Source organism: Tunturiibacter lichenicola (assembly GCF_051013355.1).
In the GTDB taxonomy this organism is placed as follows: Bacteria; Acidobacteriota; Terriglobia; order Terriglobales; family Acidobacteriaceae; genus Edaphobacter; species Edaphobacter lichenicola_F.
Window position 1 is genome coordinate 3,340,750 of sequence record NZ_CP132944.1, and the last position, 57,671, is coordinate 3,398,420.

Here is a 57,671-nt window from a genome sequence, read left to right on the forward strand (position 1 = left end):
GCTGGCGACGTTGGCGGAACGAAGGTCCACCTGGCACTGTACGACTTCACCAACGGGCGCCTTCACCCGATTCGCGACCAGAAGTATCCGGCGCATGAGTTTGCCAGTCTCGACGATGTCGTCAAAAAGTTTCTCGATGCGGACGGAGGAGCGACGAAGGACATTATCGCGGCGTGTTTCGGTTGCCCCGGGCCGGTTCGGGATGGTCGCCTGAAGCTGACCAACCTGCCGTGGCTGCTGGATACGCGTGACCTGGTTAAGTCTCTTTCTATCCCTCATATCTCTCTGATCAACGACCTCGAAGCGAACGGTTTCGGCATCCTTGAGCTTGCGCCGGAGAGCATCTTCACGCTGCACCAGGGCGATCCTGAAGTTGGCGGGCATGCGGGCTTGATGGCGGCGGGCACCGGGCTTGGCGAGGCGCTGCTGATCTGGAACGGGACGAGGCATCGTCCAATTCCGTCCGAGGGCGGTCACGCTGACTTCGCTGCGCGGAGCAATCGTGAGATCGCTCTGCTGGAGTACCTGCGGTCTACGCTCAAAGGACGCGTAAGTTGGGAACGAGTTGTCTCAGGCCTTGGCATCAAGAACATCTACGCCTTCCTGCGTGACGTCGAGAAGATCGCAGAGCCGGGCTGGCTTCACGACCGGATGCTGAGCGAAGATCCGAACGCTGTGATCGGCCAGTGCGCTGAGGATGGGTCAAGCTCGCTGTGCTTTGAGACGATGAAGATCTTCACGGGCGCGTATGGCGCTGAGGCTGGCAATATCGCTCTCAAGGTGCTGGCGACCGGCGGAATGTACCTTGGCGGCGGCATCGCTCCGAAGATTCTGAAGACGCTGCAGAACGGCACCTTCATGCAGGCATTCATCGACAAGGGACGGCTGTCGCCGTTGCTTGAGTCGATCCCGGTTCGCGTGATCCTAGACGATACCTGTGCGCTGCTGGGTGCTGCTGCGTACGCTGAAGCTCGTGCGTCAGAGATCTCCGGCCACTCGGAGCGGGCTGCTTCTCTGCAGGCATCCTAGCCATTTCTCAGGGGTACCCCCCCTGTTACTATTCGTAAGTAATCTATTTTAAGCTACTTACGAAATTTGGTCTTTGTAAAACACTGATTCTAAAATGTTTATAGCTAAATATGTCCATTCAAACGACTTAGATCGATTAAAGTCCAAAGGCCCCGCTTGGGGCCTGTTTCTTTGATCTCTTTACTAAGTATAGCGAATCGGAGGGAACTCATACGCCAGGCTTATGTTCTTGTTATGTCAAGGGTTATGGCGATTGAGGGCTTGACAGGGGATTTTGTTGGTCTTTACCTGTTCTACCGAAGTTTATGACGCTGATGAGAGATACAGGGATCCTTCCCCTTCGACGGGCTCAGGGTCAGGATGGCGGCGTAGTGCGTTCAGATGACGGCGAAATACGTTCAGGATGACGGGCGTAGTGCGGCCTGGCGAGGGGCCTTACCGAGTAGGTCAGTTTCAGAGTTCAGGCGACGTGGTGCTCTGTTGGTTTGATTGCACGATTCAGCAAGTCGCGGACCTCGTCGTCGGTGGTTTGGGTAAAGCTTCGATACCACTGCCCGACGGCATAGAAATCGACCGGAGTGTAGAGACAAACGACGCTGTCGGCTTCTTTGTCGAGTTGCCGGCAGACAGAGTATGAAGCGATCGGGACGGCTACGATGACTGAGGTGGGATTGTTCTGGCGGACGGCAGAGATGGCCACCCGCATGGTGGATCCTGTGGCCATTCCGTCATCGACCAGAATTACGTTGTGGCCGCGGATATCCGGGGCTGCGCGGTCTCCTCGATAGAGATGCTCCCGGCGCTCGAGTTCCTGTTGCTCCTGAGCCAGTCTCTCGTCAAGCTGTTGTACCGAGATATGGAGGGCGTGGACGATATCGGAGTTGATAAGGTGTATGCCGCCTGAGGCTATCGCTCCCATGGCGAGCTCCTCCTGGCCTGGTGCTCCAAGTTTGCGAACTACCAGAACGTCGAGCGGGGAGATCAGGGCGCGGGCGATCTCGAAGCCGACAGGTACGCCGCCTCGTGGCAAAGCAAGCACAATAACATCGTCGCGACCTGCAAACTGACTTAGCCGTGAACTTAGCCGCCGCCCGGCATCGGCTCGATCCTTGAATAGTATTTCGCCGCCGAATAGCATTTCGTGGCGCTCCCTGTTCACTGTCCCAGTTCGATGCAATGCGTGCAGTGTGGTTTTCTGAAGGCTGCCGACAAATCCTGAGCCAGCAGGGCATCACAGCTGGCATCGCGATATGTGTTCTATGTGACGCATAGCAGATTCCGTCGAGAGCATGTCTGCCCGGACGGTGGAAGTGTCGTGGACGGCTTCGCTTGGGCGGTGGGGAACAAAGATGCGGAACCAGAGCAACTGCAACAACAAATACAGGGATCCTTCGCTTCGCTCTAGGATGACGACATATATACAAAGACGAGTCCTGCCTCTTCGTCGGGGGCTCAGCGTCAAGATGACGACGTACAAAGAGTGCTCCAGCCCCTTCGGCGGGCTGAGTGTCTGGATGACGACATACAAAAGCCGGGCAGCCGCCATATCGCTGTCAAGAGCGGGAACAAGAATCTGTACAAAAATAATTGCGGTTATGCATTTCCTAAGGTCCTGCAATTTCAACGGTTATACTGATTGCGGAACACTTTGTCTTCGACCTCCATCCCGTCGCCGGAAAGCGCTTCATCCGAAATAGTCGACGCCAGTTCTTTCGAGAGCACGGTATCGGCCCATCTGTCGACGATTCCAGCGGTACTGGACTTTTCGCGACGCGCGGATCTGATTGAGATGATGGATCAGCCTTGCAGTTATGCGGAGCTTCGCGCGTGTCTGCATGATATTGCGCACGTCAACCGGCTTACGTTTGCGGATCGTCCGACGCTGAAGTGGCTTGAAGAGATGGTTGCAACGCATGCAGCGTCGGCGGGGCCGTTGCGCATTATGGATGTGGGTTGCGGTTATGGAGATACGCTGCGGCTGATTCATCGGTGGGCCGCCAAGCGCAATGTCTCAGTGGCACTTACCGGGATCGACCTGAATCCGGATGCGATTCGAGCGGCACGAGAGGCGACGCCGCGGAGCCAGCGGATTGAGTGGCTGGTCGGCGATGCGTTGACCGATGATACGGCAGAGAACATCGATGTCGTGATCTGTTCGCTGCTGACACACCATCTGACCGATCCGCAGATTGTGCACTTCCTTCGCTGGATGGAGGGGACGACGCGACGGGGATGGTTCATCAATGACTTGCATCGCAAGCCGATTCCGTACCATCTGTTTCGGTTGTGGGCGCGGTTCACGAGCTGGCATCCGTTCGTCATGCATGATGGGCCGGTGTCGATCCGGCGGAGCTTTGTTGCGGAGGACTGGCAGGATCTGTGCGCTGCTGCCGAAGTTGCTGCCGAGACAGTCTCAATCAGAGAGTACCGTCCTGCTCGTCTGTGCGTTGGGCGCGTGAAATAGAGCGATCTCGCTGCGACGCGCTTTTCAATTCCAGGAATAGATTTCTTGTTTGCCAAAGGCCACTTCATGTTTGTCCGCAATGCTGCCGTTGTCTTCTCTGCCTTCTCTGCTTTGGTTCTTCTCACCGCAACTGCAGCTCAAGCGCAACGGCTTCCGGGTGGAGTTCATCCGGAGCACTATGCGTTGACGTTGACTCCGGACTTGAAAGCAGCCACCTTCCGTGGCGAAGAGACGATCGATGTTGTGCTGGATGCTCCGAGCAAGAGCATTACGTTGAATGCAGCGGAGATCAAGTTTGGCGAGGTGAAGGCGTATGCGCTGCCGATTGCTACCTACGTGTACGGCAAGCTTGGGTCGTCGCCGAGGCCACTGACGCCGCTCGAGACGGATCAGCGTCCGCAGATTGCGATCACTACGCTCGATGGCGAGAAGGAGCAGGCTACTTTTTCGTTTGCCAATGAGCTGCCTGCGGGCAGGGTTACGCTGGCGATTCGGTATACGGGGGTGCTGAACGACAAGCTGCGTGGGTTCTATCTTTCAAAGACGAAGACGCGAAGCTATGCGGTGACGCAGTTCGAGCCGACCGATGCGCGACGGGCTTATCCGAGCTTTGATGAGCCGGCGCTGAAGGCTACTTACGACATTACGATGATCGTCGATAGCGGCGATACGGCGATTTCAAACAGCAATATGATCTCGGATAAAGCGGGGCCGATTGCCGGAAAGCATACGCTGCGCTTTGCGACGACGCCGAAGATGTCGACCTACCTTGTGGCGTTTCTTGTGGGTGATTTTAAGTGCACGGAGGGCAAATCGGATGGTGTGCCGATCCGCGTGTGTGCGACACCGGATAAGGTTCGGCTGACGAAGTTTGCGGTGGAGTCGGCTAAGTACGTTTTGCATTACTACGACACTTACTTTGGGATTAAGTACCCGATGCCGAAGCTGGATATGGTGGCGCTGCCTGACTTTGAGGCCGGAGCGATGGAGAACTTCGGTTGCATTACTTATCGCGAGACCGATTTGCTGGTGGATTCAAGGATCGGGAGCATACCTGAGAAGAAACGGGTGGCGGTGGTGGTCGCGCATGAGATGGCGCACCAGTGGTTTGGCGATATGGTGACGATGGAGTGGTGGGACAATCTGTGGCTCAACGAGGGATTTGCGACGTGGATGGAGACGAAGGCTCCGGCTACATGGCATCCGGAGTGGGGTTTTTCGCAGGATGATGCGCAGAGCCTTGATGAGACGCTGAACCTCGATTCGGGGAGGAGTACACGGGCGATTCGAGCGACTGCTGATACGCCGGATGAGATCAACGAGATGTTCGACGGCATCGCGTATGGCAAGGCTGGCGCGGTGATTGGCATGGTGGAGAACTACATCGGGAAGGAGGCCTTTCGGCAGGGGGTGCATAACTACCTGCAGGCTCACCTGTATGCGAATGCGACGGCGGAGGACTTCTGGAGTGCGCAGACGGCGAATTCGCATCTGCCAGTGGATAAGGTGATGTCGAGCTTTGTGACGCAGCCGGGGGTGCCGCTGCTGACGTTCTCTGAGAGGCGGGCGGGGGGTGTTCCGGTGGGGCAGAGCAGGTTTTTTCTGTCTGCTGCGGAGACGAGTCGCGCTTCGGCTGGCGGTGCGCAGTGGTCGGTCCCGGTGTGCCTGAAGACGAATGCGGAGCCTATCTGCCGTGTGTTGCGGCCTGAGGATGCGAATGTTCCATTGCCGATGGATGCTGGATTGCCGATGTTTTATGCGAATGGCGGGGCGAAGGGCTATTTTCGGACGGAGTATACGTCCTCGCAGTTGAGTGCGATTGTCGCGAAGGCGGAGACGTCGCTGACGCCGGCGGAGCGGATTGGGCTGCTGGGTGATCGTTGGGCGATGGTGCTTTCGGGGCGGGCTGCGGTCGGCGATTATCTCGATCTGGTTCTGGCGCTGAAGCAGGATAGTGGCGCTGTGCTGCTCGATACGGCGTACGAGCAGATCAAGAAGATTGACGCGGAGATTGCGTCGGAGGAGGACCGCGCTGAGCTTGCGGGTGTGCTGCGACGCCAGTTCGGGCCGGTTTATACGGCGCTTGGCAGCCCGGTGAAGGGCGAGTCGTTCGATCGGCAACAGCTTCGTGGGACACTGTTTGAGCTGCTGGGTGAGGCGCACGACTCCACCGTGCTGGCCGAGGCGCAGCTACTGACTACGCGGACGTTCGCAGTGGATAACAAGAAGGACAAGACGCTCGACCCGGCGCTCTCGGATGCTGCTGTGCTAGTCAGCACGACGAATGGCGATGCTGCGCTCTATGAGAAGCTCCTGGCCGTGAGCAAGTATGCCAGCGAGCCGGGTGAGCAGAGCGATGCTCTGCGTGCGCTGGCGCGATTTCGCGATCCGGCACTGGTAACACGGACGCTGGACTATACGGCTTCAGGAGCGGTTCGCAATCAGGATAGCGGGACCGTCCTGGCAGCGCTGTTGCGCGACCGCGAGACCCGCGATCAGACGTGGGATTACATTCAGAAGAACTGGGATAAGATTCACGCACAGCTGACGGTTTCGTCTGGCGCGGAGGTAGTGGCGGCGACTGGTTCGTTCTGCACGGTTCGGCAGCGGAATGAGGTTGCCAGCTTCTTTGCCACGCACAAGGTGGACGCCGCGAAGCACACGCTGGCCGCGGCCGTCGACAGCATCAATGATTGCATTCAGTTACATTCGGCGCAGGAGCCGAAGCTGCATGCATGGCTGGCGTCCCAACCGAAGTAGGCAGAGATCGCCGGTACAACTTAAGTGTGAACAGGTTGGCCGCGAAAGCCGACGCGGGAGTGGTCCGCCTGAGATCTTAGGTGGGTGATTTTGCGGCAAATCCTGATGAATTACGAGGTTAGGCGGTGGCGGCCTGGTGGCCGGTCTATAGACGGAGTGTGAAAACATTTTCAATACCCAAAAGTGTTACGAGGGCAAGGGCATTCTGCGTTGACTTTCAACTTTCGTGTAGGTACCTTCCCAATTGAGGACACAAATGAAGAAAACCTGTCTTTTACTCGCTGGCATCGCTCTCCTCTCATCCGTCGCCCTCCCGCTGTATGCGCAAGGCGGTTGCACTGAATCCCCTGAAAATCCAACAGCTATCCTTGCCGTTGTGGGCTCTGCGGGTGCATTTTTCGTTTCGGCACGTGCTCGTATCAAAGCCCGTCGCAGCCAGTCCAAATAACCACTCACTGGGGAAGGCCACCTGACACTCCCCCTTGGTGCGCCACCTGAATCGATAGGTATGCCAACTTTTCCTGCTGCTGCTGAAGTCAGCCCCCTCCATTCGGCTGGAGCGGAAAGGCCAAACTTGTATCAGGCCGCAGGACTCGCGGCGATTGTCGCGGTCCTCGGCCTTTCCACGATCTGGTCCACGGTAAATGCTTTGTGGGCGATGTGGACGACTGACGCCCTCAAATCGATTGGCATGTTCGTTCCGCTGGTCAGCTTCGTGCTGATTCTGCGGGTTTGGCGGTCGCTTGAGTGGGAGATGGAGGGCAGTTGGTGGGGGCTGGCTATTCTGGTCCTCACTGCGGTTGTTGTTCACCTCCGAGATCAGTCCGTCCTGATATTTGTCTTCTCACCCCAGTGGTCAATCTTTGTTCCGCCGTATTCGCTGGTTATGTTTGCGTATGGTGCTGGGGTGGTGTTGCTGTTTGGTGGAACGCGCCTGTTCCGGGCGTCTTTGTTCCCTCTCCTACTTCTGTTTTTTGTGAATCCGGTTCCTCACGTCTTCAACGTGTTTGTTGACCTGCCGTTGCAGCGGATCTCGGCTCACGTCGCCCGCGGGTTCGCGATTGCGCTGGGGCAGCCCCTGAGCCCAGATCAGTTACGGCTGATGTTCACGCCCGACTTTGGCATGTTCATCGCGCCCGGGTGTAACGGCATTCGAGGCGCTATTACGATGGGCTTTATCGCATTGATCGCGGGGTATGTCTACCGCTTTCGCTGGTATGCGCACGCCGCCGTCGTCGCCGGCGCTGTATTGCTGGGATACGTCTTCAACTTCGCACGTCTCAGCCTGCTGGTGCTGTATTACCTGGTGGCGCTGCACTTTACTTCGCTGCAGAACAAGGCGGAGATGGGTGACTATGTCATTGGGGGATGCCTGTTTCTGCTGGGCACGTTTTTGTTGTTTTATGTTGTTCGCCGCCTTAGCGAATCGGCCGGCCAGATCAGGCCTCCTTCAATAAACGTGCCCGCTTCGGCTGAGCCGGCGAAGAACTCCAGCTTCTATCTGCGCTTCGCAGCCATGCTAGTGCTTACGCTATTCAGTGGCTATAAGGTTGCGCGCGCTTATGTGCAGACGCACAATGCCAGTTATACGGCTCAAATGAACGCCGATCAGGACGCTGCCGGACAGTTTCCTGCCCAGGCAGGAAGTTACAAGCTGGTTCGCACCTGGAATGACAACATCTTTGCTGGAACGCTTCTCTATCATTGGGCCGAGTACGCGCCCGCTGACGGAGGGCCGCATGTGTCACTTGCCGTGTCGCCGCTTCTCGGGTCGCACGACACGTTGATATGCCACTCCGCGCGTGGCGAAGACCCACTCTGGAGAGACCAACTGATCCTGCCAATGGCGGGTAATGTGCCAGTCAATTTTTCCGGTTCGTTTTTCAACGATGGCGCTACGCAGTATCTTGAGGCGACCACCATCTGCAATGGCGCTACGTGTGGCGAGTACTCCAGCGACCGCAAACACTTCGGTTTTGTTTACAGCAAGCCTGATGCTCAATCTCTCTTCTCTCAGGATCCGCAACGTCCGATCCCGATCCTGCTACGGGCTGAGACCATCGACACCACCTTGCCAGCAGATGTGGCTCGCCAACAGATGACGACTGCTGTCCGGTCGTTTCTCGCGTCCGTCGATCTGGCTGGTCTCACGCAACCGTACCGTCACCGCTAACGTTCGACGCTTTTGTTATCCTTGCCACTCCAGTGAAATCGATCTTGCACAGCACTCAAGGGCTTCTCACCGTGGCGATGGCGGCCGCTTTTTTCTGCACGCTCGCGGGATGCGGAGGCGGCGGTTCAACCTCCACTCCGCCGCCTGTTACGCCACCACCTGTCACTCCACCACCTGTCACGCCCACGAACCCCGGCGTGAGTTTTAGCGGGAAGGCGATGGCTGGCACCGCGCAACCGATTGTGGGAGCGGTTGTTCAACTTTACGCGGCTGGTACGACCGGGAATGGATCGGCTTCGACCGCACTGCTGACGAGCACACTGGATACGGATGCAACTGGATCGTTCACAGTGCCAGCTGGTTACGCCTGCCCTGCGGCGGCTTCTCAACTTTATGTTGTGATTCGTGGGGGACAGGTGGGGGCTTCGCCGGACAACTCGGCGATTGCTTTGGCCAGCGCGCTTGGTGCGTGCAACCAGATTGTGTCCGGGACCAAGTTTGTCGTCAATGAAGTCACGACTGCAGCTACAGCGTGGGGACTTGCTCAGTTCCTTAGTGCTGGAGGGAATGTTGGAGCAACGGCGACCAACACTCAGGGTCTTGCCAATGCGTTTGCTACCGTGACGAATCTTGTGAATCCTATGGTGGGAACATCACCGGGGGCAGCCTTTCCGGTTACGGGTGTATCGCCTGCTGCGAAGATCAACACTTTGGCTAATGTGCTTAATAGCTGCACGGCGGCCGCTTCGGCCTGCGGCCAGCTTTTTTCTGCGACGACGCCTAGCGGAGGATCTGCGCCGGCCAATACTTTGGATGCAGCTCTCAATGTCGTGCGAAACCCAGGGAGCAGCATCGCCGTAATCTATGCGCAGCAGGCCAGCGGCGCGCCCTTTACGCCTGCACTTACTGTGGCGCCGTCAGACTGGACGCTGTTCATCAACTATGCGGGCGGAGGTATCAGTGTGCCATCCGGGGTCGGAGTTGATTCGACTGGGAATGTCTGGGTTGCCAGCTATGCCGGTGTCGCATCGAAGTATTCGAATACGGGCAATCCGGTCTTTGCAAACGGCATCACTGGCAACGGCTTGATGAGTGTCTACAGTCTTGCGATCGACGCTCAGGATAACGTCTGGCTTCCTAATCAGCAGAGTACCGGCGGCTTTGGCAGTGTGACCGTGCTTAATTCAAGCGGACAGCCGATCTCGGGTGCCACTGGATATAGTTCGGGCGGGATTTATTTTCCCGAGGCGATCGCAATCGATACCAATGGAACGGCCTGGATTGTGAATAACGGAAACTCGAGCCTGACCTTGCTGTCGAGCAGCGGCCAGCCGTTGTCGGGGGCTAAGGGGTACACCTCGAGCCAGCTGGAGTTTCCGGTTACGGTGGCTATCGACGGGAACCACAACGGCTGGGTGACAAACTACTCGGACGTGGATACCGTGACCAAGGTGTCTGCAGACGGGACTCAGTTCACCAGCTATGCGTGCTGCAATATGCCGGATGGTATCGCTATCGATCAGCGCGGCGATGTGTGGATAGCAAACTATGCCGGTGACAGCATCAGCCAACTGGCCAGCGATGGGACCGTTATTTCGAGTGGGTACAGCGATATGAAGGCCAGCATCAACCATCCGCAGGGAATGGCTATCGATGGATCGGGCCATGTGTGGGTTACAAACTATCGGGGACCATCGATTACCGAGCTGGCGGGCTCGGCGGCCTCGTCGCCGGGGCAGATTCTGTCGCCCGCTGCCGGGTATGCTAGAGACGCGAAGCTGCTGGAGGCGTATGCAATCCGGGTTGATGCGAGCGGGAATCTGTGGATTACGAACCAGGGGAGTAGTCTCCTGACTGAAGTTGTCGGGCTAGCTACTCCGGTGAAGACTCCGCTGATTGGGTTGCCACAGACTCCCTAGTTGATCCCGCATGATTGCGGTGGCGGTTACGGTTTTATCGTCACCATCACTACGCCATGACTTGGTACATCGGCAGAGTAGGTTCCGCTTTGCTTGCCGATGTCCTTTGCGGACCACAGGTCACGCACTGAAGCCGAGAGACCGTCGGGATAGCCGATGTCGGTCCACGAGACGGATATCTTTGTCGCGGCAGGACCACGGTTCAGCAGGGCCACCGCTCGTCCGCCATCCTGAAGCTGCTTGGACCAGATCTCGAGATCGCCTGTTTTCTTAACTCTGCGCGCCTGTTGGCCGAGCGCGTCCTGGTCGATCGCGATCACCTCTTTGTTCAGGAGTATCTCTTTTGTGTCTGCGGTCATGTTGGAGACGTCGTTGCCAGCCAGCAAAGGTGCGGAGAACATCGCCCACATGCTGAAGTGTGCGCGATTCTCCTCCTTTGTCATGCCGCCGTTACCGACCTCAAGCATGTCGGGGTCGTTCCAATGGCCTGGGCCAGCGTAGGTTTCGAGGCCGTTCATCTGGTCAATGATCTGCACGACCCCGTTGCCGCCCCAGTCTTTCTTGCAGTCCCAGCAGTCCTGAATGTCTCCGGTTGAGCGCCAAAGATTTCCGATTGGGCCCGCCCAGAGCCAGGGTTTGGTTGATCCCCACTCGCAGATGCTGAAGACGATCGGTCGTCCGGACGCTGCCAATGCGTTGCGCATCAAGGTGTAGGAGGACTCGCTGTTCTGGTTTGGCAGCGTGCTGCACCAGTCCTCCTTCAGGTAGTCGACGCCCCAGTCCGCGTACTGCTTCGCGTCCTGATACTCATGCCCGATGCTTCCTGGGCGCTTGGCGCAGGTTTGCACGCCTGCATCGGAGTAGATGCCGAACTTCATTCCTTTGCTGTGGATATAGTCGGCGAGCGCTTTGATGCCGGAGGGGAAGCGCTCGGCGTCGGCGAGGATGTTGCCGTTTGCGTCGCGGCTGGTCTGCCAGCAGTCGTCGAGGATGACGAATTGGTAGCCGGCGTCCTTCATTCCATTGGCCACCATCGCATCTGCGGTTTCGCGCACGACCTTCTCGTTGAGACCTTTGCAGGCGAATTTGTTCCAGCTGTTCCATCCCATCGGCGGCGTCTTCGCCAAACCGTTGTCCAGGGCGTGTCCAACGACAGGTGTAATGACAAGTGTCATCATCACCAGCCAAAATCTTGTAACGAAAAAACGTCGTAGCATCACAGTTACTCCTTCTTGGAACGGTGCGAACCAGATAGCAGGCTTCGGGGGAATTTTACCCTCTTTGAAACGAGGCAACGTCTGCGATGTCTAGCGGGAGTAGTTTTTGCGATACGTATGGTCGTTATGTTGTGGTGAGGCGCTTTTCATAGCAAAGGAAGCGCAAACCCGGCCTGAACGCGAGACTGATCTCGCCCGCGAGTTGATAGCCGAGCTTTGGGAAGAGACGTTGGGTTGCTTCGTTTTGCGTGTTGGTGTCGACGCGAAGGACGTTGATGTCACGCTCGGCAGCGACCTCTTCCGCCTTTCGCATGAGAGCTCCCGCCGCTCCGAGTCCACGAAATGCCGGGTCAACCGCGAGTCGATGCACGACTATGGCTGGCTCTTCAATGTCCCAGCCCACCTGGGCATAGTCGGGCTCCTGATCCATTGTCACGGCAGCAACAGCGGCGATGTCTGTGCCTACCTCGGCTACCCAGAGTTGTCCGAGGTCGATGTCGCGCTGAAATACTGCCTCGTTCGGGTAGTTTTGATCCCACTGCAGGTTGCCCGCGGCGCGCATCAGCGGGACTACCCGACGCAGCAGTTCCATCAGGGCAGGAAGATCATTCTCCGTGGCAAGCCGTATACGCATGGTTCTTCAAGCGTATCAGCAAGAGCATTGTTGCTTTATTTGAAACTTTACTAGTTACATAATTCGAAATCTTTCGCGCATGAGACGTTGGAAGCGTGGCCGCCAGATCAGGTCGTAGGCGAGCTCTTTTCCCGGGAACATGGCGAGGGCAGCCTTCCTGCTGTCCGCGATCATCTGAGACGCATCGTCGACGGTCAGGGATCCATCCTGGGCGATCACCTGCATTACCATGTTCATCATCATCTGCAGCCGGCGAATCAGTTTTTGCTCTTCGGCACGCTCTTCTGCGCTGATTGTGACGACCTCTGCATTCGTCTCTTCGTTCAACTCCATCGAAAGCCCTCCCGATCAAGTTAACTACTTACTGATTAGACGCATCGAGAATCTCACGGATTCGGCCGTCTCGTCCCAACAAAAATGTAGTCAGGCCGAACTCGTCTGTTCGGTACAGCTTAGTACGTGCTTCTGCGATTCGCTCTATGACTTCGAAGCGGGGGTGACCAAATGTATTCCCCTTGCCTACGGATACTACGGCGTCCCTGGGAGCGGCGGCATTCAGGAACTCCTGCGTTGTTGAGGTGCGGCTTCCGTGGTGTCCGACCTTGAGCAGAGTGACGGTAGCTACGCGTCCATTCGCTATCATCGCGCGTTCGCTGGGAGCTTCGGCGTCGCCTTCGAGCAGGACCGAGGCGTCGCCGTATTGCATCCGCATCACCAGAGAATCGTTGTTCACTGGCTCACGGGGATTGGTGTAGCCGCTCTCTGGGGCGAGCACCGTTATCTGAGTTCCGCCCCACGCCACCTTGTCACCAGCATAGAAGTGACGTAACACAACTCCGAAGGTCTTTGCTTCTGACAGGAGGGCACGGTAAGCGTCGGAGTTGGGATCGATACTGACCCAAAGCTCGCGAGGCCTGAAGTTTCGCATCACGGCGGGCATTCCACCCATGTGGTCGCTGTGCGCGTGGCTGAGGACGAGGGTGTCGAGCCGGCGAAATCTGCGTGACCAGAGATACGGCGATACGACTTCTTCGCCGACATCGAAGCGGCTGGTTGCTTCAGCGGCTTCGGTCACTCCGCCGACCGGGCCGCCTGCATCGACCAACATCGTCGATCCGTCCGGGCCTACGATGAAGATGGAGTCTCCCTGTCCTACGTCGATGGCTGTGACCTCCATCATGTCCGGCGATACGAGTGCTCGTTCGGGCCAAAGTACAGCAAGGGCAATCAACGGTAGGGCAACGACTGCAACCCATGCCCAACCGCGTGATCTACGCACGAACCAGCAGCAGAGCGCCCAGCCCATAACAGCGGCCATTGCGATCCATATCGTTGGCGCAGGAACGCGCAGGTCTGCTGCATGAACGGCGCTTACGCGGCCGATGATGCCGGTGACTCCGTGCAGCAAGAGTGCGGTCGCTGCACCCGGCACCATCGCTGCCCAAGGGCTGATGAGCGATGCGCAAAATGTGACGACCGCCGTAGGAGCAAGAACTGCCACCAATGGCACGCTCAACATATTGGTGGGAACGGCGAACATCGTTGCGCGGTGAAAGTAGACTGCCATTGGCAGTACCATCACGATTTCAGCTACAGCACCGATCAGCGCTAACTCCAGCACCCAAAGACTCCAGCGAGTTGATAAGGGCAATAACTTTTCGGCCCATTTGCCGAGCAAGTTTACGACGGCCTCACTCCAGAGGCGCAGCATCAGGCGAAACTGTGCGACGCGAGGTGGAAGAGTTCCATCGATCCACATGTCTTCGATGTCTTTCGCTGCGTGAGCGTAGGGTAAAAAGCTGCGCTCCGCTAGAGGAACCGCGATGCCGCCGATCGCTATGATCGCCAGGAACGTCATCTGGAAGCTGGCTTCAAATAAAGCTGCGGGAGACCAGACCAATACTCCGAGTGCAGCCGCTCCCAATGCATTGAGAACGTTTCGATCCCGCGATAGCAGCCGAGCTAGTAAGAAGATCACCGTCATGAAGAGCGCACGTTGCACGGGAGCTCCAAAGCCCGTCAGTACCGCATAGCCGAAGGTCAGTCCGATGGTCAGCAGAGTCGCGAGCCACTCGTGCAGTTTGAGTCTTCGCGCCAGCCAGAACACGATGCCGGCCAAGAGGCCTACGTGCATTCCCGAGACGACGAAGAGATGAAACGAACCTGTCCGCTCAAATCCGATGCGCTGCGATTTGTTGAGTCCGGCGCGGTCGCCGAAGAGCATGGCGTTGAGCATGCCGGCGTCATCTGAGCTGAGCCGCATCATTCTGGGTAGTCTGCGATTCGCCTTGGAGTGAACGTAGCCGAGTACACGTCCAGAGGCCCAGCTCTGCGCGGTAAAGACTTTGCACTGCCACTGCGCCGGGGGATCGGTTTGTGTAGACGGTGTTATATCCGCTTTGCCGAGTACCATCACTTTTGAGGTACGCACACTGGCGTGAGCGCCGATCCCCTGTGCGAGAAGATAGTCGGCGTACTGCCACGCTCCCGGGTCGCGATAGCGTTCGGCGAGCTTCAACCGCATTGGAGCTTCGACGATGTCGCCGCACTTCAACTTTGGCAGCGGGCCGACTATTGTGAGCGAAGGCGTTTCATTCGTGGTTCCTGTTGCGTCACTCTTTGTCGGCTTGTCGGCGATGATATTCATACGGACGCCGCCGGTCTCGGGGACCATTCGCGAGATGTCAGGCGTTACTTCTTCTATGGAATCGACCTGGATGTCGATCGAGAGTGCGCCGATTGCGGCGGCTTCGTCTGTCTCTTCTTTCTCGGGCCACCAGCCTGCTTCTTTGTCGTGATCGGAGTCTTCTTGCTGAGTGAGCAACTCGCGCACTCGCACTACGCGGCCGCGAACCTGTCGGCTTAGACCGTCTGTATACGCTGCCAGCGAGTGCTGTGTTGAAGGGACTGATTGTATCTCCGAGCACCAGATGCCTGTTGCCATCCAGAGCGCTGCGAGAGGCACGATTGCGATTCGCAGTGACCACCGCAGTGCGGCAACCGTCAACAAAGATAGAAGCGTGGTTGCAATTAGGAGAATGAGTGTGGGGGGATGGTTCCGGGCGATTACTTCACCAAGTGCGAACCAGCACACGGCTGTTAGAACAGGGACTCGGCGGAACTCGAGCGCTGGGACGCGTGCAACCGCCTTCGGCCAAAGATCTGGGTTCGGCCCATTCATTCTTTCGGTCTTCAATACTCTACCTGCGGACCGCACTTAGTTACCATTTCAACACAAATGTGTTCGCGATTACCTGCGTAAAATCACAACCGTCTCCAGGTGAAACGTCTGAGGAAACAGGTCTACGAGGTGTAGCTCTACTATGTTGTAGCCAGCCTGCGCCAGCATCTTCAGGTCGCGGGCTAACGTTATCGGGTCGCAGGAGACGTAGATGATTTCAGGTGCTGCGATTCGCGCCAGAAACGAACAGACCTCCGCTCCTACGCCGGCACGTGGGGGATCCATGACTATAAGTTCGGGCCGTTCTCGTTGCACGACTGCGTTGCGTAGAAATTCAACCGTCGTCGCTTCTACTGCAAGCTTGCCTGGCCCGCGAAATGAGTTTGTAAGGTCCGTTCCGGCAGCTTCGACGGCCACGACTTGCTGGAACTCTTTTGCTAGTTGCTTTGAAAAGAGCCCTACCCCTGCGTATAAGTCCCATGCCAGTTGGCCACGCCTGCCTTCTGTCACGATGGTGATGAGTTGTTCGACGAGAAAGCGATTGACCTGGAAGAAGTTGCCTCGACCGACCCAGTAGTCTTCGCGTGTGGTTTGATAGGTCAGCCCTTTTGCTCCCCAATCTTCGAGAGGACGCGGTTTTTGCACCTGTCTTTGCGGACTCTTTGGCGGGATAAGAGAAGAACCAGCTCCAGTTAGTTCCGGCACGTGTTGTTTCATGCTGTCGCAAAACTGAGAGAAGCCGGGTTGATTTTTCTTCTGGATGAAGACCGACATCTGGAGCTTCTTTTCGTCGGCTGTTGTGAAGAACTCTGCCTCGGACATGGTTCGGGCCCAGCGTCCGACCGTTGAGTTATCAGCCCCGATGGTTAATAAGGCTTCAGCCGCGTGCCATAGGAGAGGTGCCAGGATTGGGCACTCTTGAATCGCAAGGAACTGGTTGGAGCCGCGCTGGTTGTAACCGACTCTCAAAGTACCTTCGATCTCTTCGACCCGTAACCGCGTGCGGTTTCGATAGCCCCACTGTTCGCCGACGCGTGGTTGTATCTTTGGCAGTACTGTTAGACCTACGTGCTCGAGGGTGTCTTGCAGGATCGCAGTTTTTACGTTCACTTGGGCGGTGTAGTTTGCGTGCTGGTAGTGACAGCCGCCACATTCGCCGAAGTGTTTGCATCCTGGGGTGGTGCGATCTTCGGAGGCACTCAGTACGTTCAGGAGCGACGCCTCTTCGTGAGCGCTCTTCTTTTCTGTGAGACGAGCTTCTACTAACTCTCCCGGCAGGGTGAATGGCACGAACACTGCGCCTGCGGCGCCTTTGCCTTCGGTGGGATGGGCGAGGCCCGCTCCTCCATACACCATCTTTTCGATTTGTAGCTTCATTCGTGGCTCATATAGAAGAGGCTAAGTCGCGGGAGTTTGCGTGCTTCCAGTATTCGTTTTTGCAGAAATTGTTGCTGCACCTGTTTGATCTGCACGGCTTGCATCTTGCCGCGATAGGGGGCGAGCTCTCTCGCTGCTTGCTCGCGCAATGTTGTCAGCTCTTCCTCCGGTGCTGCTGTCATGAGCGCCGCAAGCATTTTTTCTTCGAGGACGCTGAGCGTTCGGTCGAGTTCTTCCAGCGAGTGTACGGGCTCGGTGCGAAGACCGAGCGCCAAAGACCTCAAACGCGTGGCAACATCGGAAGCCGTTGCGTCGGCTGGAGCATGGAGCGTTGCGGCTTCGATGGCTGCAGCGTTTTCTTCCAGATATTTCGCAACGCGTTCGGTCTCGAAACCGCTGTCAACATTCTCTTTGGTTGGCGCGGTACCGATCGATGCATCCATTGCCTGCTCTACTGCCTCCATTACACTTTGCGCGCACCATGCGAGACCGTTTACCTTGCGTGTTCTGCCAGAGGAGCGAAGTGCTTTTGCGTCATGTTTGTCGAAGGCGTTGTCGATGCCGCGTAGTACCGCTTCGAGGGGAACTCCAGCCTCGCGCCAGGTCTCAATGAGAGCCCAATCCAGGGTGGATAACATCAACAACGAACCGCGCCGCTGCTGGAACCGTTCCTCGATCTCCGTAAAGTAGTTGAAGTAATTCTGCATCCGCTCTTACAGCTTAATCCCATGTGCTGGAGCGTGCCTAAACTGTGCTGCGTGAGTTATGTTCCGCGCTTCCTGTGCCTGTCCAGATTGCGCTCGTAGATGAGGCGGAGACCGGTCAGGGTGAGCATCTCGTCGACGGCTCCGATGTACTTCGATCCACCTGCGATGAGTCGTGCGAGGCCTCCGGTGGCTACGGTTTTGGTCTCAGGTCCCATCTCGGCGATCATTCGTTCGAGGATGCCATCGACGAGCCCAATGTAGCCGTAGTAGAGGCCGATCTGTATGTTGTCGACTGTGCCTGTTCCTATTACCTTAGCGGGCTTTTTGATGTCGATTCGCGGGAGGCGGGCGGCTCGGGAGAAGAGTGCGTCGGCAGAGATGCCGAGACCTGGGGCGATTGCGCCGCCGAGAAATTCTCCTTTCTTTGAGAGGACGTCGAAGGTTGTCGCGGTGCCCATATCTACCACGATGCAGGGGCCGCCGAAGCGTTCAAAGGCCGCGACGCAGTTGACGATTCGGTCGGCGCCGAGTTCTGCGGGGTTGTCTGTCAAGACGGGGATGCCGGTCTTGACGCCGGGCTCAATGAACACCGGTTTGACGTGGAAGTAGAGCTCGCAGACCTGCCGTAGCGTCGAGTCCAACGGGGGGACTACGGAGGAGATTGCAATTCCGTCGACGACGCCAATCTCCAGCCCTTTGAGTGCAAACAGATTGCTCAGCAGGATGCCGAACTCATCGCTGGTCTGCTTTGAGGATGGCGTGGTGATTCTCCAGTTCGATACCATCTCCGGTCCGGTGGTTGGGTTGGCAGTGTCGTGCGCCAGGCGGTAGAGCCCGAGGACCGTGTTGGTATTGCCGACATCCATTGCCAGTAGCATTGCGCTATCTCCTACTATTTTTTCTGGTCAATACGACCGAACGCCGCCTGAGATCACGGTGTGCAAGACTCCGTCGTCGCCAGCCACGAGCAGAAAGCCGCGTGGATTGAGCCCAGCCGTCACGCCAGTATAGCCGCCGGTTTCGTCTACACGGACGCGTTTGCCGTGGACCCAGGTTGAGGATGCAGCGAATCGGTCCAATAGCGCGGGGACGGTGGATTGTCCGCGTAACTCTGCTTCGAGTTGAGCGACCTGCTGCTCCAGCGCTCGCAAGAACTCGATCAGCAGATGCTCTCTTGCCCAGTATTTCCCGCTCTCGCAATGTAACGAGGTTGCGAGTGCTTCGAGTTCTGGAGGAAAGTCTTGATGGTTTACGTTGATGCCGACGCCGATGACGGCGTATCGCAGTGTCGCGGGTGTGTCTGACTGTGAGGCGGCAGTGGAGGTTTCTACGAGAATGCCGCCGACTTTTTTTTCGCCGATCAGAAGATCGTTGGGCCAGCGGATGTCGATTTTAAGGCCTGTGACTGTTGTGATGGCTGACTGTGCGGCAAGGCCAGTCGCCAGCGAGAGCCAGAGCGCGTCGATGAGCGCAATTTGTGGGCGGAGAAGAACGCTGACGTAGAGGCCATCGCCTGCGGTGGAGTGCCATCCGTGACCGCCGCGTCCTCGTCCTGCGGTCTGCTCGTCTACGACCCAGACGCTGCCGTGCGGAGCGCCTGCCTGCGCGGCTGCAAGGGCCAGGAGGTTGGTGGAGTCTACTGTTGCGAGATGTTGAAGGCGGGCTGCGAAGGGTGTTCCAGCCAGTGCCGCCGAAACGCTGGATGCGTCGAATGAGTTACTCACGCTGGTCCTCAGTAGATGTCTGCCGTGATTCGCATGCTTAGGTCAGCAGCGGCGGCAGAGTGCGTGAGAGCGCCGACGGACACGAAGTCCACGCCTGCCAGGGCGTAGGCGCGTACTGTCTTGAGGTTCATGTTGCCTGAGGCTTCGATTGGGACGGTAGGGAGTGTCGTGCGGATCTGTTTGACCGCCTTTTTTACCTGCGATGGCGTCATGTTATCGAGCAGAATTGACTCTGCGCCGCCAGCGATTGCCTGATCGAGTTCGATCTGACTGCGGACTTCGACTTGGACGACTTGTCCGGTCTTACGGCCTTGCAGTGCGCGTTCCAATACTGTTGGGAGGCCGCCGCCGAGGGAGATGTGATTGTTCTTGATGAGGATTCCATCTTGAAGGTCGAGGCGGTGGTTTACGCCGCCGCCGCAGCAGACCGCGTATTTGTCGAGGGCGCGCAGGCCGGGGATGGTTTTGCGGGTGTCGAGGACCTTGGTTTTTGTTCCGGCGACGGCTTTGACGAACTCGTTGGTGAGCGTGGCGATGCCGCTCATGCGCTGCATGAGGTTGAGGATGACACGCTCGCAGGCCAGGATTGACGCGGCGTTGTGACGAATGACCGCGATCGTCTGGCCTTTTTTGACCTTGACGCCGTCGAAGATCTCGGGGTGGCTGACTACTTCGAAACGGCCGGGTGGGACGGTGGACATCTTGGCGAAGATGTCTAGAAAGACGGGGATACAGCCTAGTCCGGAGATGACGCAGGCCTGCTTGGCTACGATGGTTCCGGAGGCGCGGAGGCCTGGGTCGATGGTGAGAGCGGTGGTGACGTCGTTGGCTACTTTATCTTCCGCCAGGGCAGCTTCAAGGATGGTGCTGATCCGTTTGCTCTTCCAGTCCATTCTTCAATCCTAAACCTGTATTTTTTGCAGGGAAAAATTTGGGTGGTGGTGGAGGGGAGTTTTTGTTGTTTTTCGGGTGTTTTTGGATGGGGTTTTGGAAAATTGACGATTTTAATGTGGTGTTTTGATGGTGAATTTGTGGTGGTTGGTGGTGAGTTCGTGGTGTTTTGGAGCATGATCTCGGGAGGCGAAAAATACGCCACGTTTTTGAAATATTTCTGTGGAAAGTGAAGACGAAATACGGGGGTCTCTCCACTACGCGATTCACGGTGAGGCTGTGAACCGCTTCGGTCGAGATGACGCTTGTCTTGGCCGTTTGAGGGAAACGCAGCAGCAAATGCAAAGACAGGGATCCTTCGCTGCGCTCAGGATGACGACTCTTACATTTGGCTGCGCTCAGGATGACGGCTTCTGCATTCGAGCTGTGGTCAAGTTATGGTTTGGGGCTAGGCTGTTGCGTAGAGGCGGCAGTGCTCGAGGTAGGCGGTTTCGTGGCTGGCGATGAGTTCTACGATGCTGCGCCACATCCAGTTTGGGGCGTTGAGGTTTTTGGATTGGTTGTGATTGAGTTGCGCTGCCCAGCGTTTGCGGGTGGCTGCGTTCATTTGACGGGCGTGGGCTTTGCCGACGACTCCGGCGAGGTAGCTTGCGGCGGCGACGGCCTCTTCGCGGGTGAGGCGGTCCATCTCGAGTTTGAGGTCCTGAGGCATCAGCTCGCGCAGAACGACGGAGCGGGAGAGAAACTTTGCAGCCAGCATGCGCTCACCCAGATAGGGCGATAGATTGCAGGCTCCGGTGACGACGCGCTGGGCGGGGTCTTTTGGCATGTCGGCGTTTTTTGTGGCCGGCGCGGCGGCGCGGATGGCCTCTTTGATATCGACGAGGCAATACTCTTTGTCTTTCTTTGGACCGACGCCGAGGAGGACGGCGTAACGAAGACGACCGAGGGAGCTGCAACCCTTCATCCAGTAGGCGGCGTCGAGTACGCGGATCTTTGCGCTGTCGTCGCGGTGCTTGAGTGAGGTGATCAGCTTGCGTGCCGCTTCGGTTTCGAAGAGCTTGGTGATCTCTGCCTTCTCTTCGTCGGAGAGGGCCCAGAAGCGGTCGCCGAGAGGGATGGTCGGCTTGACGTCCTCGATTCGCTCCTGCGCGAGATGGCTCCACTCGCGATTGACCGCCTGGTGGAGGACGGTTTCGACGGGGCGGACTTTTTTTGGTTTTTTCGTGGCCTTCTTTGCGCGGCTCGGGAGCATCGCCTGCTGGTAGCCCTTGATCATCTGCTCCATCATGAGGGCGGTGGTGACGCCGGGCAGGTCGGAGCTTCGGGAGGCGGTGGCGAGCGAGAGACCGAGGCGAATGAGGTCGTGGGCGGGGTTGCCGATGACGGTCTGGTCGAGGTCGCGGATCTCGATTTCAACCTTGCCGTCTGCGTTGGCGACGGGGCCGAGGTTGCCGGCGTGGCAGTCGCCACAGATCCAGATGGGAGGACCCTGCGGGAGCTTTGCGGACGAGTCGGTTTTGAGCCAGTCGTAGAACTGAAGCGTGCTTCCACGGACGTAGGCGTGGGCGGAGCGGGCCATCTTCATGCGGCGACGTTCTTCGAGAACAGTGAGGCGATCTGTTGGTTTGATTTCAACTATTTTTTTCTGCATCAATATTTCTGATGCAGAAAGTGCGTAAGTGGTTTGTCTGCACCTGTTTCAACATCCTGTTATTTTTTGGCGTTGGACAGAAAAGATGACTTGACGAAAGCTTTTGTAAGTATTAGCTTACCGTAAGTGAGTACTTACCAACAGCAGCAACTAGACGCTCTTGGAGACGTCATGCGGCGGGCCCTGTTGGAGAAGCTTCGCCGAGGGCCGCTGCCGGTTGGTGAGTTGGCGCGCGGCCTTCCGGTGAGTCGGCCTGCGGTGTCGCAGCATTTGCGGGTGTTGAAGGAGGCGAGGCTGGTGCGTGATGAGGCGTCAGGCACGCGACGGTACTACAGTTTGGATCCGAAGGGCTTTGCATTGTTGCGATCGTATCTCGATAACTTCTGGGGCGAGGCTCTGGAAGCATTTCAAGCGAAGGTTGAGGAGAAGTGACATGCCGGAGAGACAGGTGTCGGTCGATGAAGCGACGTTAGTGGCGGACTTGCAGGAGTTGGAGCCGGTGCGTAAGAGTCTTCGCGTGCGGGCCGATGTTGCGAAGGCGTTCCGCGTGTTTACCGAGGAGATGGATAGCTGGTGGCCGAGGACACACCACATTGGCAAGTCGCCAATGAAGCGGGTTGTGGTGGAGGGCAGGCCGATGGGCGCGATCTACACGGATCAGGAGGATGGGACGGTGTGTCCGTGGGGTTCGGTGGTGACGTGGGAGCCGCCGCATCTTTTTGTGATGGCGTGGCAGATACGTCCGGACTGGACGTTTGAACCGGATCTGGGCAAGTGCAGTGAGGTGGAAGTGCGGTTTACGCCTGCGGATGATGGGACGACGCTGGTGGAGTTGGAGCATCGTCATATCGAGCGGCACGGTGCGGGCTGGTCGAAGATGCATGAGTCGGTGAATGGTGGATGGATCGGCGTGCTGGAGAAGTTTGGTGCGCAGGTGGATGCGGCATGAGGGCGGTGGTGTGGTTGCGCGTTGCGGCGGTGTTGATGGTGCTGTTTGCTATCGGGCACACCTACGGGTTTTTGAGCTTCCGTCCGCACGCGGCGGAGGGTCGCGCGGTATGGGATGCGATGAACAACGTGCACTTTTCGGAGTCGGGTTCGACGATTAGTTATGGCGAGTTTTATAGGGGCTTTGGTCTGTCGATCTCGGCGAGCCAGATCTTTGTTGCGTGGCTGACGTGGATGCTGGCTTCGATGGTGGGACGAGGGAGTACCGATGTGCGCACGATTGCGTGGGGATTGTTTGTGTTGCAGTGCGTTGGTCTTTGGCTCTCGCTGCGATACTTCGGAGCTGGGCCTGCGGTGCTGTCGGCAGTTGCGGCGGCGTGTTTTCTGATGGGCGCGGTTTCGCTGCGGCGATCTGCTGCCTGATCAGAGTTATTTTGCTGGGCTAGTTGAGGTCGATGTCCAGGACCTGGATGGTGTACTGCGGGATGGTGTGGGTGAAGGTGTCTGCGGCGTTGGTGATAGTGGTGACTACGGGGACGATTCTGGTGGGGTCGGTGATGGAGTTGGTCTCTTGTGTGGTTTTGCCTCTGAGTGTGGTGATGGTCGCCTTATTGTGAACGTGAGTTGCTCCGGTCAGTTTGATGGCAACCGACTGCGGTAGTGACGACGCGTTGACGAGCTTGAGGTGGAGGCGGTGGGCCTTCGAGTCGTAGGTTGTGGAGTTGAAGAGGCGCGGGTTGGTTGCGTCGCGCGTGGAGGAGAGGATCTTGTCGCCGAGATGGGTGCTGAAGATGACCTGCGCCCAGTAGCTGGGCGATCCGTAGCTGATGGAGGCGTTGTAGCCGATGAGATCGCTCGGCCACTGCATGCCGCCGGGATTGACGTTGACGAAGAGAGGCGCGTAGGAGGCCATGACGACGATGTCGCTGTTGCGTTCGAGGCCGGTCATCCATGCGGCGTCGCCGAGGGCTGCGCCGAGGTTGGTGGTGGGTGAGCCTTCGCGTGTGGCCCACTCGCCGACGAGGATCTTTGGGCCGCTGCGGTCGTAGTTGTCGTAGCGGTGGGTGTCGACGAAGAACTGCTGCGCGGTGCGATAGAAGTGGGTGTGGAGGGCGTGGTCGTTGTCGTCGAGGATGTCGGGGCGAACGAGTGTGACGGGTGCGGCGGCGACGAGTTGCAGCTCGGGGTGCTTCTGTTTGATGGCCTTGTAGAACTGGGCGAAGCGAGCGTCGTAGGTGCCGGATTCGTCGTGGTACTCCTCGTTGCCGATCTCCATGAAGGTGAGATGGAAGGGTGCGGGGTGTCCGTCTTTTGCGCGCTCGGCGCCCCAGTGGGTGGAGGTGTCGCCGGTGACGTATTCGATCTCGTCGAGTGCGTCCTGGACGTATGGCTCGAGGTCTTTGCCTGCGGGAATGTGCTCCTGGAGGAGGGAGTAGCCGGAGAAGACGGCGAGGAGCGGCTCCATGTGTAGGTCTTCGCACCAAGTGAGGTATTCGAGCAGGCCCATGCCGTCGGAGGAGCGGTAGTTCCAGGGTGCGGGGTGGGTGGGGCGGTCGACGAGTGGGCCGATTGTTTTTTTCCACTCGTAGTGCTCGTTGAGGTGTTCGCCTTCGACGTAGTTGCCGCCGGGGAAGCGCAGGAAGGCGGGGTGCATGGCGGCGAGCATCTCCATGAGGTCGATGCGCTTGCCGTTTGGCTCGTCTTTGTAGGTTGGGGGGAAGAGCGAGATGAGGGAGAACCACGCCGTGCCTGGGTGCTGTGCGAGGAACTCGAGATGATTGGCGGCGGATGGGGTTAGCGTGGTTGTTTTGAGGGTGAATTTGTACTGCTGCCATGTGCTGCCGATTGCGGGGACGGTGGTGGAGGCGGCGACTGCGCCGGTGTTGTTGTTGACGAGGCGGATGGTGATGCTGCCGAGTGAGGTACTGTCGGCTTTGGCGTAGAACGAGCCTTGGTATGTGGTCGAAGGATGGAGGCTCATGCCCCAGAAGCCGGTGTTGTAGAAGCCGGCTTGAGATTGTGGGTCGGCGGCGGTGACGGTGAACTTGAGGCTGTGGGGGATGGCGGTGCTGGGGCCGGTGGTCTTGTCGATGGCGATGCTGGCGCGTGAGTCGCCGTTCTGGATGAGGGTCCAGTTTTCGAGGTTGGGTCCGCGGTTTGTCTGGAAGGTACGGTTGCTGACGAGCTCGGCGTAGAGGCCGCCATCGTAGGAGTAGTTGATCTCCTCGGTCATGATGCCGTAGAGCGTGGGGCTTACGTTGGCGATGGGTTTGGCGGTGTCGATGGTGAGGGTGGCGGTTCCTTGCGCGATGGCGGGGAGGGAGATTGCGAGGAGCAGGGAGCCTTGGAGGAAGAGACGCATGCGGAGGAGACCTCGGGTTGCGACGGGATAACGTTTACTTGACGCGTGCAGCCACACTAGTTGACGGTCGGTTCGGCGTCAAGCGTGGCAATCGTTTGTTGGTTTGGATGTCGAAGCGGGTTTGGCTTGGGTGGGTTTGCAGGATTTAAGGCTTGTCGTTGTGTACGGTCGTGTCGAGGTACTTGATGAGGATTACTTCGTTGCCGATGGCGTTGTAGATCAGCTCGTCGACGGTGCCGCTGGCGAGGAGAAGACCGTATCCTCCGGCGCGCATTCCCTGCTCCTTGCGTAGCAGGATGTGGGCGGTGGGGTCGGTATCGGGATTTCCAACGGCGGCGTGGGCGAGGGACTCTTTCTGGAAGCCGGTGCCGGGGTCGCGAACACGGAAGACCATGGTGCGGGCGGTGCGAATGGCATGCACTTCGACGACCTGCTCGGGGTTGAACTTCGCTCCATGTTCCATGGCGTTCATCAGGATCTCCCGAAAGGCCTGGATGATCTCCTGTTTTGCGTCCGCGGGCAGTTGGGCGCTGAGCTCCTTGGCAAACGAAAGAAGCCGCTCGGCTGTGACGAGGCGGCAGTTGGCACGGATGGAGACCCAACCGGGCCGGGCAGAGAGAATTTCGATGTCATCTCGGGATTGGTTGTCGGATGCTGCTTTGGCTGCCAGGGTTGCGATCTCGTGAATGTCGAAGGGAGGGGTGAAACAGCCGAAGACCTGGGCACGTAATGCGGCGATGACCTTGTCGGGGGTGCTGTGTTGGGCAAGGACGATGCACTTCAGGTCGGGCCTGATGGAACGCATCTCTTCGAGAAGCGCGAGGTTCTCATCGATATCGCTGTCGGCGCTGGTGATGACGACGTCGAAGCGGCGGGCACGCAGGCGCTTCAGAGCATCGGCGGGGCCTGCCGAATACACCGTAGATAAGTGAGCGGCCGTGAGTGCGCGACCGATCTCGCGGCTGATCGGGGTGTGACTTCCGATGATGAGAACTCGGCTCATGTCGTGCTCCGGGACGAGTTGAATTCTAGAGCATCAACCTAGGCGAGACCATTGCTCGATGGTGTGATTAGCCTGCTCCGTCAATTGCCGAGAGCGTCGAGGGCTGCTTTGGTTTTGTCGTAGAGGATGCGGGTTTCGGTGGATTGTTTGCGCAGGCCTTCGATGATGTGGGCGGGGGCTTTGGCTGTGAAGGCTTCGTTGCTGAGTTGCTTGTCGGCGGCGGCGAGGCCTTTCTCGTATTTAGCGAGGTCTTTGGTGAGGCGTTCGCGTTCGGCGGGGATGTCGATCTGGCGCTCGTAGAGGACGGCTACGTCGAAGTCTGCGGTGCTGCGGGCGTTGGTGCCGGTGAGTGGCTCGCTGGCGAACTCGACGGCTTGTACGCGCGCCATCTTTGCGAGGACGTCTTGATTGGCGTCGGTGAGCGCGACGATGCGATTGTTGGCGTGGATGACGATTGGGGCGGGCTCTTTTTCGGGGACGCCGAGCTCTTTGCGCAGGCCACGTACGGTGACGATGAGTTCCTGGAGGGTTTGCATCGCGCTGGCGGCGATGGGGTCGGCGGGGAAGTCGGTGGCTTGCGGGTAGCGCGTGAGAGCGATGGATTTTGCGGGTGGCTTGCCTTCGTAGAGGGCATGCCAGATCTCTTCGGTGAGGAAGGGCATGAAGGGACTGAGCAGACGAAGAGCGGCTTCGAAGACGCCGACGAGAGAGGCTAGGGTGAGCGCAGTAATTGCGTTTTTCTCTGCGCCTTCGGTGAAGTTGAGGCGGAGTTTGACGAGCTCGAGGTACCAGTCGCAGAACTCGCCCCAGAAGAACTGGTAGATGGCGTTGGCGGCTTCGTCGAAGCGGTAGTCGGCGAGTGCGCGTTCGACCACGGAGGAGACGGCGCTAAGACGATCGAAGATCCAGCGGGTTTCTAGTGGTGTGTCGGTCGGCAGGGCTAGGGTTTCGTGAAGTGCGGGCGAAGACGGTCGAGCTTCGCTCGATAACCCACCCTTCGCAAACTGCGCGAAGGATGGGCCACCCGGATTTATGGTTGTGTTGTAGCCGGCTGTCTTCGCGTTTTCGATGTTCATGAAGAGGAAGCGGGCGGCGTTCCAGATCTTGTTGGCGAAGGCGCGGTAGCCCTCGGTGCGGGCTTCGCTGAAGGCGATGTCGGTGCCGGGGGAGGCCATCGATGCGAGGGTGAAGCGGACGGCGTCGGTGCCGAAGCGCTCGATGATGTCGATGGGGTTGATGACGTTGCCCTTGGTCTTGGACATCTTCTGGCGGTCGGCGTCGCGGACGAGGCCGTGGATGTAGACCTCGCGGAAGGGGACTGCGTCGGCTAGGGTGCGGGGGCTGCCGTCGGGCATGGGGACGTCGAGCATGAAGTGAGTGCCGAGCATAATCATGCGGGCGACCCAGAAGAAGAGGATGTCGAAGCCGGTGACGAGAAGCTGCGTGGGGTAGAAGGTTGCGAGATCGGGGGTGAGGTCCGGCATACCGGTGTCGGGGTCGGGGTTGGGCCAGCCGAATACGGTGAAGGGAAGCAGGCCGGAGGAGAACCAGGTGTCGAGGACGTCGGTCTCCTGCGTGATGTCGGCGGAGTTGCAGTTGCCACATGTGGTGGGGGTTGTGCGTGAGACGGTGATGCCTGCGCAGCCTTTGCAGTGCCACGCGGGGATGCGATGGCCCCACCAGAGCTGGCGGGAGATGCACCAGTCGTAGATGTTCTTCATCCACTCGTCGTAGGTTTTGCGGTACTGGTCGGGCGTGAATTTGATGTGGCCCTGAGCTACGGCTGCGATGGCTTTGGCTGCGATGCTGTCGCCGCCGGTGTTGGGTGTTTTGTTGACGGCGAGGAACCACTGCTGGGAGAGGCGCGGCTCGATGACGACGCCGGTGCGCTGCGAGAGGCCGATGGAGTTGGTGTGGTCTTTGATCTCGACGAGGAGGTTCTGCGCGGTGAGGTCTGCGATGATTCGTTCGCGCGCTTCGTAGCGGTCGAGGCCGTGGTAGGGCGAGCCGGGGAGAAGGACGTGGGCGGTTTCGTCGAGGATGGTGAGGTTGGGCAGGTTGTGACGCTGGCCGATAGCGAAGTCGTTGGCGTCGTGGGCGGGGGTGACCTTGACGGCACCGGTGCCGAACTCGGGTTTGGCCCAGTCGTCGGCGAGGATGGGGATCTCGCGACCGACCAACGGAAGGATGAGTGTTTTTCCGACCAAATGTTTGTAGCGTTCGTCGGTGGGGTTTACGGCTACGGCTACGTCGCCGAGCATGGTCTCGGGGCGGGTGGTGGCGATGACGATCGAACCGCTGCCGTCGGCTAGCGGGTAGCGGATGTGGTAGAGCTTGCCGAGGCGCTCTTCGTGTTCGACTTCTAGGTCGGAGACGGCGGTCTGGATGCTGGGGTCCCAGTTGACGATGTAGGCGCCGCGATAGATGAGGCCCTGCTCGTAGAGACGGACGAAGGCCTCGTTGACGGCGGGGGAGAGGCGGTCGTCCATGGTGAAGTACTCGCGGGACCAGTCGACGGAGGCGCCGAGGCGCTTCATCTGATCGAGGATGGCGCCGCCGTAGACTTCGCGCCAGGCCCAGACCTTTTCGACGAAGGCGGAGCGGCCGAGGTCTTTGCGGTTTTTGCCCTCTTCTTTGAGCTGGCGCTCGACCATCATCTGGGTGGCGATGCCTGCGTGGTCGGTGCCGGGGACCCAGAGGGAGGTTTCGCCGCGCATACGGTGCCAGCGGGTGAGGATGTCCATCTCGGCCTGATTGAGCATGTGGCCCATGTGGAGACGGCCGGTGACGTTGGGCGGCGGCAAAAGAATGGTGAACTTCTTTGCAGAGTCGTGCGTAGTTTCTGGTGTCGGAACGTCAAACAGATGTTCCTTGACCCAGTACTCGGCCCAGCGTTGTTCGATAGTGGACGGATCGTATGCTTTTGGAAGTTCCTGGCTCATCGGTGTTTTAAGGGTAGCATCCAGTTGCCTTAGCGCGCTGAAGGCTGAGTTGGCGGCGACGGGCCGGAGCTTCGAGAAAAGCGTTTCACGAATGCATGCGTCGCCGTACACTAGCCCACGAGGTCTTCCATGCGTAGATTGCTCCTCGCTGCTGCTCTGTTGATACCTGTTGTATCCCTCGGCTTCTCCAACTCCGGACAGGATCGTGTTGGGGTTGGGACTGACATCGTGATCGCGGATGGAGAGTCTGCGGGCGATATCGCGTGCGCTTTCTGTACGGTGCGGGTTCATGGCGATGTGCGGGGAGATATTGCGACCTTTCTTGGAACAGTGACGGTGGATGCGGGCCGCAATATTGCGGGCGACATCGCTTCGCTGGGCGGAGACCTGGTAATGGGCGAGGATGCCTCGGTCGGTGGCGATGTAGCCATAGCGGCGGGGGAGACGAAGATGGCCACCGGGGCTGCGATTCGAGGCGAGGAGACTGTGTTGCCGGGGCGTATCTGGCTACTGCTTCCGATTGCTCCGTTCCTGATCCTGGCCGGGGTGATCTGGCTGGTTGTCTATGTTGTGCGGCGTAACCGATACCAGTTTCCTGCGTATCCTGGGGGGCGCGGCTTCTAGGCGGCCGTTCCCGGGGATGGCAGGACATTGAACACTGGGAACCTGCCTGCTGTTGTCTGCGTATCAACCGATGCATGCCGTTATCTTTGGGGGAACCTTGCCGACCCACGCGCTCCGCAGCTTATTTCTTATGTTTGTGCTCGCCTCGGCTGCGCTCGGCCAGCTGCCGGGCAATCGGACTTATTTTGGTGAAGACATTTATGTCGCGTCGGGGCAGCAGGTGCATAATGCGACGTGCGTGTTCTGCTCGGTACAGGTGGAAGGCGACCTGACGGGGCACGTCTTTGTGCTGTTCGGCAGCCTGAACCTGAGTGGCCGCGTGGAAGGCGGCGCTACCGTCATTGGAGGCAACGCCGTTGTGGATTCGCAGGCTCGAGTCGGCGGCGATACCGTCGTGCTGGGCGGCAATGCGGTTTACGAGACGGACGAGTCGCTCTCGGGGAGTGCGTATGTGATGGGTGGGCACCTCTCGCACGTGCAGGTAGCGCACGGACAGGAGACGCACCCGCGTATCTCGTTGAGTCCGCTGGTTGCTGCTTTGGCGGGTGTGCTTGCTCTGATGCTTCTCTCTGCCCTTTTATTTGCGCCGCGCGGTCGCCGCCGGGTTGTCGTCAATCAATCTTCGTGACGGTTTTCCTGACTGGACGCCGTTTCACCGAAGCAAGAAAAGAGGATGCAGCTCAACGGCTGCATCCTCTTTTTGTTTGAGATTCGAGTAGGCGTTATGGCAGTTTCCCTTATGGTGTAGGGACTGCAAACGCAGATTCCCTTCGGGAATGACAGCAAAAAAGCGAAAACGATTCTACACCGACTGCGGTGTGACTCCATACCAACTGCGGTGGTGCTCTAGAAAGGGTTCAGCTTGGACAGGCCCTTCTTCTTTTTGTGCTTGCTGTCTGACTCTTCGCTCTTGTCGAAGGCCGGTTTGCCGTTCTTTCCGTTGGCATTGCCTGTCTGCGCGGCTGCCTGTGTTCCAGGCTGGATGTCGTTGACGGCATCGGGAGCCTTGTCCGCTTTCTCGACAGGGGGCAGGGTGGATGCGTTGGTTGGTGGGCCAACTGCTTTCAAGCCGCCGTCGGGGACTGGGGCGGATTGCGCGGGTGTCGCCGCGGGTGTTGCTCCGGTTGCTGCTGCGGCTGGGGTTGCTGGCGGGCCTACTGTTACACCGGGTGTGAGGATCTCAACCCCGACGTTGTTGCCGGCGGCTGGCTGAGCGGTGGGGGCGGCGTTGGTTACGCTGGAGGTTGCTGCCGATCCGCCAGTGTTGCCGGCGTCTGCCGCAGGAACGTCCTGGAGTGCAAGCGGTGCGGCCGGTGGCGCCGGGGCAGCGGCTGCTGGAGCTTCTGATGCTGGAGCCGCCGCGTTCTCTGCTGCCGGCTGCGGGTTGAGGCCAGAAGGATTGCCAGCCGGGGCGTTGGGATTCATCGCGCTGTTGAAGTCGGCCATGATCTTGGTTGTGATGTGTGGCGCGATGGTCGGAGTGGGGTCGGCGAGGGTCGGTTCGCCGTCGCGGGCGGCCATGACTACGTCCGGTTGATGGAGGACCAGGAGGCGGGCGCGATCCTGAAGCCGATACTGGCGGCGGCTGTTTTCAAGCGCGACACTGGCTGCAACCTGCTCTGGAGTGGGTGTGGGGATCGGCAGGCCCATGGCCTCGAGGCGGTCGCGTGCATCTTCGACGTGGGGTGAAGCGGAGTGCTCGAGGACGACCTTCGTGTAGGCAGCGGCAGCCTGGTCATCGTAGATCTTTTCGAGTCTTGCTTTGCCGGCTTCGGGGAGTTTCATGGTGCGAACGAAGCGGGCTTCGGCCTCATACGCATCGCCGAGGCCGACCAGGACGTCGTCCATGTGGCTGAACTGCGGATAGGTGTCGACGACGGTCTGGTAGCGGGCGATGGTCGCGGGGTAGTTGTTGTGCGTGCCGTAGAAGGCGGCGATCGAAGCCTCGCGTGTGGCCATGACCTCCTGGACCTCACGCAGCCGCTGCTTGGCCTGCGGTACCAGGGTGGACTCGGGGAACTGCTGGAGCATGAGGCGGTACTCTTCTTCGGCGTGTGTCGCCTTGGCGTAGTCGCGGTCGGGCTTGTCCATCTGTCGGAAGTAGATGTCGCCGACGCGCATCTGTGCTTCGGCGGCCTCGGGGGCGTTGGGGAAGAAGGTGATGAAGTCCTTGTATTCGCTCTCGGCTTGAGTGAGGGCTGCGGTGCCGCCCTCTTTGTACCAACTGTCGCCGATGGCGAGCTTGGCTTTCATTTGATACTGCGAGTCGGGATAGGTATTGAGGAGGGTCTGGAGATCGAGGCGGGCGACGTCGTAGTGTCCGCGCTTGGTCGCGTCGATCGCCTTGTCGTAGAGCACCTTGTCGGGCAGCTTGGCGTCAGGCGCGTCGGCCGGCTTCATGGTCTTCTCTTTGCGCAGCTCTTTCTTGGTGTCCTTTGATTGGACGACCTTGTCCTTTTTGTTTGGTGTTGCGGAGAGGGTGACGTTCTGCTGGGCTTGCCCATTCGCGTCGGTCGTGGTCTGCGTAGATCCGGTGACTTGCGCCATTGCACTGATGGATCCGATTAAGAGACTTGCGATTGCCATTCCTGCCAAAACGCTGGCCCTGACACTGGGAAAAAAAGAACGCTGATTCATCCGCTATAGACCCCATCCGCCTCGCGCAAGGGCGCTCAGGCTGTGTTCTATTCTAATCGTTCCTATGCGACTTGTGCCGGGATAGCTGCTCGGGCGAGCTTGAGAAACTCCTGGGCGTTTTGTTCGGTTTTGCCGGGGCTGAATATGGCAGAACCGGCGACGAGCATGTCCGCTCCTGCTTCGACGACCTGAGAGACGGTATCGTGAGCAACGCCGCCGTCGACTTCGATGCGGAAGTTGAGTCCCATCTCCTCGCGCAGTTCGGTGAGGTGAGCGACTTTGTCGAGTGCCAGGGGCAGGAATTTTTGGCCCCCGAAGCCGGGGTTGACGCTCATGACGAGGACATAGTGCAGCATGGGAAGGACTTCGATGAGGGTGTCGACGGGGGTGGCGGGGTTGATGACGACGCCGGGGAGCATGCCGTGCTGGACGATGTGCTGGAGGGTGCGATGGAGGTGGCGGCAGGCCTCCTGGTGGACGGTCATCATGTCGGCGCCGGCTTCGGCGAAGTCCTGGATGAAGTCGTCGGGGTTTTCCACCATCATGTGGCAGTCGAGGGGGAGTTTGGTGACGGGGCGGAGGGCCTTGACGACGGGAGGGCCGAAGGTGATGTTGGGGACAAAGTGGCCGTCCATGATGTCGACGTGGAGGATGGTGGCGCCGCCGCGCTCGGCGGCTGCGACCTCGTCGGCGAGGTGGGCGAAGTCGGCTGCGAGGATGGATGCGGCGAGTTCGATCACGTGGGTTGCTCCTGTGTGAGAGTTTATCAGCGTGCGGGATGGTGGGTGGGGCGGTAATTCAAGGAAGATGCCTATAATTGCCGCCATGCGCTAGGGGCGTCTACAAAGAAAGCCAAAGTGTCTGGAGGGTGTCGATGCAGAATCGGAAGAGATTATCGTGCGCTTCTTTTCTTCTTCTGGTGGCTTTTGCGCTACAACCTATGGCTTTCTGGGCAGGCACCCGCGCCCCAGATTTCTATGGTGCTACCAACTCGATGTCGCCCTTATAGTAGGTTGGCTTTCCGTTCACGATGTATGGTGCAAACTGGCAGGTCCTAATCTTTGCCATGGCTGCGATCCAATCACTCCCTTTTCCAGGACCGACAGGCCCCATGCCTGTCATCTTTCCTGTTTCGTTGACCGAAACTCTGATCCGGACGACAGTTCCTTTGGCTGTTCCGGGTGGGAGCTTGCCAACCACGCACGAAGTCATTTGCTTCTTCATGTCTTCGACGGAAAGGATCGGCAAAGGGTCTGCCAGATGGGAGGAAAAGTGGAGGACGAGCGGCATCTCCATCTGCTGGGCCACTCCGTCGACGATGAGTGGCTTGAACTTGTATTGCAAAGCCTGCTCCATACCAAAGCTCTCAAGGCCTGGTTGATCCGAGTTATGCTTCGCGGTCTCCCTGACCTGTCCCGTGCGGTCTGTTCGTGCGTAGACAATCATGTATCCGTCGGTCTTGCCTTCCCGTACCGTTGGCCATTGGATCTCCGGCGCCTTTTCGACCAGACTCTCTTCCGTGAGCGTTGATACAAATGTTGTCGATATTCTTTGATCGCATGGTGTCGCTGTACTCACGGTAAACATCGCTCCATCGGGTTGCTGGAGCTCTTCAAGCTTCACAAGTTTTCCCACAACTGGCTGAAAGTCGAGCACGTCGGTCTGATAGGTCCGCGCAATCTGCTTATCGCCAAATTTTTTCCAGTCCTTGAACTCCATCGAGTCATTGAAAGTCAAAATGTAAGAGAGACGGGGTTCGGGCCCGGTAAAGCAGACCTGCCCCCACGTTGTCTGATCGGTTATTCCATTAGGACGATCATCGCGGCGTAGACAGCTTTGCGTTACCTGAGCGCCGATCACAACCGTGCCGTCACGAAAGTTCTTCGCCATCGGTACGGGGTCGATGAGCGCTAGAACGAAGTTCTCCAGCCAACGTGGGTAATAATCTCCCTCGTTCTTCTCTTGAACCAAATCCCCATTTACCGTCTTCGATTGGCTGAACTTCGGAGATGTGATTTTCAAGGTATATTTCGTCTTGTTCACCCACCAGACTTCAATTCTCCCCGAATATGGAGTTCCGGTGGTTCCAATTTCCATGACGGCATGAAAGGGTTTGCCATCGTAGGTTGGAGAGGTTGCCTTTAGAGCGCGATCAAGCGCGATCGTTCCATCTATTTGCTCGCCCGCGACTTGGGGGATTCCTGACACTTGTGCTGATATTTGAGGCGCAAACGGACACAAGCTTGCAATTAAAACAAACCGACCAAAGGCTCGACGCATTTCCGAATGCTACATCAGAATGTTTGCCTTAGAAAAAATGTGTGATTAGCGGTTCTTTGGTAGCACAGGGACGACTCTTTCGACGTCGGGGCGGCCTTCGTGGAGGACTTTCGTCTTGATGTCTTTTGCGGCTTCTTTGGCGGCGTCGCGTTGGGTTTCGGCTAGTGGTTTCGGGTCGCCGAGGACCATGCGGGCTGCGCCGCGGAGGACCTTGCGGATTGGCCACGCTCCCTTTTCGCCACTGTCTTCATTTGGGAAAAAGATCTCGCCGACGCGTTGCTTTTCGGGGCGGTAGTACCAGCGGCGTAGCAGGGAGAGATGGTCGCTTAACAAAGCGAGATCGTTCGATGGCTCGATTCTTTTTTCGAGCAGCGAGAGAACGTTGGCCGCTCGCGTCTCGGGAGAGTCGGCTGCTGCGGCCTCGCCTTCGAGCGGGACGGCTTGCAACATTAACGGCTGTGCGAAGAGGGAGCTGCCGACGCTTGTCTGCTCGCGTACGGCGCGGACTCCGAGGGTCGAGAGGCGTTCGGGACCGACGATGCAGCCGCCGTCTAGGAGGAATAACGATGCTTGTTCGGTGTGCTCCTGCTCCTGACCTGCTGCCTGCACGATGACTCCTCGCAGTTTGGGGATGGGGCGGACGAGCCAATCGACGAGGGCTTGAGCGGCCTTCACCTTTTGCCACTGCGCGTGGAGAGCAGCGGCTTTTTCGAACTGCATTGCGGAGGAGGCTACCTCGCGTTCGAGGCCGATGTCGATGACCATGCTTTCGCCGCGGGTGTCGAAGAATTTTTTTACGGCTGCGGTCTCGGCGGCGTACTCGTCCGGGGTGCAGGCTTGTTTGCAGGGCTCGATACACTTCTTCATCTCGCCGTAGACGCAGCCGGGGTGCTCTGGATAAGGGGCGAGGTCTTCGTAGCAGCGGCGGAGTTTGAAGAGGTCGAGGACGGCGTCGCAGTAGCGCTCGGCGGCGAGGCGCGAGGGGAAGGGGCCGTACATCTGCGCGAGGTCGCGCTTGGAGAGCTTGTTGGTGGAGTAGACGCGGGGAAAGGCGTTCTCCATGGTCATGCGGAGAAAGTATGGGGTGTGGAGTTTGAGGCGGCGGCGGGCTTCGGTGTATCCGAAGTGCGCGGCGGTGGCCTGGTAGAGGACGAGGGAGGATTCGAAGGTTGAGCCGGTGACGCAGTACTCGATGCGCACTACTTTTTCGCGGAGGTTGAGACGCTTGGATTGCGACTCGGGTGGGTCGAGGAGGCGACGCATGCGACGGCGGAGGTCGGTGGTTTGCGTGAGGTAGGGGGCATCCTCTTTTCTTGCGCCGCAGAGTGCGAAGACGCCGGGAAGTGGAGGGATGGTGCGTAGAATCTCGTCTGCCTGGGCCGGAGTGAAATCTAGCGCGTGTTCGAAATGGAAGGTCGTTGCCACACCGAGAATTGTAGTCGCGGTTAACTCACGATGCGCTACAACTTACGCGCCTGCGATTGTCATGCAAATTTCCGATAGCATGAACGGGCAATCACCTGTGAGGTTTTCTTGTTCAACGTTGAGCCACAAGAACAATGGGATGCAAAGGAAGCCGTCGAGTTCGAAGTTTACGTCGCAGCTAGGCATAGAAAAATGATCAAAGCGGCGGCGTGGGCAGGGACGGCGCTCCTGGTGAACATTTTATGCATCGTGCCATTTGCGAAAGGAAACTTTCTGCACGGCTATGCCGAGCCAGTCGGCAGAATCCTTGTGTACTGTGCGATGGCTTTCTTTCTCTGGTTTGTGTTGCGCGTCGCCTTCGTCTGGTCGTCTTGGCAAAGCGCTAGAGAGACAAGACGCGAGTTCGGCGACCCGCAATGATCATGTTTTACGCGCCTGCGATTGTCATGCCTTCGATGCGCATTGTGGGAGCGGCGCTGGCTCCGCGGAAGACGAGGTCGTTGCCGATGGCTACGATGTTTTTGTACATGTCTTTTAGGTTGCCGGCGATGGTGATCTCTTCGACTGGGTAGGCGAGTTCGCCGTTCTCGATCCAGAGGCCGCTGGCGCCTTGGGAGTAGTCGCCGGTGACGAGGTTGACGCCGAAGCCCATCGTTTCGGTGACGTAGAGGCCGGATTTGATGTCGCCGATAATTTGTTCGGGTGTGAGTATGCCTGCTTCGAGGAAGAAGTTGCCGGCGCCGATGCCAGGGTTGCCGGCGAGTCCGCGTGAGGCGTTGCCGGTGGATTTCATGTTGAGCTTGCGCGCGGTGTAGGTGTTCATGACGTAGTTCTTCAAGATGCCGCGTTCGACGAGTACGGTGCGGCGAGTGGGGAGGCCTTCGCCGTCGAAGGGCTTCGTGCCGAAGCCGCCAATTCCGTCGTGAATGATTGTGCCGTCGTCGATGACGGTGATGTTTTCGCCTGCGACGCGCTCGCCGAGCATTCCGCTGAAGAAGGAGGCGTTGCGGTAGATGGCGTCGCCGTTGGCGGCGTCGAAGATGTTGCCGATGATGGAGCGGGCGATCTCGGGCGAGAAGACGACTGGAGCTTTCTGGGTCTTGACCTGACGTGCGCCTAGCCGCTTCAACGTGCGGCGGGCGGCTTCCTGGCCGATCTCTTCGGGGTTCTCCAGTTTTGTTACGGTGCGCGAGTTGGAGAACCAATAGTTGCGCTGCATGTTGCCCTTTTCGTCGTGGGCGATGGGTGCGGCAGAGAATCCGCAGTAGCTGCGGCGGTATTCGCCGGTGAAGCCACGTGAGTTCATCAGGATTTTGTGCGAGGTAGAGGTGTCGAAGTCGCCGCCGCCGGAGTTCTGGATGCGCGTGTCGTAGGCCATAGCAGCGGCTTCGGTGCGGCGTGCGATCTCGATGCGCTCGGCTGGCGGCATCGCGTTCACATCGTCGAAGTAGAGGTGCTGATCTTCTTCGATCTTTCCGAACTCGTGTGCTTCGGGCAGGCCGGCGAATGGATCTTCGCTGGTGATCTTTGCGAGGGTGATGGCGCCTTCGACGAGGCGTGTGATGCTCTCGGTCGAAAAGTCGGAGGAGGAGGTGCTGGCGGTGCGCTGGGCTTTGCCTGAAGCGATGAAGACGCGGAGGCCTACTGCTCGCGAGCCTGACTCCTTCAGGGTTTCGACTTGTCCGAGCCGCACGAGCGCTGAAAATTCGTCGCCTTCGTAGACGACGGCCTCGGCATCGGTGGCTCCGGCTTTGAGGGCTTTTGAAAGTACGTCTGCGGCGAGGGTTTGGAGGTCGGTGGTGGTCTGAGTCGGCATTGCCTTGAGGATACCGCTTTTCGGATTTGTGGACGAGGAAGCGTTGGCTACAGGACCGAGGCAGGAGTGTTCATTTCGAACGCGTGACGACTTCGTGGTCGCGCCTTGTATGCGGTGGTGTCTATAGTTTGTTCCAGGAATGTTATCTGCGGGCTGGGTTTGCGGACTTCGATTGGTTACGATTGGCAGTGTGCCGCAAGCTCAGGACAGCAGAAGTTTTATCGCCAAAGAAACATCTTCGCCGTTGCAGAAGAGCGGTCTTTCGCGCTTCGCCTTAATGGTTTCGATGTTCGTGGCGCTGGTGTTTTTGTATTTGCGAGGCTTTCTGCTTTCGGGAGTTCCTCTGGTCGCGGTTGGCGACGAAGATTTGTTCTTAGGCCGGGCTGTGCACATCCTGCATGGCAGCGTGATGTACCGCGACTTCTTCGAATTGGTGACTCCGGGCACGGACCTTTTGTATGCGGCGGTCTTCCGGCTCTTCGGCGTGCATGCGTGGGTGATACAGGCGTGCGGTGTGGCGTTCGGACTCGCGATGTTTTATGTGGTGACTTCGATTGCGGCAAAGATAGTGCGCGGGCCGTTTGTTCTGCTCCCGGGCGCACTGTTCCTGGTCTTTGATCTGAACAGTGCACACGATCTAACGCACCATTGGTTCAGCACGCTTGCTGCGCTGATTGCGGTCAATGTTCTTATGGGAGGTGAAGGTGCTGTGCGAGTCGCGTGGGCGGGCGTGTTCTGCGCGTTGGCGACTTTGCTGACACAGACGCAGGGCGCTCTCGTCTTTACCGCGATGCTGGTCTATCTGCTGTGGAACAGGGGTTCGACCGGCGAAGCAAATACAACGCGAGCACGGCTTGCTGCGTTTGTGCTGCCCTATGCTGCGGTGGTTGCCGGAGTGCTTGGATACTATGTCTACAGGGCCGGTTTGCATGTTGTCTTCTTCGACCTGGTTGAGTTTGCTCCACGATTTTTGACTGGTGATGTGAACTCACCGCGAACGTATCTTCATCAGTTTCCGCGGGTCAGCGGCCCGGGTGACGCGTTTCGAGCGATCCCTTATGTGTTTATCTACGCGGTTGTTCCGTACGTGTACTTCGCAGGACTTTACCAGCTCTGGCGCACACGCACGGACGCGCCGCAGGGGCAGCGTCGTCATCTGATGTTGCTGCACCTAGTGGGGCTGGCTCTCTTTCTTTCCATCGTGAGCGGGCCGAGGTTTTTTCGTCTGTGTACGGTCGCTCCCCCTGCAATTCTTGTCTTCGTATGGTTGTGCAGCGGGGCTGCGCGGATGATGACGGTTGTCCGCGGCGTTCTCTGGACGGCAACAGCTGTGTTTGCGGTTGTGTTGTCGGTGCATCGTGTGACGCAGTGGCATGGCGTGCTCGATCTGCCGATTGGCCGCACGGCTTTTGTCGATCGGCTTCAGTTCAATGAGTTTCGATGGCTCGCGGAGCATACTCAGCCGCATGAGCCCTTCTTTAATAAAACTGCCTTATCCCTCTATCTCGCGCTCGATACGCCTGAGGTTGTGGAGTTCATCAACGAAGATGGCTTCACGCGGCCAGAACAGGTGACCGCAGTTCTGGCATGGCTTGAAGATCATCGTGCGCGCTTCATCGTGATGTTTCCGCAGGACAGCAGAGGGGCGGCGACGACGCTTAGCAACTCCGCGCCGTTCCGCAGGTACGTGCAAGAGAACTATCACCTGACCCAGGTGTTTCCTCTGGAGGAGCAAGGTGCGCCAGAGGAGTTGTGGGAGCGACGTGCTCAGAGGCCTTGATGCGGGCCTGAACGTGCCCTCGATGCGGCTGTATCCTTCCGTCCGGCGGCGAGCCTCCGCTAACGGACGGGCGCTGCGGAAGGTCTTGCCTGGCGGCCATCCGTGGCCTTGAGGAAGTACATGCCTGCGGCGCAATACTCGGAGTCGGTCTTCAGCTTGTGTTCGATGTGGGTTGCTGGGCCGTCTTCGGAGCGGCGCTTGAAGAGCTTCACCGCGCCACCGCAGCTCATGCAGCGGAACTCTGTGTCGTTGTCTTCGAGCGCTACCGCGATGGGCTTAACTTTCCAGAATGACTCATAGCCACCGGTCGCTCTGACACGGCGGCGCTTTACTTCGCACTCGTAGAATTTTTCACGTTCGGCTGCCATAGGAGACCTCGGGGTGGTGCGGTTAGTCGAACCGTTGAGTGGTTCTTTCAGGTGTCGTGCGGGGCCGAGGTTAGTTTTTGCAGAAAACAGTGGCGTTACTCTACGGGGTGTTGCGAATGTCTGGGCTCTCGGCCGTCGGTTGCCTTCTTGAAGAGCAGGCCGTTGGCGCAGTACTCGGAGTCAGCCGTGGACTTGTGTTCGACGTAGGGGACGCTGCCGGTTTTACCGTTGCGGCCGAGAAGCTTGACGACGCCGTAGCAGTCCTTGCAGCGGAACTCGGTGTCGTTATCGACCAACGCGTCCGCGACCGGCTTTACCTTCCAGAATGGCTCATAGCCTCCGCCAACTTTCACGCGCCGACGTTTTACTTCGCACTCGTAGATCTTTTCGCGTTCGACTGCCATTATTGTCCCGTTCCCCCGACCGTCATGCGGTCGAGCTTTACTGTGGGCATGCCTACGCCGACGGGCACGCTCTGCCCGGCTTTGCCGCAGGTGCCGATGCCCTCATCCAAGGCGAGGTCATTTCCGACCATGGATACGTACTTCAGCGCTTCAGGACCGTTACCGATCAAGGTTGCTCCCTTGACTGGCCGTGTTACTTTTCCGTCTTCGATCAGATAAGCCTCGCTGGCGGAGAAGACGAATTTGCCGTTCGTGATGTCGACCTGACCACCGCCGAAGTTCACTGCGTAGAGACCACGCTTGACGCTCTTGATGATGTCTTCGGGCATGTCTTCGCCGTTGAGCATGTAGGTGTTGGTCATGCGGGGCATCGGGATGTGGTGGTAGCTCTCGCGGCGACCGCTGCCGGTGCTGGGGGTGTTCATCAGGCGACCGTTGAGCTTGTCGGTGAGGAAGCCTTTGAGGATGCCGTTCTCGATGAGGACGGTCTCCTGGGTTGGGTTGCCTTCGTCGTCCATGTTGATGGAGCCGCGACGACCGGGCATGAGGCCATTGTCTACGACGGTGACCTTGGTGCTGGCTACCTGCTGGCCGATGAGGCCCGCGAAGGCAGAGGTCTTTTTGCGGTTGAAGTCGGCTTCGAGGCCGTGACCGACGGCTTCATGGAGCAGGACGCCGGGCCAGCCGGGGCCGAGGACGACGGGCATCTCGCCGGCTGGGGCTTCGATGGCTCCCAGTTGCAGGATTGCGGTTCGGGCGGCCTCGCGGGCGTGGTGTTCGGGAGACTTGTCGCCTTCGAAGAAGTCCATGGTGACGCGACCGCCGCCGCCACTGGTGCCGCGAGCGGTGTTGACGCCGTCCTGGGCGATGACGAAGACGTTGAGCCGAGCGAGGGGTTGGGTATCGCTGGCGAAGGTGCCGTCAGAGGCGGCGACGAGGATGCGGCGAAGCTCGTCGTTGAAGCTGGCTCGAACCTGTGTGATTCGAGAGTCGTAGGCGCGGGCGGCCTTGTCGGCGCGCTGGATGAGGTCGAGCTTGGCGGCGATCTCGGCGTCGCTGGTTGCGCCGGCGACAGGGTAGAGAGGGGGTGTCGGTCTGGCGGAAGCCGCTCATCAGTTCTTTGGCGGGGCCATTGGCGATCAGGGCCGCAGTTCGCGCTGCTCGGAGGAGGCGGTCGCTGGAAAGGTCGTCGGTGTAGGCGTAGCCGGTGCGCTCGCCGGAGACCACGCGGATGCCACAACCTACGCTGATTCCTTGACTTGCGGATTTGACCAGAGACTCGTCGATGCCAAGGGATGTTGAGGTAACCGACTCAAAATAAAGGTCAGCGTACTCGCCTCCCGCTGATAGGGCTTCCCCAAGACAGCGTTCCATCAGGCGTTCCGACAAACCAAGTTTCTCGATGAAGTAGCGTTTGTGGTCGGGAGGGGGTATGGTCATCTAGATTGATTCTAGGCTTCGCAGAGGGCTGGGGCAAATAGGACTGTCGCGCGGGTGAAGGTGGAGTATGCCTTTTGGGCATACTTTCTCGATTGCCGGGTGGGCTTCGTGTTGGAGTGTTCAGCGGCCGTGTGAGGGGTCGGCGGAGCTGGAAACACTTAGATCTAAAGTGAATTTGGGGAGTTCGGGGGCGTAGCAGTTGCCGTCGGAGGCGTAGGTTTTGCTGCAGGATGCGGTGATCTCCCTGCGGCGGGGAGACTGTGCGTACTGCCACGCTGTGACGTCGGGCGTGCCGCTGGCGGAGAGGGGCGGAGGTTGCATGGTGCAGCCGTTGGCTGGGGGGCAGGCGTCCTGGTACACCCACATCGCGATCTCATGGAGGTGCTGCGCTGCGACTCGTTCGCGGATGTCCTGAATTGTGGTGATGGTCTTGCCGGGTGCGTCGTTGACGGGCTGGCCGCTGGCGTAGGCGCCGGGAAAGTAGCTTGAGCGGGCGACCTCTTCGGTCCATGCGAAGAAGTAAGCGGATTGATCGGCGGTGAGGCGGCCGCCTTCTTCCTGGTCGAGAAAGATGATGGTGTGCGTGGGGAAGTGTTCGCGCTTTGCGGCTGCGACGGCGTCTTCAGCGTCTTTGGCTCCGAGCGCTGCGGGTGTGACGCCGGTTCGTTTTGATTTTTTTATTTCGGCTTCGAGCCGACCGTTGGCGAGCACTATGAAGCCGAAGCCGTTGCGAAGTAAGACATCGCGTTTGCCCTGCCAGCTGTTGTGCTTTTCTCCAGGCGGATTGTTAAGCCAGTATCCGGCGAAGGCAAGGTGCCGGTGCAATACGGGCAGCGCTGCCTCTCCTGGATATTCGTTGTTGTCGAAGCCCACATAGGTGACGCTGGTTGCGGCGGACTTCGCTGCGGCCGCTTGCGCGTGGCTTTGTGGTGCACAGAATGTCGATGCGGTGACAAAGAACGTAAGGAGGTGTGTTGCAAACGGTCGCATAATTGAGCCTGAGGTCCTCAGCAGAATCTTCATAGAGGTTACACAACGCCATGTGCTAAGTTGCATGTTAGGTGTAGAGGGGGCGTATGGCTTTGAGTGATGTTGACCCGAGGTATCCTATAGGCGAGTTTGAAGCGCCTGCAACCATCACGCCGGATGAACGCACCGGGGCGATTGCGACTCTGGCTGAGCTGCCTGAGCAGCTGCGCAATGCGGTTGATGGGTTGAGCTTCGCCCAGCTGAGTACTCCCTATCGTGACGGTGGCTGGACGTTGCGGCAGGTGGTGCATCATGTTGCGGACAGCCATATGAATGCGCTTGTTCGGGTTAAGCTCGCGCTGACCGAAGAGTGGCCTGTGGTGAAGCCGTATGATGAAGCTGCCTGGGCAAAACTACATGATATGACCGCGCCGATCGAGTGGTCGCTGGAGTTGATCGAAGCGCTCCATGCGCGATGGGTGATGCTGCTGCAGTCTCTCAATGAACAGCAGTGGTTGCGAGGGTACAACCATCCGGAGGATGGTCCGGTGTCGGTTGAGCTTGCCGCTCTGACCTACGCGTGGCACTCGCGCCATCATGTCGCGCAGATTACGCATCTGCGCGCCAAAGAAAACTGGTAACGAACGACTACATGGCGAATATTCAGATAGCTACTATGCCGAGCGAGATCGATCGCTGCTTTTCGGTGATGCGACAGCTGCGTCCGATGCTCGTTGCAAGTGAGTTTGTAGGCCGCATCCAGACTCAGCAGGCTGAGGGATACCAGCTTGCGTTTCTTGAAGTGGATGAGGCCGTCGTCGCGGTCGCAGGATTTCGCGTACAGACGCTTCTGTGGAGCGGCAAGACACTCTACGTGGATGATCTGGTTACCGATGAAGCGGCACGCTCCAAAGGCCACGGCGAGTCGATGTTGACGTGGCTGATCGCGCTGGCGAAGGAAGCCGGATGCACGACCTTCATGCTCGACTCGGGAACGCATCGCCACGAGGCTCACGCATTTTATTTTCGGCATGGTTTGCGAATCTCGGACTTCCACTTCAAGCTTCCTTTGTAGGTTCCGTCGTCTCTCTACACTCCGCTGCACATGCGCAAATGTGTTAAGGTTCGGCTATGCCGCCAAGAGCTTCCTCCGCGGAGCCTGTGCAGACGGTGGAGCAGATCTCCGCTGCACTTGAATCCTTTCTCTCCGAATCACCTCGTGCCGTGGTGCTTGAAGATGGCAAGGTTCTCTTCGACATGCGCGAGGCAAAGTACAAGCTTGCAACCGAGCATGGTCGCTGCACGTTGCATCTCTGGGGCGAGGAGCGCAATCTTGTGCGGCGGGTGGGTGGTACCACGCTGCGCAACGGAGTGCTGCGGCTGAGTACGCATCGCTTTGGGCAGACGAAGCCACAGACGCTTGAACTTGTAACCGATCGCGATCGTCGAACGCCATCCACGCGCGAGGCGACTCGAGTGAAGTATCTGCGGGTAATGGAGCGGGTGCTTCTGCGTAGCTTTCCCGAGTTCAAGACCGATGCATTTCGTACTGCGATGGATTTGGAAAAGAGCTTTGGTCCGGCGTATGCGCGCGGGTCGCTGGTGCAGGGGCAGAAGGCCTGGGCTGTGATCGCCGTGAACGAGGAGGAGACGCAAGCTACGGTTGATGGCATCCTGACGCTGGGGATCTTGTGGCTGCAGCATTGCCGGGAGTCAGGTGACGGACGGAGGGTCTATCAGGGGTTGAAGCTGATCGTGCCGCGCGGGATGGCGTCGCTGACTCTTTCGCGGATGGCGTGGCTCAATGCGAACGTTGCGCAGTGGGAGTTGTGGGAGCTGGATCAGAAGTCTGAAGAGATGGAGCAGCGAGATGCTGCTGATCATGGGAACCTGACTACTCGATTGATGCATGCTCCGAATGACGAGGCAGCGCAGGCGCGCTTCGCTGAATCGAGGCTGCGTGTGATGGCTCTTGTGCCTGAAGGGATGCGCGAGGTCGTGGAGCAGCGTCTCCGCAGTGGTACGGAACTTGCGTTCTTGTTGCATGGCCTCGAATTTGCTCGAGTGCGGATGGGATATGCGGGCAACTCGTTCAATAGCGCGCAGGAGATCACCTTTGGTGCGGGTGCGAATGAGACTCCGCTGACCGAGGAGAATGAGGGTGAGCTACGTGAGCTGGTGGCGAGGCTGTTTGCGCGGCGCGTTGCTGGTGGGGACAAGCGCGATCCGCTCTACCGGATGCAGCCTGAGCGTTGGCTTGAGAGTGTGTTGCGACGTAACGTGGAGCCGCTTGACGTGCGGCTCAATCCGAAGCATGTCTACACACAGGTGCCTGCGTTTGCAGCTGCTGATCGTGGAATGCTGGACCTGCTTGGTGTGACCGACGATGGACGGCTGGCGGTTATTGAGTTGAAAGCCGATGAGGATCTGCACCTTGCGTTGCAGGGGCTTGATTATTGGGTTCGAGTGCGATGGCATCATCTGCAGAACCCCGATAACATTACCGGTCTGGGCGAGTTTCAGCGGCATGGCTACTTCGGCGGGCTGCGGCTGTCGACTGAACCTCCGCGGCTTTACCTTGTGGCACCTGCACTGCGAATTCATCCTGCGACAGAGGTCGTGCTGCGGTATCTTTCTCCTCGTGTTGAGTGGACGCTGGTGGCGCTCGATGAACGCTGGCGCGCCAATGTGAAGGCTGTCTGGCGGAAGCGGAGCAGGGATTAGGATCGCTTTCTTGATGTGGGAGGGTTTTATGATTCTCCGAAATCGGCTGGCCTTGTGGGTGGTGGCAGTGTTGCTGATGTCTTCTGCATTGGCGCAGGCGAAGACTGTGACGCTCGGTGCCGCGGATAACAGAACGGATGTGTTTTTAAATTTGGGAGACACTCTCGAGGTGGAGCTTTCTTCCGGGCAGGTTAACGGATTTCGCTGGGTCTCTCATCTGCCAAATCCTTCAACGCTGACGCCGCTGAACGACGAGGTGCTTCCTGCAGACAAGAGTGCTCGCGTGCCCGTGCAGATTGCGCGATTTCGATTCAACGCGGCGACTGTGGGGGATACGGCGCTCGTGTTTGGTTTTGAGAGCGCGGTAAAGACGCCAGGTGCGGCTCCGCAGGATACGTCTGCGTACTCCGTGCGCGTGCATGTTGCTCTGGGATCTCCGCAGCTAGGGACGGCAGTTTTGTACGGTGTCTATAAAGGCACCCTGCCTTGTGCGGACTGCAGTGGTTTGGAGACTGTGCTGAGGCTGTATGCAAAGGGAAAGTTCGACACGACGTATGCGTTTTATGTTCGGACGCAGACTTATCGTGGAGCGCCACATGGGTATGTGGTGCTCTCGGATCGTGGGGAGTGGGCGGTGCTTCGCGGGGATGCAACCAATCCTGATGCAACTGTCTATCAACTCAATCCGGATGATGAGCAGCACTCGGACTCGTGGCTGGTGAGCGGGCAAGGAAGTTTGCTCCTTCAGCTTGATCGGGATCAGAAGCCGATTGATTCAAAGATGAATCTAACGTTGCGCCGGGTGAACTAGTCGCAGTAGGCGGCGGCCGACGCGAGCATCGTTTCGTCTATTTCGGCGACGGCATCTTCCCTTTCGAGAGACGTCTCGCGGTTCGAGAAGAAGTTTTCGATTGCGCCGAGGACTGCGTCGCCGTTCTTCGATTCGAAGATCTGCTTGCGGAGTGCGCCGCCGCCGGGGACACCGTGGGTGAACCAGCTGGCGAACTGCTTCATCTTGCCGACGCAGTCGCGGTGACGTTGCTCGCGTGCAACCTGGCCCGCGGCGGTAATGGCTTCGGCGCGTGCAGCTTCGGCTCGCTCTTCGATGGTGATCTCGTCGACCAGCATCTGGAAGTAGGTGCGGATCATGCGGTAGCGGTCCTGATCGGTGGGCTGATCGTAAGTGCCTACACCGGTTGCTTCCTTCGAGGCGGTGTACTGGGCGATCTGACGAAAGATCCATGGATTTGACGGCGCGGTGCGACCGATCATGACGGCGTCGCAGCCGGTGATGTCGACCATCGCGGCTGCGTCTTCGGGGGTGCGGACGTCTCCGTTGCCTATGACTGGAATTTTTACCGCGTCTTTTACCGCTGTGATGTACTCCCAACGGGCCTGGCCGGTGTAGCCGTCTTCGCGGGTGCGGGCGTGGAGGGCCACGGCGTTGAGGCCGCAGTCTTCGGCCATCTTTGCGAGCTCGACGCAGACGATGTGTTTGTCGTTCCAGCCCATGCGGAACTTTACGGTGAAGGGAATCGTGACGGCTGCGCGGACCGTCTTGAAGATGGTTTCGATCAGTGGCAGGTCACGCAGCAGGCCGGAGCCTCCATTGCACGCGACGACGCGCTTGGCTGGGCAGCCGAGATTCAGGTCTACGAGATCGAAGCCAGCGTCCTGCACGATGCGCGCTGAGTCGGCCAGCGTTACGGGGTTTGAGCCGAAGAGCTGCGCCGAGATCGGGTGCTCGTCGTCGTAGTAGGTGAGGTAGCGCTTGCGCTTGGTCTCGCGCATGCGGGAGAGGCCGTCGGCGGAGGTGAACTCCGTCATGATGAGGCCGCAGCCTGACTGTTGGTTCGATGTCATGCTGTCTACATTCGCTCTGCGGTCGCCTGCGCCATCGGTCCTATCAGTGAACTGGCTGGCATTCTTGATGAAGCGGCGGAAGACTGTGTCGGTAACCCCGGCCATGGGGGCGAGCACCGTCGCGGGGGCGATCTTTACGTTGCCGATGGTGAAGCTGGCAGGCACGCGGGAGTGCTCGGGCATCGTGTGCTCGGCTGGATCGTCCCAACGCTTCTGCTCGAGGGTGTAACGCTTCTTCATGGCAAGTGCTCGTGGTTCTCTTTCCTGCTTAGTTTAGACAAAACAAAGGCCCCCGCGTGTGCGGAGGCCTCGATGTGGTTTAGGCGTCCGCTTACTTTGCGGCAGTCTCGGCCTTGCCGGCGTCCGACTTGGCGAACTTGCGGCGGAAGCGCTCGACGCGACCTGCGGTGTCGATAAGCTTCTGCTTGCCGGTGAAGAACGGGTGGCAGGCAGAGCAGATTTCGACGACGATGTCGCCTTTGTGCGTGGAGCGGGTCTCAAACGTGTTCCCGCAGGCGCACTTGACGTGGATGTTGTCATACTTCGGGTGAATACCTTCTTTTGGCATGGTAACTAATCCTTTTCTCTGATCTCGATTATGCCTGCCGGCTCGCGGATCGCTTGCAACGGTAGAGTTCACGTCACATCGAAGGGCCTGTCGCGCCGCCGCTTGCGCCTTATTTCAGAGCGCTCAAGCAGTTTCCTCAGTTTAACTCAGATTCGCACAGGGGGCAATTGGATTCAGATGCTGCCATACTGGAACCACGGCCATGAGTGAAGTTTGTACGATATGCGGTGGATCGGGTCTGCGGATCATGCAGGAGGATGGCAGGCAGTTTGTCAAAGACTGTGTCTGCCGGGTGCAGCGCCGCGCTGAGCGGATGCTGGGGCGTGCCCACATCCCAAAACGCTATGAACACTGCTCTTTGGAGAGCTATGAGACCAACTTTCCGTCCTCGAACCGGTCACTCGGGCTTGCTCATCTGCGTGCGAGAAAGTTCGTTGACAGCTATCCAATCGAGACGGCGGGAACTGGTCTGCTGCTGACTGGATCGATCGGGGTTGGGAAGACTCATCTCGCGGTTGGCATTCTTCAGGCACTCGTGGCGGAGCGTGGCGCGACCGGGCTCTTTTTTGACTATCGCGACCTTTTGAAACAGGTCCAAAACAGCTACAACCGGCAGGTTTCGGCGACGGAGCTTGAGATCCTTGCGCCCGTGTTCGATGCGGAAGTACTTGTTCTGGATGAACTTGGCGCCTCCAAGCCGACTGACTGGGTGTGGGATACAGTCGCGCACATTCTAAATACTCGTTATAACGATCGACGCACCACGATCATTACGACGAACTATGCCAATGCCGGGCCGTTGGGCATAGAGAGTGGACCTCGTTCGGTGATGCGCGAGGAGACGCTAGGGGATCGTATCGGCGAACGCATGCGTTCCAGATTGCAGGAGATGTGCGTTGTGGTTGAGATGCAGGGGGAAGATTTTCGTCAGAGGGTCAAGCGCGCAAGCTTTGTCTAACCGCGTACCTTGCTGTCGGCATTACAGCAGCGAGATGAGTAGAAGGAAGCCAGCGGTCAGTGCAGCGAACTGGTAGAGCCGGTCGGCAGCGACTGGAATCACCGCCTCAGCTGCATCAGAGGTCGGCAGAACGTCTATCGGAGTTTCATCCTGTTCATTCATCTTCGGCCTCCGCTGAATGTCGTTTAAGTGCTTGTAACAGACTGATCTATATCAACCTGACAACCTATAGATGTTCCTAAACGCGATAATGCATCAAGAAGTTGGGTGTCTGTGATGAAAATCCGGCGAAGTTCCGCCCCGTGTACCGCCCGGTTCATTTCGGGACGCCACGCGGAGACCGGTGGAGGACTCAAGGGGTATAAAATCTCGGCTTATGAGCGAACCGCACCGGCCACTCGATCCATCGATTGATCCAACTGCAAAGACTCCGAGTTCTTCCGCCGTCGACACGAACAAAGTCAGCCAACCTGCGATGTTTAGCAATAAACCGCCCGAAGGTGGCGGAACTCCTATCGCAGTGTGGGGCGTGGCTGGATTGGCGGTGCTGGCAGTCGTGATTGGGCTCTTGTTTGCGACTCGCCATAAGCCACAACTTCCTCCTAATACCATTCAGCCACTGGCGGCCTATGCTGCCGATCTCTCGCTTACACAACTTGCGATGAGCGAATCCACCAGCCTCTCGGGCGGGAAGTCAACTTTCATCGACGGACACATCCAGAACACCGGTAGCCAGACCGTCTCCGGAGTTACCGTGCAGGTGCTCTTCCGCAACGACGAAGCTATGCCGCCACAGGTGGAGACGCTGCCCCTTTCTCTCATCCGTACGCGTGAGCCATATATCGACACCCAGTCGGTTGAAGCTTCGCCCTTGAAGCCGGGTGACGAGCGGGACTTTCGCCTTATCTTCGAGAGTATCCCGGCGAATTGGAACACCCAGATGCCCGAGGTTCATATCGTCCGGGTCGAGACAAAGTAGAGGGGCCGAACTTTTCGACCGGGTAATAGTTACTGGCCGCTCGGGAACTTTTTGCGTGAGTCGGATGTAATGTCCCAGTACTCTAAAGTTGTAGATAGATTACAAGTTGCTTATTTTCAGTAGTTTGAAAAATCATCAAGTTTGGCATCCTACCTGCTCTAGCAAGTGCATGTTGACGTCTGGAATACAGACGCACCGACCAGGATAGGAGAGCAAATCAGATGATGAAATCCGGAAACACTTTCGGCCTCCCAGCTTTACTGTTAGGTAGCGCGTTAGGTATGTCAGCCTTCGCTCAGACGAGCGCCCCGGCAGCTCAGTCTCAGGATCAGGCAGCAGCCAGCTCGACCTCAAGTGCAGCGAATTCTACGGATAGTGCGACCTACGCAACAGGTAAACCTCTGACGGATCAGTCAAAGGAAGGTTTCTGGGGTCATATGAACCCCCTCGCCCGCAAGAAGTGGGTAAAACGCCAGACCGATCCGATCAAGGGTCAGGTAAACGAGCTTGATCAGCTTCAGGCAAAGAATGCAAATGACATTAAGGATGTAGATGCACGGTCGCAGGCTGGCATCAAGAACGCAATGAACACGGCAAACACCGCCGATCAGCATGCGCAGGACGCAGCAAATCGAGCCAACGCGGCTAACACGCTGGCAGGCAACGCGAGCAACCGTACCGACTCCCTTGGCAACACGGTAGGCAATCTGGATCAGTATCAGACCGTATCTGCAACTTCTGTAAAGTTCGCTAGCGGCCGTACCTCTCTCGGACCGAGCGGCAAGTCTGATCTCGACGCTCTCGCTACGACTTTGGCGGGCGAGAAGGGCTACATCATCGAGGTTCAAGGTTACAGCCGTAGCGGTGTGCAGACGTCTCAGGCGATGGCCGATTCAGTAGTTCGCTACCTCGTCACCGAGCATCAGGTACCGGTTTATCGCATTTATAAGTCCGGTCTTGGCAAGAACACCGTCAAGCCCGCAGATGGAGAAGAGGCAATTGTGAATGGTGTACGCGTGACGCTGCTCCATAACAGCCTCGCAACTATGGGTAGCACCTCAGCTTCGAATGCTACTGCTCCCAAGGCTTCCCCGTCGGGTGCAAGTTCACCACAAGAGGTGAATCAGTAGCCCTCCCCCTAGGGCGGTATGAATTCAATACCGCCCGCAAGTTTGCCGAGATAGCGACCTAGAGCGCACTCGCAAAAACCTCTCCTAACCAGAGAGAACCAAGGCAGATTGGCCCCTCAATGAGGGGCCGCTTTTTTTAACCTGGTAGATATTTTGATCCGCTTGCTGTTCGGGCGTTGGTAGCTTACGGTGCGGCGTTGGCTACGGCGGCGTGGACAGCGAGCAACTGCTCCAATACAGCCTTCAGCTTATTGAGATGAAGTGCGTTGGCCCCATCGGACTTCGCTTGTGCGGGATTTTCGTGAACTTCGAGAAAAACTCCATCGACACCGGCCGCTACGGCTGCCCGGGTCAGCATGGGGATGAACTCGGGTTGGCCACCACTGACGCCGTTTCCGGCGGAAGGTGTCTGGACGGAGTGCGTTCCGTCGAAGACGACCGGCGCGAAGCCGCGCATGACCGGCAATGAGCGCATATCGACTACGAGGTTGTTGTAGCCGAAGCTGGCGCCGCGTTCTGTCAGCGAGACTCGATCGTTGCCGCTCTCGCGAATCTTCTCGACAGCGTGCCGCATATCCCAGGGCGCTACGAACTGGCCCTTCTTTACGTTGATTGCGCCGCCGGTTTGACGCGTTGCTTCGGCCGCAGCGATGAGCAGGTCTGTCTGACGACAGAGAAACGCCGGAATCTGCAGTACATTGACGGCTTCGGCTACGGCCGCGCAGTCGACGGCAGTGTGGACATCGGTTAACACTGGTAGGCCGGTGCTGTCGCCTATGGCACGGAGGATGCGGCAGCCCTCAACCAACCCAGGGCCGCGAAAGCTCTTGATTGAGGTGCGATTAGCCTTGTCGTAGCTTGCTTTGAAGATGTAGGGAATGCCGAGGTCGGAGGTGATGCGCTGAATGGAGTCGGCGAGCATGCGCGCGTGGCTCTCGGATTCCAGTACACACGGGCCGGCAATGAGAAAGAGTTTGCCCCGGCCTACCGGGACCTGGTGGGGAGTACTGCCGATGTCGAAGGAATGAGTCACGTCTATCATTTGACCATAGCTGAGGCGCTGCAAGAGCCACCGCTAACGCGCGGCTAGCTCTTTAGGGACTTCCCCAGGCCAGAGAGCACCAGTGTCATGAACGAAAGGCCGCGGCGGCTGTCTTCGCTCGTGGCTCGTTTGGCAAGCTGGAACAGGCTAGGGGGCTTCTGCTCCTTCTTGTGCTCCCTGGTCGCGCTCGTCATCGCCTTCATCATCCGACCGAGCGCATCAGGATCGAGTTCGGTCAGGATCTTCGCGGCGGTCAGGAGATTCCGTATCGCTGCGATGCCCTCAGGTTGCGCGGCATACTTCGACAGAGTTGTGATGATAGTGTCTTTCGCGCCGATCGCACCGTGCAGCAGATCGAGCACCCCCGCCTCATGTGCAGCTTCGAGCACGTCGTAGGCCAGCAGTAGCGCTTCGGCGTGTTCGCCCGGGGCCTTCTCCAGCTTGCGCAGAAGATCGGCCTTGAAGTCGACGGTGACTGGTTTGAAAGCGATGGGTTTGGCCATGACGACTCCTGAAAGTGGTAGCGAACTTTAAACGGTAGTGGAGGTGATCTGAACGAGTTTGTCGGCGATGGCTGTTCCGGGCAGATGGTAGTCTTTGCGCGCCCACTTGCGTTCGATCTCAAGCCCCGATTGCGGGGTGCGGGTGCCGTAACGGAAGTTTCTGCGTGGCAGGGGGTTCTCGCCTTGCTCCGGCAGAACAGTCATGCTTACCGCGGTCTCCTTGAAGGCAGGAGTGTGAGTCTGGCGATCAGTAAAGCTGCTGGTCAGCCGATTCACCGGCTCATCTACCGAGTTCAACGTCATATAAAGCTGCTTGCCCTTCACGCGATCCGATACCAGAACCTGCACGCGAGCTTTGCCGTGCGGTGAAGTCACTTGTACATAGCGGCCTGTGGTAACGCCGCGCTCGGCCGCCAACTCCGGTGAAACTTCGATCCAGCTATTTGGTGTGATCTCGCGAATACCTGGCGTACGAAAGGTCATGCTGCCTTGTTCGAAGTGCTCCAGCAGGCGGCCATTGTTCAGATGCAGATCGTAGATATTGCTCGTCTCCTCCGATGGTGGGATGTACTCGATCGGATAGAACCGGGCCTTTTTATCTGGAAAGGGGAAGCCGTCGGTAAACAGCAAGGGTGTATCGGTGCCGTCCGCATGCACCGGCCATTGCAGGCTGTCGAAGCCTTCGAGTCTCTTGTAGCTCACGCCGGCAAATAGCGGAGTCAATCGTGCGATCTCATCCATGATCTCGGAGGGATGTGTGTAGTTCCAGTTGCCTCCCATCCGGTTGGCGATCAGTTGAATGATCTCCCAATCGGCCTTTGATTCGCCTAGCGGCTCCATCGCCTTGTTGATGCGCTGAATGCGGCGCTCCGTGCTGGTGAAGGTTCCATCCTTCTCGATCGACGCCGCCGCAGGCAAGACCAGGTCAGCATACCGGCAGGTCTCAGAGAAGTTGATGTCCTGCACGATGAAAAAGTCCAGCTTCTCGAGCGCACTGGCAACATAGTTCGCGTTGGAGTCCGAGGTGATCGTGTCTTCGCCTTTGATGTACAGCGCCTTCAGCGTGCCCGCCAGAATGGCTTCGATCATCATGTGGTTGTCTTTTCCGATTGTGGTGGGCAATGTAACGCCCCAATCGGCCTCGAACTTTGTGCGAACCTCTGGGTCGTCCACCTTCTGATATCCGGAAAATACGTTCGGCATAGAGCCGTAGTCGCTGGCTCCCTGCACGTTGTTGTGCCCGCGCAGAGGATAAGCTCCCGCGCCTGGCCGCATGTAGTTGCCTGTCACCAGAAGCAGGTTCGAGAGCGCAGTTGCAGTGTCCGAGCCGCCGCAGTGCTGCGTTACTCCCATTGCAAACAGGATGCAGGTGCCATCGGCGGCTGCGATCTCATGCGCGACCGTTGTCAGCGTCGTTGCGGGAACACCGGTGATCTTCTCCGCATACTCCATCGTGAACGGTTCGAGCGACTTCTTGAACTCGTCGAAGTGATTCACCCATTGATTGATGAAGTCCATCTTCGCGAGGCCGCTGTCGATGATGTACTTCGAGACGGCGCACATCCATACCGCGTCGGTTGACGGGTTAGGACGGAAGAAGATATCGGCGCGCTCCGCCATCTCGTGCTTGCGCAGGTCGGCGACAATCAGCCGCTGTCCGCGATGTTTGTGTGACCGCTTGACCCGTGTGCAAAGCACAGGGTGGTTCTCCGCCGGATTAGCTCCCACGATGAGGATCAATCCTGCTCTTTCGATATCCGCGATCGAACCTGAGTCGCCGCCATACCCTACCGTTCGCTGCAGTCCCATGGTCGCTGGGTTCTGACAGTAGCGAGCGCAGTTGTCGACATTGTTGGTGCCGATCACTCCACGCGCGAGCTTCTGCATCACGTAGCTCTCTTCATTCGTGCACTTTGACGAAGCGATGAATGCGAGAGCATCCGGCCCGTGCTCCGTCTTGATGCGTTTGAAGGTGTGCTCGATGATGTCGAGTGCCTCCGACCACTCGATCTCGCGGAAGGTCTCGCCATCACGCAGAAGCGGCTTCACGAGCCGGTCATCGGAGTTGATGTGTCCCCAGGCGAACTTGCCCTTCACGCAGGTCGAAATTCCATTCGCCGGTCCGTGCGTTGGCTCGATCTTCAAGATGTGACGTTTTTTCGTCCAGACTTCAAAGCTGCATCCCACGGCGCAGTAGGTGCAGACGGTCTTGGTGCGCTTGGTGCGCTCGGTGCGCATCTCCGACTCCATCTCGGAGAGCGAAAGAATCGGTCCGTACCCGATCGGAGGCTCAACTCCCTTGACGACATCGATCATGTTGTTCAACGCGGCGGCTGGGAGGTCGGTCATGTAGCCTGCCTCGCCCAACATCGTTTTTTCCATCAGCGCATTGCACGGACAGACCGTTACACAATGCCCGCAGGAGACGCAGCTGGAACCTTCGATCTGCATCCCGCCGTCCCACAGCACACGCGGATGGTCGCTCTCCCAGTCGATCGACAGCGTCTCATTTACCTGCACGTTCTGGCACGACTCCACGCAACGACCGCATAGGATGCACTGGTCAGGGTCGTACCGGTAGAACGGATTCGACATGTCCTTCTCGTATGGCTTGCGTATGTACTCGCGCGACTGATGCTTTACATCCAGCACAGCCGTCGTATTGTGGACCGTGCAGTTCTGATTGTTGTTGTCGCAGACCGTGCAGTAGAGCATGTGGTTTTGCAGGATGCGATCGAATGCCTCGCGCTGCGCGATGTCAACGGTCTCACCGATGGTCTCAACCTTCATTCCGCCGGCAACTCGAGTCGCGCACGCGCGGACCAGTTCACCGTTAACCTTCACCATGCAGGTATCGCAGCTCTGAATTGGGCCCATCTGCTGGAGATAGCACACCTGCGGCACAGGCTTCTGCGCGTTGACAGCGGTGCGGCTGTTCAGCAAGTCGATCAGCAGTTCGCCCGCGTGGCCAGGAACTTCCAACCCATCGATGGTCAACCTTGTGTTGGGCGTATGATCGGCGGGAGTATTCAGCAGCGATTTCGTGATAGCCATTGGACCCTCGAAGATGCAGAGCAGCATAACAGGTGTTTCGTCTGTCAAACCACTCTATCTCTTCCACATTACACCTAACTTGCATTGACAAATCCGTGACAAAAAGATGCATCCGGCTGAGTATTCTGAAGCATCGAACGACGGACGATGTTACGGCACATCTGAGATGGACTTTGGTGATTGCGTCGTTGTTAATCTTCGTCGCTCATGAAGGATCTCGGTTTTCATACCTTCAAGTCCGAGAATCTGAGCAGCCGTTCGCAGCCCTGACCGCATCGCCGCGTGGACCGTTCCCCAGTGCCCTGTCATATCGGTGTGTTCCCCCGCGAAGTAGAGGGTGTTTGCCACCGGCTCGGCCATCTGCCTCGAGGCGTTCAGGCCACCGGTTGCGACGTAACTATACGCGCCGCCGCTAAATGCATCGTTTTGCCAGTTATGCGTGTAGCAGCCCAGCAATAATCCGTGAACGTGATTGTGTGTCAGGCCAAATATACTGGCGAGTGTGGCGCAGGCATGAACGCCAAGCTCGTTTGCGTTCATGCTTGCCAGCGCCTGCGAACGTGGGCCTCCGACCCATCCAGTGATGCTGTTGCTTGCCTCTGGATGCGGCGTCCACCACACAGGCGGCGTCTCTGAAAACGAGAAGAGAAAGCTCATCTCGCTTAGCCCAGGTTGTGGCAGTAAAGATCTCCAGAATGGCTCGCGGAAGAGCAGAGTGAAACGGCAAACCTGGCCCATACGCAGGCGGCTGGCTGTCTTTAGCATCAATCCCGGTTCAGGGGTAATGGCGACGCTTCCGTTTTGCAATACGCCTAATGGCAACGTCACAACCGCCTTCGCAGCTCGGAAAGTATACGCATCGGTGACGACCTCTACGTGCCCGGATTGCCAATTAATGGCGCGCACAGGTGTTCCAGTTTGTACCTTACCCTTATGCTCGACGATCTGTTGCATGAGATATGCGGGAAGTTGGTCATATCCTCGTCGCAGCCGGTAGATGCGGTCTCCTTCGCTAGCGTCCTCTGCTTTTTGCTGTGCGCCGAGTGACGCCGCGCTTACGACGCGATGGTCTGCCGCGTTGAACCCCTCCACGTAGCCGATCATCCGGCCTCGGTCTTCTTCAGAAACTTTTTCGCGGTCAAGGTATTCAGCGAAGCTGATGTCTGGTCCATCGAAGTGCTCCAGCTTTTCCAGAGGTTCAAACACTTCTTCCATCTCGCTGCCGCACTGGTTCAGCGCACCATCCTCAAAGCAGATCTGCGCTCCACCTCGTTCATATGTCTCGAGCCCCGCCTCATCGATCAGTGCCCACAACTCAGGCGGTCTGCCGTGAATGAACTCCGCACCAAGCTCAAGCGCCTCGCCTCCAACGTGCTGGGTCAAGATGCGACCACCGATTCGCTCCTGCGCCTCAATCACCAGCACTCGCAAGCCCGCCTCTGCCAACGCCCGCGCGGCAGTGAGGCCAGCCATACCCGCGCCAACTATTACAACGTCGTTCGTTTCAGTCGTCATTTCGAAGTTAGATGCGCGGTCAGTAAGTTCCGATGAAAGTGTCGCCAGTCGCTACGAGCTTATCGTTATGCAGATGCGGCCGGAGGGCCACCAAATTGTCTTCGCACGAATGCCATACCCTCTTCGGTAGTGGTAGCCAGGCCTTCGAGTTGAGCATCTTCCGCTGCGTCCAATATTGCCTTGAACTCCGGCCCTGGGCGATATCCTGCGGCGATTAAATCTCTTCCGGTCACCAGTAACTTCGGACGTATCGACTCAACTGGAGCAGCCTCATACTTCTCTTTCGCAAACTCATACAGCTTCAGGTCAGAATGCGCAGACATGCAGTCCATCCAGTGGAGAGCGAGGTGCTCGTCGAACTTTGGGAGTCGCAGAAATCGCTTCAGCGTCGACTCGCGCATCTGCAAGATATCGCCGAACCGCATGTGATTCTTCACCAGCGCGACGATCTGCTCCGTGTCTTCATTCGAGAAACGGAGGCGCCCGAGAATCGCTTCGGCGATCCTTACGCCAACCTCGACATGCCCATCAAATCGAATGCGGTCGCCAGGTTTTTTAGGATCAGGCGGTCGAAACGTTGCTGGCTTGCCAATGTCATGCAGCAGCG

Annotated in this window: 50 protein-coding genes and 1 pseudogene (2 of these 51 only partly in view); 20 read left to right on the top strand and 31 right to left on the bottom strand. The window is 58.3% G+C overall.

Translation table 11 applies throughout. The features are described 5' to 3' along the window. On the top strand, positions 1-1,029 hold the 3' portion of the coding sequence (gene glk, locus RBB82_RS14055) for a glucokinase (protein ID WP_433971254.1). The gene continues 9 nt to the left of window position 1, outside the view; 1,029 of the gene's 1,038 nt are visible here — the last part of the coding sequence; its start codon lies beyond the left edge, outside the window; its stop codon occupies positions 1,027-1,029. Between the two features lie 460 nt (positions 1,030-1,489). Here glk and RBB82_RS14060 read toward each other — a convergent pair whose 3' ends face one another. Then, complete coding sequence (locus RBB82_RS14060; RefSeq protein ID WP_433971256.1) at positions 1,490-2,167, bottom strand: phosphoribosyltransferase; 678 nt, start codon at positions 2,165-2,167, stop codon at positions 1,490-1,492. A 498-nt stretch (positions 2,168-2,665) separates the two neighbouring features. Between RBB82_RS14060 and RBB82_RS14065 the strand changes: the two genes are divergently transcribed. The 5 genes from RBB82_RS14065 to RBB82_RS14085 all read left to right on the top strand — a co-directional run bounded on the left by RBB82_RS14065 (position 2,666) and on the right by RBB82_RS14085 (position 10,345). Beyond that, positions 2,666-3,493 (top strand): methyltransferase domain-containing protein, encoded by an 828-nt coding sequence (locus RBB82_RS14065; RefSeq protein WP_433971258.1) that lies wholly within the window; start codon positions 2,666-2,668, stop codon positions 3,491-3,493. A 45-nt stretch (positions 3,494-3,538) separates the two neighbouring features. Next, the gene (locus RBB82_RS14070) at positions 3,539-6,253 is read left to right on the top strand and encodes a M1 family metallopeptidase (RefSeq protein ID WP_433971259.1); all 2,715 of its coding nucleotides are present in this window, start codon (positions 3,539-3,541) and stop codon (positions 6,251-6,253) included. A gap of 256 nt (positions 6,254-6,509) precedes the next feature. Beyond that, positions 6,510-6,701, top strand: a complete 192-nt coding sequence (locus RBB82_RS14075; protein ID WP_260735006.1) for a PExPT-CTERM protein — start codon at positions 6,510-6,512, stop codon at positions 6,699-6,701. 60 nt (positions 6,702-6,761) lie between these two features. Next, on the top strand, positions 6,762-8,426 hold the full coding sequence (xrtJ, locus tag RBB82_RS14080) for an exosortase J (protein ID WP_433971261.1): 1,665 nt from the start codon (positions 6,762-6,764) through the stop codon (positions 8,424-8,426). Between the two features lie 44 nt (positions 8,427-8,470). Next, positions 8,471-10,345: an MBG domain-containing protein gene (locus RBB82_RS14085; RefSeq protein ID WP_433971262.1), complete on the top strand. Its 1,875-nt coding sequence runs from the start codon at positions 8,471-8,473 to the stop codon at positions 10,343-10,345. Positions 10,346-10,371: 26 nt separating this feature from the next. Here RBB82_RS14085 and RBB82_RS14090 read toward each other — a convergent pair whose 3' ends face one another. The 10 genes from RBB82_RS14090 to RBB82_RS14135 all read right to left on the bottom strand — a co-directional run bounded on the left by RBB82_RS14090 (position 10,372) and on the right by RBB82_RS14135 (position 21,730). Further along, positions 10,372-11,562: a glycoside hydrolase family 27 protein gene (locus RBB82_RS14090; RefSeq protein ID WP_433971264.1), complete on the bottom strand. Its 1,191-nt coding sequence runs from the start codon at positions 11,560-11,562 to the stop codon at positions 10,372-10,374. Positions 11,563-11,686: 124 nt separating this feature from the next. Next, positions 11,687-12,196 carry a GNAT family N-acetyltransferase gene (locus RBB82_RS14095; protein WP_433971266.1) on the bottom strand — a complete coding sequence of 170 codons (510 nt, stop codon included), beginning with the start codon at positions 12,194-12,196 and terminating at the stop codon, positions 11,687-11,689. Between the two features lie 54 nt (positions 12,197-12,250). After that, positions 12,251-12,529, bottom strand: coding sequence for a hypothetical protein (locus RBB82_RS14100; protein ID WP_433971267.1), 279 nt, complete (start codon positions 12,527-12,529; stop codon positions 12,251-12,253). 28 nt (positions 12,530-12,557) lie between these two features. After that, positions 12,558-15,377 (bottom strand): ComEC/Rec2 family competence protein, encoded by a 2,820-nt coding sequence (locus tag RBB82_RS14105; RefSeq protein ID WP_433971269.1) that lies wholly within the window; start codon positions 15,375-15,377, stop codon positions 12,558-12,560. A gap of 69 nt (positions 15,378-15,446) precedes the next feature. Beyond that, a complete protein-coding gene (gene rlmD / locus RBB82_RS14110) occupies positions 15,447-16,754 on the bottom strand; it encodes a 23S rRNA (uracil(1939)-C(5))-methyltransferase RlmD (RefSeq protein ID WP_433971270.1) in 1,308 nt (435 codons plus the stop codon). Beyond that, positions 16,751-17,461 carry a hypothetical protein gene (locus RBB82_RS14115; protein WP_433971271.1) on the bottom strand — a complete coding sequence of 237 codons (711 nt, stop codon included), beginning with the start codon at positions 17,459-17,461 and terminating at the stop codon, positions 16,751-16,753. Before RBB82_RS14115 ends, rlmD begins: the two co-directional genes overlap by 4 nt. A gap of 56 nt (positions 17,462-17,517) precedes the next feature. After that, positions 17,518-18,339: a type III pantothenate kinase gene (locus tag RBB82_RS14120; RefSeq protein ID WP_433971272.1), complete on the bottom strand. Its 822-nt coding sequence runs from the start codon at positions 18,337-18,339 to the stop codon at positions 17,518-17,520. Between the two features lie 27 nt (positions 18,340-18,366). Continuing rightward, a complete protein-coding gene (locus tag RBB82_RS14125) occupies positions 18,367-19,185 on the bottom strand; it encodes a biotin--[acetyl-CoA-carboxylase] ligase (protein WP_433971273.1) in 819 nt (272 codons plus the stop codon). An 8-nt stretch (positions 19,186-19,193) separates the two neighbouring features. Then, positions 19,194-20,078, bottom strand: coding sequence for a carboxylating nicotinate-nucleotide diphosphorylase (nadC, locus tag RBB82_RS14130; RefSeq protein ID WP_433971274.1), 885 nt, complete (start codon positions 20,076-20,078; stop codon positions 19,194-19,196). Between the two features lie 446 nt (positions 20,079-20,524). Further along, positions 20,525-21,730, bottom strand: a complete 1,206-nt coding sequence (locus RBB82_RS14135) for a DUF2252 family protein (RefSeq protein WP_433971276.1) — start codon at positions 21,728-21,730, stop codon at positions 20,525-20,527. A gap of 126 nt (positions 21,731-21,856) precedes the next feature. Between RBB82_RS14135 and RBB82_RS14140 the strand changes: the two genes are divergently transcribed. Genes RBB82_RS14140 through RBB82_RS14150 form a run of 3 tightly spaced genes read left to right on the top strand, consistent with a single transcriptional unit; the run spans position 21,857 to position 23,101 of the window. Then, the gene (locus RBB82_RS14140) at positions 21,857-22,162 is read left to right on the top strand and encodes an ArsR/SmtB family transcription factor (protein WP_433971278.1); all 306 of its coding nucleotides are present in this window, start codon (positions 21,857-21,859) and stop codon (positions 22,160-22,162) included. A gap of 1 nt (position 22,163) precedes the next feature. Further along, on the top strand, positions 22,164-22,679 hold the full coding sequence (locus tag RBB82_RS14145) for an SRPBCC family protein (RefSeq protein ID WP_433971280.1): 516 nt from the start codon (positions 22,164-22,166) through the stop codon (positions 22,677-22,679). Then, entirely contained in the window at positions 22,676-23,101 is a 426-nt protein-coding gene (locus tag RBB82_RS14150) for an LIC_13387 family protein (protein WP_433971281.1), read from the top strand. The genes RBB82_RS14145 and RBB82_RS14150 overlap by 4 nt, the downstream gene beginning before the upstream one ends. Positions 23,102-23,120: 19 nt before the next feature. On the opposite strand, the gene RBB82_RS14155 is transcribed toward RBB82_RS14150, so the two are convergent. The 3 genes from RBB82_RS14155 to RBB82_RS14165 form a co-directional block, all read right to left on the bottom strand. Continuing rightward, on the bottom strand, positions 23,121-25,040 hold the full coding sequence (locus tag RBB82_RS14155) for an alpha-L-arabinofuranosidase C-terminal domain-containing protein (protein ID WP_433971283.1): 1,920 nt from the start codon (positions 25,038-25,040) through the stop codon (positions 23,121-23,123). Between the two features lie 145 nt (positions 25,041-25,185). Further along, positions 25,186-26,043 carry an ATP-binding protein gene (locus tag RBB82_RS14160; protein ID WP_433971284.1) on the bottom strand — a complete coding sequence of 286 codons (858 nt, stop codon included), beginning with the start codon at positions 26,041-26,043 and terminating at the stop codon, positions 25,186-25,188. 80 nt (positions 26,044-26,123) lie between these two features. Next, on the bottom strand, positions 26,124-28,985 hold the full coding sequence (locus tag RBB82_RS14165; RefSeq protein ID WP_433971285.1) for a valine--tRNA ligase: 2,862 nt from the start codon (positions 28,983-28,985) through the stop codon (positions 26,124-26,126). A 129-nt stretch (positions 28,986-29,114) separates the two neighbouring features. Here RBB82_RS14165 and RBB82_RS14170 point away from each other — a divergent pair, with 129 nt between their 5' ends. Beyond that, positions 29,115-29,609, top strand: coding sequence for a hypothetical protein (locus RBB82_RS14170; protein ID WP_433971287.1), 495 nt, complete (start codon positions 29,115-29,117; stop codon positions 29,607-29,609). A 97-nt stretch (positions 29,610-29,706) separates the two neighbouring features. Continuing rightward, on the top strand, positions 29,707-30,237 hold the full coding sequence (locus RBB82_RS14175; protein ID WP_433971289.1) for a hypothetical protein: 531 nt from the start codon (positions 29,707-29,709) through the stop codon (positions 30,235-30,237). A 218-nt stretch (positions 30,238-30,455) separates the two neighbouring features. Here the strand turns inward: RBB82_RS14175 and RBB82_RS14180 are convergent, their stop codons facing one another. The 4 genes from RBB82_RS14180 to RBB82_RS14195 form a co-directional block, all read right to left on the bottom strand. Further along, positions 30,456-32,195, bottom strand: coding sequence for an outer membrane protein assembly factor BamD (locus tag RBB82_RS14180; protein ID WP_433971291.1), 1,740 nt, complete (start codon positions 32,193-32,195; stop codon positions 30,456-30,458). 113 nt (positions 32,196-32,308) lie between these two features. Beyond that, entirely contained in the window at positions 32,309-32,986 is a 678-nt protein-coding gene (rpe, locus tag RBB82_RS14185; protein ID WP_433975385.1) for a ribulose-phosphate 3-epimerase, read from the bottom strand. 235 nt (positions 32,987-33,221) lie between these two features. After that, the gene (locus tag RBB82_RS14190; protein ID WP_433971293.1) at positions 33,222-34,454 is read right to left on the bottom strand and encodes a hypothetical protein; all 1,233 of its coding nucleotides are present in this window, start codon (positions 34,452-34,454) and stop codon (positions 33,222-33,224) included. 117 nt (positions 34,455-34,571) lie between these two features. Then, positions 34,572-35,951, bottom strand: a complete 1,380-nt coding sequence (locus RBB82_RS14195) for an excinuclease ABC subunit C (protein ID WP_433971294.1) — start codon at positions 35,949-35,951, stop codon at positions 34,572-34,574. Between the two features lie 108 nt (positions 35,952-36,059). Between RBB82_RS14195 and RBB82_RS14200 the strand changes: the two genes are divergently transcribed. Continuing rightward, positions 36,060-36,371: a hypothetical protein gene (locus RBB82_RS14200; protein WP_433971295.1), complete on the top strand. Its 312-nt coding sequence runs from the start codon at positions 36,060-36,062 to the stop codon at positions 36,369-36,371. A gap of 7 nt (positions 36,372-36,378) precedes the next feature. On the opposite strand, the gene RBB82_RS14205 is transcribed toward RBB82_RS14200, so the two are convergent. Beyond that, positions 36,379-37,767 (bottom strand): TldD/PmbA family protein, encoded by a 1,389-nt coding sequence (locus RBB82_RS14205; protein WP_433971297.1) that lies wholly within the window; start codon positions 37,765-37,767, stop codon positions 36,379-36,381. Between the two features lie 190 nt (positions 37,768-37,957). Between RBB82_RS14205 and RBB82_RS14210 the strand changes: the two genes are divergently transcribed. Then, complete coding sequence (locus RBB82_RS14210) at positions 37,958-39,547, top strand: hypothetical protein (RefSeq protein WP_433971299.1); 1,590 nt, start codon at positions 37,958-37,960, stop codon at positions 39,545-39,547. 59 nt (positions 39,548-39,606) lie between these two features. Here the strand turns inward: RBB82_RS14210 and RBB82_RS14215 are convergent, their stop codons facing one another. The 4 genes and pseudogenes from RBB82_RS14215 to RBB82_RS14230 all read right to left on the bottom strand — a co-directional run bounded on the left by RBB82_RS14215 (position 39,607) and on the right by RBB82_RS14230 (position 42,749). Then, a complete protein-coding gene (locus RBB82_RS14215) occupies positions 39,607-39,915 on the bottom strand; it encodes a hypothetical protein (protein WP_433971300.1) in 309 nt (102 codons plus the stop codon). Between the two features lie 95 nt (positions 39,916-40,010). After that, entirely contained in the window at positions 40,011-40,319 is a 309-nt protein-coding gene (locus RBB82_RS14220; protein ID WP_433971302.1) for a hypothetical protein, read from the bottom strand. Continuing rightward, a pseudogene (tldD, locus tag RBB82_RS14225) lies at positions 40,319-41,759 on the bottom strand (metalloprotease TldD). Before tldD ends, RBB82_RS14220 begins: the two are co-directional and overlap by 1 nt. Positions 41,760-41,879: 120 nt before the next feature. Then, on the bottom strand, positions 41,880-42,749 hold the full coding sequence (locus RBB82_RS14230) for a glycoside hydrolase domain-containing protein (RefSeq protein WP_433971303.1): 870 nt from the start codon (positions 42,747-42,749) through the stop codon (positions 41,880-41,882). 86 nt (positions 42,750-42,835) lie between these two features. Between RBB82_RS14230 and RBB82_RS14235 the strand changes: the two genes are divergently transcribed. From RBB82_RS14235 to RBB82_RS14250, 4 genes are read left to right on the top strand one after another with little or no spacing between them, the layout of a single operon-like run. Then, a complete protein-coding gene (locus RBB82_RS14235) occupies positions 42,836-43,369 on the top strand; it encodes a YfiT family bacillithiol transferase (RefSeq protein ID WP_433971304.1) in 534 nt (177 codons plus the stop codon). Between the two features lie 11 nt (positions 43,370-43,380). After that, positions 43,381-43,803, top strand: coding sequence for a GNAT family N-acetyltransferase (locus RBB82_RS14240; protein WP_433971305.1), 423 nt, complete (start codon positions 43,381-43,383; stop codon positions 43,801-43,803). A 56-nt stretch (positions 43,804-43,859) separates the two neighbouring features. Further along, positions 43,860-45,452: a hypothetical protein gene (locus tag RBB82_RS14245; protein ID WP_433971306.1), complete on the top strand. Its 1,593-nt coding sequence runs from the start codon at positions 43,860-43,862 to the stop codon at positions 45,450-45,452. 28 nt (positions 45,453-45,480) lie between these two features. Then, a complete protein-coding gene (locus RBB82_RS14250) occupies positions 45,481-46,263 on the top strand; it encodes a copper resistance protein NlpE N-terminal domain-containing protein (RefSeq protein WP_433971307.1) in 783 nt (260 codons plus the stop codon). Here the strand turns inward: RBB82_RS14250 and RBB82_RS14255 are convergent. Both RBB82_RS14255 and rpmE read right to left on the bottom strand, forming a co-directional pair. Continuing rightward, the gene (locus RBB82_RS14255; protein ID WP_433971308.1) at positions 46,260-47,555 is read right to left on the bottom strand and encodes a tRNA dihydrouridine synthase; all 1,296 of its coding nucleotides are present in this window, start codon (positions 47,553-47,555) and stop codon (positions 46,260-46,262) included. The two genes, RBB82_RS14250 and RBB82_RS14255, sit on opposite strands and share 4 nt — an antisense overlap. A gap of 91 nt (positions 47,556-47,646) precedes the next feature. After that, the gene (gene rpmE / locus RBB82_RS14260; RefSeq protein WP_179586303.1) at positions 47,647-47,883 is read right to left on the bottom strand and encodes a 50S ribosomal protein L31; all 237 of its coding nucleotides are present in this window, start codon (positions 47,881-47,883) and stop codon (positions 47,647-47,649) included. Positions 47,884-48,085: 202 nt separating this feature from the next. Between rpmE and RBB82_RS14265 the strand changes: the two genes are divergently transcribed. Further along, a complete protein-coding gene (locus RBB82_RS14265) occupies positions 48,086-48,841 on the top strand; it encodes an ATP-binding protein (protein WP_433971309.1) in 756 nt (251 codons plus the stop codon). Between the two features lie 21 nt (positions 48,842-48,862). Here RBB82_RS14265 and RBB82_RS14270 read toward each other — a convergent pair whose 3' ends face one another. Beyond that, entirely contained in the window at positions 48,863-49,003 is a 141-nt protein-coding gene (locus RBB82_RS14270; RefSeq protein WP_433971310.1) for a hypothetical protein, read from the bottom strand. A gap of 214 nt (positions 49,004-49,217) precedes the next feature. Here RBB82_RS14270 and RBB82_RS14275 point away from each other — a divergent pair, with 214 nt between their 5' ends. Both RBB82_RS14275 and RBB82_RS14280 read left to right on the top strand, forming a co-directional pair. Beyond that, entirely contained in the window at positions 49,218-49,820 is a 603-nt protein-coding gene (locus RBB82_RS14275) for a DUF2393 family protein (protein ID WP_433971311.1), read from the top strand. Positions 49,821-50,041: 221 nt separating this feature from the next. Then, positions 50,042-50,950, top strand: coding sequence for an OmpA family protein (locus RBB82_RS14280; protein WP_433971312.1), 909 nt, complete (start codon positions 50,042-50,044; stop codon positions 50,948-50,950). A 184-nt stretch (positions 50,951-51,134) separates the two neighbouring features. On the opposite strand, the gene kdsA is transcribed toward RBB82_RS14280, so the two are convergent. The 5 genes from kdsA to RBB82_RS14305 all read right to left on the bottom strand — a co-directional run. Then, positions 51,135-51,983 carry a 3-deoxy-8-phosphooctulonate synthase gene (gene kdsA, locus RBB82_RS14285; RefSeq protein WP_433971313.1) on the bottom strand — a complete coding sequence of 283 codons (849 nt, stop codon included), beginning with the start codon at positions 51,981-51,983 and terminating at the stop codon, positions 51,135-51,137. A 53-nt stretch (positions 51,984-52,036) separates the two neighbouring features. Further along, positions 52,037-52,495: a DUF1641 domain-containing protein gene (locus RBB82_RS14290; protein ID WP_433971314.1), complete on the bottom strand. Its 459-nt coding sequence runs from the start codon at positions 52,493-52,495 to the stop codon at positions 52,037-52,039. Positions 52,496-52,522: 27 nt separating this feature from the next. Next, positions 52,523-55,549 carry a formate dehydrogenase subunit alpha gene (gene fdhF / locus RBB82_RS14295; protein ID WP_433971315.1) on the bottom strand — a complete coding sequence of 1,009 codons (3,027 nt, stop codon included), beginning with the start codon at positions 55,547-55,549 and terminating at the stop codon, positions 52,523-52,525. Between the two features lie 150 nt (positions 55,550-55,699). Next, positions 55,700-57,112, bottom strand: coding sequence for a flavin monoamine oxidase family protein (locus RBB82_RS14300; RefSeq protein ID WP_433975386.1), 1,413 nt, complete (start codon positions 57,110-57,112; stop codon positions 55,700-55,702). 17 nt (positions 57,113-57,129) lie between these two features. After that, positions 57,130-57,671 carry the final stretch of a CCA tRNA nucleotidyltransferase gene (locus RBB82_RS14305; RefSeq protein ID WP_433971316.1) on the bottom strand. It continues 862 nt past the right edge of the window, so the window shows 542 of its 1,404 coding nt (coding positions 863-1,404); the start codon falls outside the window, past its right edge; the stop codon is at positions 57,130-57,132.

Bases quoted from the DNA above. Each gene is read 5' to 3' on its own strand.
- rpmE (WP_179586303.1), bottom strand. From the start codon at position 47,883: ATGCCAAAAGAAGGTATTCACCCGAAGTATGACAACATCCACGTCAAG.
- RBB82_RS14275 (WP_433971311.1), top strand. From the start codon at position 49,218: ATGAGCGAACCGCACCGGCCACTCGATCCATCGATTGATCCAACTGCA.
- RBB82_RS14105 (WP_433971269.1), bottom strand. From the start codon at position 15,377: ATGAATGGGCCGAACCCAGATCTTTGGCCGAAGGCGGTTGCACGCGTC.
- RBB82_RS14180 (WP_433971291.1), bottom strand. From the start codon at position 32,195: ATGGCAATCGCAAGTCTCTTAATCGGATCCATCAGTGCAATGGCGCAA.
- fdhF (WP_433971315.1), bottom strand. From the start codon at position 55,549: ATGGCTATCACGAAATCGCTGCTGAATACTCCCGCCGATCATACGCCC.
- RBB82_RS14145 (WP_433971280.1), top strand. From the start codon at position 22,164: ATGCCGGAGAGACAGGTGTCGGTCGATGAAGCGACGTTAGTGGCGGAC.
- RBB82_RS14280 (WP_433971312.1), top strand. From the start codon at position 50,042: ATGATGAAATCCGGAAACACTTTCGGCCTCCCAGCTTTACTGTTAGGT.
- RBB82_RS14075 (WP_260735006.1), top strand. From the start codon at position 6,510: ATGAAGAAAACCTGTCTTTTACTCGCTGGCATCGCTCTCCTCTCATCC.
- xrtJ (WP_433971261.1), top strand. From the start codon at position 6,762: ATGCCAACTTTTCCTGCTGCTGCTGAAGTCAGCCCCCTCCATTCGGCT.
- RBB82_RS14095 (WP_433971266.1), bottom strand. From the start codon at position 12,196: ATGCGTATACGGCTTGCCACGGAGAATGATCTTCCTGCCCTGATGGAA.
- RBB82_RS14090 (WP_433971264.1), bottom strand. From the start codon at position 11,562: ATGCTACGACGTTTTTTCGTTACAAGATTTTGGCTGGTGATGATGACA.
- RBB82_RS14165 (WP_433971285.1), bottom strand. From the start codon at position 28,985: ATGAGCCAGGAACTTCCAAAAGCATACGATCCGTCCACTATCGAACAA.
- RBB82_RS14205 (WP_433971297.1), bottom strand. From the start codon at position 37,767: ATGCCGACTCAGACCACCACCGACCTCCAAACCCTCGCCGCAGACGTA.
- RBB82_RS14155 (WP_433971283.1), bottom strand. From the start codon at position 25,040: ATGCGTCTCTTCCTCCAAGGCTCCCTGCTCCTCGCAATCTCCCTCCCC.
- RBB82_RS14115 (WP_433971271.1), bottom strand. From the start codon at position 17,461: ATGCAGAATTACTTCAACTACTTTACGGAGATCGAGGAACGGTTCCAG.
- nadC (WP_433971274.1), bottom strand. From the start codon at position 20,078: ATGGACTGGAAGAGCAAACGGATCAGCACCATCCTTGAAGCTGCCCTG.
- RBB82_RS14240 (WP_433971305.1), top strand. From the start codon at position 43,381: ATGGCGAATATTCAGATAGCTACTATGCCGAGCGAGATCGATCGCTGC.
- RBB82_RS14100 (WP_433971267.1), bottom strand. From the start codon at position 12,529: ATGGAGTTGAACGAAGAGACGAATGCAGAGGTCGTCACAATCAGCGCA.
- RBB82_RS14220 (WP_433971302.1), bottom strand. From the start codon at position 40,319: ATGGCAGTCGAACGCGAAAAGATCTACGAGTGCGAAGTAAAACGTCGG.
- RBB82_RS14290 (WP_433971314.1), bottom strand. From the start codon at position 52,495: ATGGCCAAACCCATCGCTTTCAAACCAGTCACCGTCGACTTCAAGGCC.
- RBB82_RS14170 (WP_433971287.1), top strand. From the start codon at position 29,115: ATGCGTAGATTGCTCCTCGCTGCTGCTCTGTTGATACCTGTTGTATCC.
- RBB82_RS14230 (WP_433971303.1), bottom strand. From the start codon at position 42,749: ATGCGACCGTTTGCAACACACCTCCTTACGTTCTTTGTCACCGCATCG.
- RBB82_RS14135 (WP_433971276.1), bottom strand. From the start codon at position 21,730: ATGCAGAAAAAAATAGTTGAAATCAAACCAACAGATCGCCTCACTGTT.
- RBB82_RS14160 (WP_433971284.1), bottom strand. From the start codon at position 26,043: ATGAGCCGAGTTCTCATCATCGGAAGTCACACCCCGATCAGCCGCGAG.
- RBB82_RS14215 (WP_433971300.1), bottom strand. From the start codon at position 39,915: ATGGCAGCCGAACGTGAAAAATTCTACGAGTGCGAAGTAAAGCGCCGC.
- RBB82_RS14270 (WP_433971310.1), bottom strand. From the start codon at position 49,003: ATGAATGAACAGGATGAAACTCCGATAGACGTTCTGCCGACCTCTGAT.
- RBB82_RS14250 (WP_433971307.1), top strand. From the start codon at position 45,481: ATGATTCTCCGAAATCGGCTGGCCTTGTGGGTGGTGGCAGTGTTGCTG.
- RBB82_RS14120 (WP_433971272.1), bottom strand. From the start codon at position 18,339: ATGCTACTGGCAATGGATGTCGGCAATACCAACACGGTCCTCGGGCTC.
- RBB82_RS14255 (WP_433971308.1), bottom strand. From the start codon at position 47,555: ATGAAGAAGCGTTACACCCTCGAGCAGAAGCGTTGGGACGATCCAGCC.
- RBB82_RS14245 (WP_433971306.1), top strand. From the start codon at position 43,860: ATGCCGCCAAGAGCTTCCTCCGCGGAGCCTGTGCAGACGGTGGAGCAG.
- RBB82_RS14060 (WP_433971256.1), bottom strand. From the start codon at position 2,167: ATGCTATTCGGCGGCGAAATACTATTCAAGGATCGAGCCGATGCCGGG.
- RBB82_RS14265 (WP_433971309.1), top strand. From the start codon at position 48,086: ATGAGTGAAGTTTGTACGATATGCGGTGGATCGGGTCTGCGGATCATG.
- rlmD (WP_433971270.1), bottom strand. From the start codon at position 16,754: ATGAAGCTACAAATCGAAAAGATGGTGTATGGAGGAGCGGGCCTCGCC.
- RBB82_RS14235 (WP_433971304.1), top strand. From the start codon at position 42,836: ATGGCTTTGAGTGATGTTGACCCGAGGTATCCTATAGGCGAGTTTGAA.
- RBB82_RS14150 (WP_433971281.1), top strand. From the start codon at position 22,676: ATGAGGGCGGTGGTGTGGTTGCGCGTTGCGGCGGTGTTGATGGTGCTG.